This is a genomic window from Gilliamella sp. Pas-s25 (genome assembly GCF_009795885.1).
GTDB lineage: Bacteria > Pseudomonadota > Gammaproteobacteria > Enterobacterales > Orbaceae > Gilliamella.
The window spans coordinates 1-57671 of sequence record NZ_WTEV01000010.1 but is presented as its reverse complement, the minus strand read 5'-3'; the positions used below and the strand labels follow the sequence as shown (position 1 = coordinate 57671).

General features: G+C 36.4%; 52 protein-coding genes and 3 CRISPR repeat arrays. Of the genes, 19 read left to right on the top strand and 33 right to left on the bottom strand.

Features of this window, described 5'->3' with window-relative positions; genetic code table 11:
• Positions 1–261 precede the first annotated feature (261 nt).
• The 9 genes from GQ593_RS06585 to GQ593_RS06545 form a co-directional block, all read right to left on the bottom strand.
• Positions 262–873 carry a YiiX/YebB-like N1pC/P60 family cysteine hydrolase gene (locus GQ593_RS06585; protein WP_160431324.1) on the bottom strand — a complete coding sequence of 204 codons (612 nt, stop codon included), beginning with the start codon at positions 871–873 and terminating at the stop codon, positions 262–264.
• 82 nt (positions 874–955) lie between these two features.
• Positions 956–1372: a DUF4878 domain-containing protein gene (locus GQ593_RS06580; protein ID WP_160431323.1), complete on the bottom strand. Its 417-nt coding sequence runs from the start codon at positions 1370–1372 to the stop codon at positions 956–958.
• A gap of 141 nt (positions 1373–1513) precedes the next feature.
• Positions 1514–2224, bottom strand: coding sequence for a tRNA pseudouridine(65) synthase TruC (truC, locus tag GQ593_RS06575; protein WP_160431322.1), 711 nt, complete (start codon positions 2222–2224; stop codon positions 1514–1516).
• A gap of 22 nt (positions 2225–2246) precedes the next feature.
• The gene (locus tag GQ593_RS06570) at positions 2247–3065 is read right to left on the bottom strand and encodes a pyridoxal phosphatase (protein ID WP_160431321.1); all 819 of its coding nucleotides are present in this window, start codon (positions 3063–3065) and stop codon (positions 2247–2249) included.
• Positions 3066–3175: 110 nt separating this feature from the next.
• Entirely contained in the window at positions 3176–3781 is a 606-nt protein-coding gene (gene recR / locus GQ593_RS06565; RefSeq protein ID WP_160402609.1) for a recombination mediator RecR, read from the bottom strand.
• A gap of 208 nt (positions 3782–3989) precedes the next feature.
• Positions 3990–4580 (bottom strand): glycerol-3-phosphate 1-O-acyltransferase PlsY, encoded by a 591-nt coding sequence (gene plsY, locus GQ593_RS06560; RefSeq protein ID WP_442903594.1) that lies wholly within the window; start codon positions 4578–4580, stop codon positions 3990–3992.
• 183 nt (positions 4581–4763) lie between these two features.
• Complete coding sequence (gene uvrA, locus GQ593_RS06555) at positions 4764–7592, bottom strand: excinuclease ABC subunit UvrA (RefSeq protein ID WP_160431348.1); 2829 nt, start codon at positions 7590–7592, stop codon at positions 4764–4766.
• 244 nt (positions 7593–7836) lie between these two features.
• Entirely contained in the window at positions 7837–8781 is a 945-nt protein-coding gene (locus GQ593_RS06550) for a sugar kinase (RefSeq protein ID WP_160431320.1), read from the bottom strand.
• Between the two features lie 24 nt (positions 8782–8805).
• Positions 8806–9276 (bottom strand): YhcH/YjgK/YiaL family protein, encoded by a 471-nt coding sequence (locus GQ593_RS06545; protein ID WP_160431319.1) that lies wholly within the window; start codon positions 9274–9276, stop codon positions 8806–8808.
• 632 nt (positions 9277–9908) lie between these two features.
• Here GQ593_RS06545 and GQ593_RS06540 point away from each other — a divergent pair.
• Complete coding sequence (locus GQ593_RS06540) at positions 9909–10097, top strand: hypothetical protein (RefSeq protein WP_160431318.1); 189 nt, start codon at positions 9909–9911, stop codon at positions 10095–10097.
• A 605-nt stretch (positions 10098–10702) separates the two neighbouring features.
• Positions 10703–11220: a CRISPR direct-repeat array (repeat unit 29 nt; unit sequence CTGTTCCCTATGCACATAGGGATAAACCG).
• A gap of 365 nt (positions 11221–11585) precedes the next feature.
• Here the strand turns inward: GQ593_RS06540 and guaA are convergent.
• On the bottom strand, positions 11586–13169 hold the full coding sequence (guaA, locus tag GQ593_RS06535) for a glutamine-hydrolyzing GMP synthase (protein WP_160431317.1): 1584 nt from the start codon (positions 13167–13169) through the stop codon (positions 11586–11588).
• Between the two features lie 256 nt (positions 13170–13425).
• Here guaA and GQ593_RS06530 point away from each other — a divergent pair, with 256 nt between their 5' ends.
• Together GQ593_RS06530 and GQ593_RS06525 are read left to right on the top strand one after the other, a co-directional pair.
• Positions 13426–13857 carry a hypothetical protein gene (locus GQ593_RS06530; protein ID WP_160431316.1) on the top strand — a complete coding sequence of 144 codons (432 nt, stop codon included), beginning with the start codon at positions 13426–13428 and terminating at the stop codon, positions 13855–13857.
• Positions 13858–13860: 3 nt separating this feature from the next.
• Positions 13861–14328, top strand: a complete 468-nt coding sequence (locus GQ593_RS06525; RefSeq protein ID WP_085246561.1) for a MarR family winged helix-turn-helix transcriptional regulator — start codon at positions 13861–13863, stop codon at positions 14326–14328.
• 222 nt (positions 14329–14550) lie between these two features.
• Here the strand turns inward: GQ593_RS06525 and pta are convergent, their stop codons facing one another.
• Both pta and GQ593_RS06515 read right to left on the bottom strand, forming a co-directional pair.
• On the bottom strand, positions 14551–16701 hold the full coding sequence (gene pta, locus GQ593_RS06520; RefSeq protein WP_160431315.1) for a phosphate acetyltransferase: 2151 nt from the start codon (positions 16699–16701) through the stop codon (positions 14551–14553).
• A gap of 66 nt (positions 16702–16767) precedes the next feature.
• The gene (locus GQ593_RS06515; RefSeq protein WP_160431314.1) at positions 16768–17973 is read right to left on the bottom strand and encodes an acetate kinase; all 1206 of its coding nucleotides are present in this window, start codon (positions 17971–17973) and stop codon (positions 16768–16770) included.
• A 195-nt stretch (positions 17974–18168) separates the two neighbouring features.
• On the opposite strand from GQ593_RS06515, the gene yfbV reads away from it, so the two are divergent.
• A complete protein-coding gene (gene yfbV, locus GQ593_RS06510; protein WP_160431313.1) occupies positions 18169–18630 on the top strand; it encodes a terminus macrodomain insulation protein YfbV in 462 nt (153 codons plus the stop codon).
• Positions 18631–18635: 5 nt separating this feature from the next.
• A complete protein-coding gene (gene priC / locus GQ593_RS06505) occupies positions 18636–19136 on the top strand; it encodes a primosomal replication protein PriC (protein ID WP_160431312.1) in 501 nt (166 codons plus the stop codon).
• 309 nt (positions 19137–19445) lie between these two features.
• Here the strand turns inward: priC and GQ593_RS06500 are convergent, their stop codons facing one another.
• Positions 19446–19832 carry a hypothetical protein gene (locus GQ593_RS06500; RefSeq protein WP_160431311.1) on the bottom strand — a complete coding sequence of 129 codons (387 nt, stop codon included), beginning with the start codon at positions 19830–19832 and terminating at the stop codon, positions 19446–19448.
• A gap of 107 nt (positions 19833–19939) precedes the next feature.
• Positions 19940–20158, bottom strand: a complete 219-nt coding sequence (locus GQ593_RS06495; RefSeq protein ID WP_065637828.1) for a DUF7710 domain-containing protein — start codon at positions 20156–20158, stop codon at positions 19940–19942.
• Positions 20159–20751: 593 nt separating this feature from the next.
• On the opposite strand from GQ593_RS06495, the gene cysK reads away from it, so the two are divergent.
• On the top strand, positions 20752–21717 hold the full coding sequence (cysK, locus tag GQ593_RS06490) for a cysteine synthase A (protein WP_160431310.1): 966 nt from the start codon (positions 20752–20754) through the stop codon (positions 21715–21717).
• 91 nt (positions 21718–21808) lie between these two features.
• Here the strand turns inward: cysK and ruvB are convergent, their stop codons facing one another.
• Positions 21809–22813: a Holliday junction branch migration DNA helicase RuvB gene (gene ruvB / locus GQ593_RS06485; protein WP_160431309.1), complete on the bottom strand. Its 1005-nt coding sequence runs from the start codon at positions 22811–22813 to the stop codon at positions 21809–21811.
• A gap of 13 nt (positions 22814–22826) precedes the next feature.
• Positions 22827–23435 carry a Holliday junction branch migration protein RuvA gene (gene ruvA / locus GQ593_RS06480; protein WP_160431308.1) on the bottom strand — a complete coding sequence of 203 codons (609 nt, stop codon included), beginning with the start codon at positions 23433–23435 and terminating at the stop codon, positions 22827–22829.
• A gap of 269 nt (positions 23436–23704) precedes the next feature.
• On the opposite strand from ruvA, the gene GQ593_RS06475 reads away from it, so the two are divergent.
• Positions 23705–24511 carry a cold-shock protein gene (locus tag GQ593_RS06475; protein ID WP_160431307.1) on the top strand — a complete coding sequence of 269 codons (807 nt, stop codon included), beginning with the start codon at positions 23705–23707 and terminating at the stop codon, positions 24509–24511.
• A 65-nt stretch (positions 24512–24576) separates the two neighbouring features.
• On the opposite strand, the gene GQ593_RS06470 is transcribed toward GQ593_RS06475, so the two are convergent.
• From GQ593_RS06470 to nlpD, 8 genes are all read right to left on the bottom strand, one after another.
• Positions 24577–24915 (bottom strand): YbaB/EbfC family nucleoid-associated protein, encoded by a 339-nt coding sequence (locus tag GQ593_RS06470; RefSeq protein WP_160431306.1) that lies wholly within the window; start codon positions 24913–24915, stop codon positions 24577–24579.
• Positions 24916–24947: 32 nt separating this feature from the next.
• A complete protein-coding gene (dnaX, locus tag GQ593_RS06465) occupies positions 24948–27173 on the bottom strand; it encodes a DNA polymerase III subunit gamma/tau (protein WP_160431305.1) in 2226 nt (741 codons plus the stop codon).
• A 440-nt stretch (positions 27174–27613) separates the two neighbouring features.
• A CRISPR array of direct repeats spans positions 27614–27881; the repeat unit is 28 nt; unit sequence TTTCTAAACCGCCTACACGGCGGTGAAC.
• 287 nt (positions 27882–28168) lie between these two features.
• Positions 28169–28633 (bottom strand): hypothetical protein, encoded by a 465-nt coding sequence (locus tag GQ593_RS06460; RefSeq protein ID WP_160431304.1) that lies wholly within the window; start codon positions 28631–28633, stop codon positions 28169–28171.
• Positions 28617–29225: a UbiX family flavin prenyltransferase gene (locus GQ593_RS06455; RefSeq protein ID WP_160431303.1), complete on the bottom strand. Its 609-nt coding sequence runs from the start codon at positions 29223–29225 to the stop codon at positions 28617–28619. The genes GQ593_RS06460 and GQ593_RS06455 overlap by 17 nt, the downstream gene beginning before the upstream one ends.
• 266 nt (positions 29226–29491) lie before the next feature.
• Positions 29492–30700 carry an aldose 1-epimerase family protein gene (locus GQ593_RS06450; RefSeq protein WP_160431302.1) on the bottom strand — a complete coding sequence of 403 codons (1209 nt, stop codon included), beginning with the start codon at positions 30698–30700 and terminating at the stop codon, positions 29492–29494.
• Between the two features lie 180 nt (positions 30701–30880).
• A complete protein-coding gene (locus GQ593_RS06445; RefSeq protein WP_065637863.1) occupies positions 30881–31459 on the bottom strand; it encodes a thymidine kinase in 579 nt (192 codons plus the stop codon).
• Between the two features lie 116 nt (positions 31460–31575).
• Positions 31576–32328: a 2,3-diphosphoglycerate-dependent phosphoglycerate mutase gene (gene gpmA / locus GQ593_RS06440; protein WP_065637836.1), complete on the bottom strand. Its 753-nt coding sequence runs from the start codon at positions 32326–32328 to the stop codon at positions 31576–31578.
• A 120-nt stretch (positions 32329–32448) separates the two neighbouring features.
• Entirely contained in the window at positions 32449–33516 is a 1068-nt protein-coding gene (nlpD, locus tag GQ593_RS06435) for a murein hydrolase activator NlpD (protein ID WP_202115395.1), read from the bottom strand.
• A 422-nt stretch (positions 33517–33938) separates the two neighbouring features.
• Here nlpD and rsmI point away from each other — a divergent pair, with 422 nt between their 5' ends.
• From rsmI to moeA, 3 genes are all read left to right on the top strand, one after another.
• Complete coding sequence (gene rsmI / locus GQ593_RS06430; protein ID WP_160431300.1) at positions 33939–34766, top strand: 16S rRNA (cytidine(1402)-2'-O)-methyltransferase; 828 nt, start codon at positions 33939–33941, stop codon at positions 34764–34766.
• Positions 34767–35410: 644 nt separating this feature from the next.
• Complete coding sequence (gene ychF / locus GQ593_RS06425; RefSeq protein ID WP_160431299.1) at positions 35411–36502, top strand: redox-regulated ATPase YchF; 1092 nt, start codon at positions 35411–35413, stop codon at positions 36500–36502.
• Positions 36503–36666: 164 nt separating this feature from the next.
• Positions 36667–37893 carry a molybdopterin molybdotransferase MoeA gene (gene moeA, locus GQ593_RS06420; RefSeq protein ID WP_160431298.1) on the top strand — a complete coding sequence of 409 codons (1227 nt, stop codon included), beginning with the start codon at positions 36667–36669 and terminating at the stop codon, positions 37891–37893.
• Positions 37894–38201: 308 nt separating this feature from the next.
• Here the strand turns inward: moeA and GQ593_RS06415 are convergent, their stop codons facing one another.
• From GQ593_RS06415 to folB, 5 genes are all read right to left on the bottom strand, one after another.
• Positions 38202–39203, bottom strand: coding sequence for a hypothetical protein (locus tag GQ593_RS06415; protein WP_160431297.1), 1002 nt, complete (start codon positions 39201–39203; stop codon positions 38202–38204).
• Positions 39204–40037: 834 nt separating this feature from the next.
• Positions 40038–40493: direct repeats of the CRISPR family, unit length 29 nt; unit sequence CGGTTTATCCCTATATGCATAGGGAACAG.
• Between the two features lie 704 nt (positions 40494–41197).
• Positions 41198–41626, bottom strand: a complete 429-nt coding sequence (locus tag GQ593_RS06410) for an EamA family transporter (RefSeq protein ID WP_160431296.1) — start codon at positions 41624–41626, stop codon at positions 41198–41200.
• A gap of 1 nt (position 41627) precedes the next feature.
• Positions 41628–41834 carry a hypothetical protein gene (locus GQ593_RS06405; protein WP_160431295.1) on the bottom strand — a complete coding sequence of 69 codons (207 nt, stop codon included), beginning with the start codon at positions 41832–41834 and terminating at the stop codon, positions 41628–41630.
• A gap of 63 nt (positions 41835–41897) precedes the next feature.
• On the bottom strand, positions 41898–42899 hold the full coding sequence (locus GQ593_RS06400; protein ID WP_160431294.1) for an MBL fold metallo-hydrolase: 1002 nt from the start codon (positions 42897–42899) through the stop codon (positions 41898–41900).
• Positions 42900–42927: 28 nt separating this feature from the next.
• Complete coding sequence (gene folB, locus GQ593_RS06395; RefSeq protein WP_160431293.1) at positions 42928–43299, bottom strand: dihydroneopterin aldolase; 372 nt, start codon at positions 43297–43299, stop codon at positions 42928–42930.
• Between the two features lie 97 nt (positions 43300–43396).
• On the opposite strand from folB, the gene rsmE reads away from it, so the two are divergent.
• The 8 genes from rsmE (at position 43397) to GQ593_RS06360 (ending at position 53125) form a co-directional block, all read left to right on the top strand.
• Entirely contained in the window at positions 43397–44122 is a 726-nt protein-coding gene (gene rsmE, locus GQ593_RS06390) for a 16S rRNA (uracil(1498)-N(3))-methyltransferase (RefSeq protein WP_160431292.1), read from the top strand.
• A gap of 178 nt (positions 44123–44300) precedes the next feature.
• Positions 44301–45257: a glutathione synthase gene (gene gshB, locus GQ593_RS06385; protein ID WP_160431291.1), complete on the top strand. Its 957-nt coding sequence runs from the start codon at positions 44301–44303 to the stop codon at positions 45255–45257.
• A gap of 3 nt (positions 45258–45260) precedes the next feature.
• Positions 45261–45713, top strand: a complete 453-nt coding sequence (locus GQ593_RS06380) for a GNAT family N-acetyltransferase (protein ID WP_160431290.1) — start codon at positions 45261–45263, stop codon at positions 45711–45713.
• Positions 45714–45733: 20 nt separating this feature from the next.
• Entirely contained in the window at positions 45734–46291 is a 558-nt protein-coding gene (locus tag GQ593_RS13620; protein WP_202115394.1) for a YqgE/AlgH family protein, read from the top strand.
• 3 nt (positions 46292–46294) lie between these two features.
• The gene (ruvX, locus tag GQ593_RS13615) at positions 46295–46705 is read left to right on the top strand and encodes a Holliday junction resolvase RuvX (protein ID WP_174796351.1); all 411 of its coding nucleotides are present in this window, start codon (positions 46295–46297) and stop codon (positions 46703–46705) included.
• Positions 46706–46805: 100 nt separating this feature from the next.
• Entirely contained in the window at positions 46806–47843 is a 1038-nt protein-coding gene (purM, locus tag GQ593_RS06370; protein ID WP_160431289.1) for a phosphoribosylformylglycinamidine cyclo-ligase, read from the top strand.
• A gap of 289 nt (positions 47844–48132) precedes the next feature.
• A complete protein-coding gene (gene nifJ / locus GQ593_RS06365; protein ID WP_160431288.1) occupies positions 48133–51675 on the top strand; it encodes a pyruvate:ferredoxin (flavodoxin) oxidoreductase in 3543 nt (1180 codons plus the stop codon).
• A 262-nt stretch (positions 51676–51937) separates the two neighbouring features.
• Complete coding sequence (locus GQ593_RS06360; protein WP_160431287.1) at positions 51938–53125, top strand: pyridoxal phosphate-dependent aminotransferase; 1188 nt, start codon at positions 51938–51940, stop codon at positions 53123–53125.
• An 83-nt stretch (positions 53126–53208) separates the two neighbouring features.
• Here GQ593_RS06360 and GQ593_RS06355 read toward each other — a convergent pair whose 3' ends face one another.
• The 4 genes from GQ593_RS06355 to zapB form a co-directional block, all read right to left on the bottom strand.
• On the bottom strand, positions 53209–53742 hold the full coding sequence (locus GQ593_RS06355; protein WP_160431286.1) for a C40 family peptidase: 534 nt from the start codon (positions 53740–53742) through the stop codon (positions 53209–53211).
• Entirely contained in the window at positions 53690–55048 is a 1359-nt protein-coding gene (locus tag GQ593_RS06350) for a DUF3482 domain-containing protein (protein WP_160431285.1), read from the bottom strand. The genes GQ593_RS06355 and GQ593_RS06350 overlap by 53 nt, the downstream gene beginning before the upstream one ends.
• 1 nt (position 55049) lies before the next feature.
• Complete coding sequence (locus tag GQ593_RS06345) at positions 55050–56357, bottom strand: DUF2868 domain-containing protein (RefSeq protein ID WP_160431284.1); 1308 nt, start codon at positions 56355–56357, stop codon at positions 55050–55052.
• Positions 56358–56434: 77 nt separating this feature from the next.
• On the bottom strand, positions 56435–56680 hold the full coding sequence (zapB, locus tag GQ593_RS06340; protein WP_160431283.1) for a cell division protein ZapB: 246 nt from the start codon (positions 56678–56680) through the stop codon (positions 56435–56437).
• Between the two features lie 100 nt (positions 56681–56780).
• Here zapB and tpiA point away from each other — a divergent pair, with 100 nt between their 5' ends.
• The gene (gene tpiA, locus GQ593_RS06335) at positions 56781–57545 is read left to right on the top strand and encodes a triose-phosphate isomerase (RefSeq protein ID WP_160431282.1); all 765 of its coding nucleotides are present in this window, start codon (positions 56781–56783) and stop codon (positions 57543–57545) included.
• Positions 57546–57671: the final 126 nt, after the last annotated feature.

Genomic DNA, 57671 nt, shown 5'->3' with positions numbered 1-57671 from the left:
TATACATGAAAAGCCAACTATCGGCGCTATTAGGGGGGCTTTTACTCTATAGCGTGATCTTATTCATCTAATCTTATTATTAACCAATTTATTATTAAATATATTTAATAATAAATTAAATGCTTTTATAACCTATGACTAGACACTTCGCATAATATTGTGATCTAATTGTAACCTAGGTATATAGCATTGTCTACGAACTAAGATGGCACTAAATACGGTTAAATTTTATTTCACTCATATAGCTTTCATGGCAAGTTATTATGGTGTTTCTGGATATTTGTAGATCCAAGTAATATCCGGATAATTTGCAAATGCGTTAGGGAATAAATAAACACCACTTAATAATGGAAAGTCAGTGAACTTCCATTCAACATTGAAATTGGGATGGAATTTAGTGATGGAGTCAAAAAGTAATGTTGTACAATAAAGATGCGGCTGTTCGCGAGGAGCTAAGACAAAGGCTTTACCTTGCTGTGTTAAAAGATCACTAACAATTTGCTGTTGTTGTACATCAGATAAAAAATTAGGTCTTGCTATAGCATATTTTTCGGCGAATTCAGGAGCTATGAACTCGGGTAAGGTCGATACAATCACTTGATTAGGAAATTTGTCATCATCACTCGTGGTCGCATGAATAATTTTAATTTCGGGGTTAATCGATATAACCATGCCAATATGTGAAAAATCACCACCACCTAATTGTTTGACAATAAGACTATCGGTTTGTATACCTTTTCTAAAAATCCAATCCCCTACTTTTACTGAATAAGGCAATTTAGAGGTTGGATTTGAAGAATAAACAGACTCATTAGCAAAAACAACCGTTGCCAGCATAATAAAAATAATCGAGAAAAAACGACAATAGTTCATCAAAATTCTTTCTTAACTAGAAAGGGCAAATAGTATCTACCCTTTCTAATATAACAATCGATATTGATTGCTATATTACCTTTTATTTAAGATTAATCATCCATTTGTTATCAATTTTGATGGCTGATATGTCATATAGATCTTTTTTAGTATTATCTTTGAAAAAAACAGTCGCTTTTATTTTAGCCATGGTTTTTTCATCATTAATATATTCTGCAGGTGCAGACTCAATTTTATCAAGACCGCCATGTTCATCAGCAAATTTTTTCTCTTCTTGAATCGCTTCTTGCATTTTGCTTTTCACTAACATTGTCATATCCATACCTTTGTTATTATCATCTTTAGGGAAATTGATCAGATTCATAACGGTATCTGTATCACCTTTATAAATTGCTGTGATAAATTTTTCTGATACTTTTTCTGGAGTATCTTCAGTCGAACACGCTGTAACAATAAGTGCCAATAAAAAAACGCTTAAGAATTTCATTAGTAATTTCATTTTTATTTCCATTATCAAATTTAATTTATAAAATATTTTACATTCTTTCCTGTCGATTAAACTATACAGATAGCATCAAAGGAAAGAGGTAAAATAATACTATGTAATAAGATAATCGCAAAGCAACTTTATTTTGAAACATTACTTTTTAAAATTTACAAGAATATCTTGCCAATTTTGATCTAATTTAGCTTCAATAGCGATTGGTTTATGGTTAAGAGGATGAGAAATCTCTAACTTACTCGCATGTAACATCAAGCGTTTAACACCAAAATAGTTAGCAAAAGCACGATTTTGATGAAGATCGCCATGTTTACTGTCGCCTAAAATAGGATGAAAGATATGTTTCATATGACGACGCAATTGGTGCTTACGCCCTGTTTGTGGTGTTAATTCAACAAAGCTATATCTTGCAGTATCAAACTTACCAACTTTAATAGGAAGTTCAATTTTGCTAATCCCTCGATATAAAGTCACTGCATCTTGTGCTGGTTTATTTTTATCAGAAAATTTATCAGCAATTTTGTCTAACTCTTCAACTAAAGGGTAATCGATCACAGCTTCACCCTCAAGATAACCACGCACAACAGCATGATATGTTTTCTCAATTTGTTTTGTGGCAAATTGTTCTGACATGAGTCTTGCTACATCACTAGAAAGGGCAAACAGCAACACACCTGAAGTTGGTCTATCAAGTCGATGTACGGGAAACACATGTTGGCCAATCTGATCTCGTAATGTTTGCATAACAACAACTGTTTCTTTTTTATCTAACCAACTGCGATGCACAAGCCAACCCGAGGGTTTGTTAATCGCAATTAAAGCATTATCATGATAGAGAATTTCAAACATAGTCTATTTTATTGAAAACCAATTAGAAAAATAGCTTTTCAAGTTCAGCAGCTATACTTGGGCTATTATTATCGCCAATAGCATAACTTGCTTTTGCTTTTACTTCATCATCGGCATTCCCCATAGCAATCCCTAATCCAGCAATAGATAACATACTAATATCATTATAACTATCGCCAAAAGCGACTATTTCGCTTAAATCAATATTTTCATGTTCAGCCCAGTGTGTTAAACCATTTCCTTTAGTATTACCTTTAACCGCAACATCTGCTCGATTTGACCAAGACCATTCACACGAAAACACATCTAGCGCATCCACCGCATTTGAGAATTGCCGTAGAGCAGGAAGGTTATGACTGCTAGTTGCAAATTTAAAAATAGCACCAGATTGTTCAATCACGTTTTCAAAACTCGCTACTTTTTTGATTTCTGGCTGTAAAAATTCGGGCAATGATTTCACCCATTTAAAAAAGCCTTCTAGATGATCATCTAATACTTCATAAGTCATCATTTGATCAGTATAAACTAAAGTATGGATGCCATAATGATTAACTAGTTTTAATAGCATTCTTGCTTGATCTTTAGTCATTGGTTTAGCGGCAAAAGAATTTCGTTTTTCAAAATCATAAAGATAAGATCCATTACAACAAATTGCGGGGGTTGATAATTTGAGTTGATAGTAATATGGATAAATTACAGAGTGGTGACGCCCCGATACTAAAATCACTTTTACACCTTTAGCACTGATTTTTTTTATCATCTCAACTGTTTCTGGCAAAACTAAACGATTACTGGCTAGCAACGTGCCATCCATATCAAAGGCAACAGCTTTATAGTTCATATAATACCTCTTTTTATTTATAACTTTTACTATAAAAATTAGCTAAGTACTTGTACCTACTTAATGGTTAAATAACAACCTTACAAGTGGATATTAAAACTACGCAAAACTTAAAACTCAATTTTTTGACGCCCAACAAATGAATGCGATAAGGTAGTACCATCTACCATTTCAAGCTCACCGCCAACTGGAACACCATGAGCAATTCTTGTTGCTGTCACATTGAAATCTGTACACATCTGCGCAATATAGTTGGCGGTTGCATCACCCTCAACGGTCGGATTAGTGGCTAGAATCACTTCGTTAATCGATTCTGATGCTAACTTGTTTTTCAATAAATCAAGACCAATATCGCTTGGACCGATACCATCTAATGGTGATAGATGACCTAACAATACAAAATAACGACCACTATATTGTCCTGTTTGTTCAATGGCAACGATGTCAGCGGGAGTTTCGACAACGCAAAGCTGCCCACTACTTTGACGCCTGATATTTGCACAAATCGTACAGGTTTCTTGTTCGGTAAAAGTTCGACACTCTTTACAATGACCTATATTTATCATCGCTTCATGTAGCTCATGAGCTAATTTTATGCCACCTTGTCGATTGCGTTGTAATAAATGAAAGGCCATGCGTTGCGCCGATTTGGGACCAACGCCCGGTAAACAACGTAGTGCTTGCATAAGTGATTCTAATAATGGACTTATTTGCATGAATTTATTTGGTTCTCACATATTTGAATTTTATGTTAATAATACCTTTTTTCAATAATCTATCAAACAAGAATTATTTTATTTGTTTAATTTAATAATGATAAAAGTTGCAAAAAATCACATAAAATTAATAGTTAAAATAATACTTATCGACAACTGTTTTTAGAAACAATCGTTAAATTGATACTGATTGCATATAAATGTTAGATTATTTTTTGCTCTTGCTATGATAATAACTTTTTGGTTCTTCATCTTTTAAAAGGCGCATAATATTACTGTTGTGACGGATGATAATCAAACAAGAAAGCATAGCAACCGGTAAAGTAAGCTCTGGTTTGAATAGCCAAACATAAAATGGCGCCATAAGAAAACCAACTATTGCTGCAACGGAAGAATACCCTGTGATGAGTAATGTAAGTAACCAAGTTAAAATAAAGCAACCTGTAAAATCAAATCCTATGGGGACCATCATACCTAACGCCGTGGCAACACCTTTACCACCACGAAAATGAAAAAAACAGGGAAACATATGCCCTAAACAAGCAAAAATACCTATAATACCTAAAAAGAAAGGAGCAATGCCTAGTCGATAAGAGATATAAACCGGAATAGTACCTTTTAACATATCAAAAATTAACACAAAAATGGCAGGTAATTTACCATTAAGCCGTAAAATATTGGTTGCTCCAGGATTGTGCGAACCGTGTTCTGAAGGATTTGGCAAATGCATGATACGGCTGATAATCATAGCACCAGAAAGCGATCCCATAAAATAGGCCATTATGATCATTAATACCATTTGAAATGCCACAATATCCCTCCTTTCATTTGCCGCCTTTGATAATCGGAACATACTAAATACTAATCAGCACGTTAAAACCTATATCTAACCCTAGGTGCTAGTAAAGTATAATAAAACGGGCCTCATACCTTGCCCGTTCTATTTATGCTAAGTAGTAATAATACAATCCTACTTGGATTACTATTTTTCCAACAATGGTTTTAAATATTTTCCGGTGTAGGAATGCTTAGATTTAGCAACCTCTTCAGGTGTGCCTTCGGCAATAATTTCACCCCCACCATTACCGCCTTCTGGTCCTAAATCAATAATCCAATCAGCTGTTTTAACTACATCCAAATTATGCTCTATAACAACAATTGTATTGCCTTTATCGCGCAATGAATGTAATTGCGTGAGTAATTGTTTAACATCAGCAAAATGCAAACCTGTTGTTGGTTCATCTAATATATATAAAGTGCGTCCAGTATCTCGCTTCGATAATTCTTTTGCAAGTTTTACACGTTGTGCCTCACCACCCGATAATGTTGTTGCTGATTGCCCAATGGTAATATAAGAAAGACCTACATCAATTAGGGTTTGTAATTTACGAGCAATCATCGGTACTGCATCAAAAAATTCACGCCCTTCTTCAACTGTCATATTCAAAATCTCGTTAATAGACTTACCTTTATATTTGATCTCTAAGGTTTCACGATTATAACGAGCGCCATGACATTGATCGCAAGGAACATAAATATCAGGTAAAAAGTGCATTTCAACTTTAATTAAACCATCACCTTGGCAAGCTTCACATCGTCCCCCCTTCACATTAAAACTAAATCGTCCTGGATTATAGCCTCGTGCACGGGATTCGGGTACACCTGCATAAAGTTCACGGATAGAAGTAAAAAATCCAGTATAAGTTGCAGGATTAGAACGTGGTGTTCGTCCGATAGGGCTTTGGTCTATCGCAATAACCTTATCAAAATGGTCAAGCCCTTTAATGGCTTTATATGGCGCTATTTCTGTTTTTTCGGCACCATTGAGTTCATTTTGGGCTAGTGGATATAAGGTGTCATTAATTAAGGTTGATTTACCCGAACCCGACACGCCGGTAATACAAGTAAATAATCCAACCGGAATATTTAATGTCACATCTTTAAGGTTATTTCCGGTAGCGCCAATAAGTGATAACATTTTTTTCTTATCAACTTTGGTGCGCACAGTTGGAATTTCAATCTTTTCTTTACCAGATAAATATTGGCCTGTTAAAGATTTTTTACATGCCATTATCTGCTTAGGCGTACCTTGCGCAACAACTTCACCGCCATGAACCCCTGCCCCCGGACCAATGTCAATCACATAATCAGCAGCCATAATTGCTTCTTCGTCATGTTCAACCACAATAACAGTATTACCTAAATCGCGTAAATGCGTTAAAGTGTCAATTAGACGAGTGTTATCACGCTGATGTAATCCAATAGAAGGTTCATCTAGCACATACATCACGCCAACCAGCCCTGCACCAATTTGGCTAGCTAATCGAATACGCTGTGCTTCTCCTCCTGATAAAGTTTCAGCTGAGCGCGAAAGTGTTAAATAGTTAAGCCCAACATTAATCAAAAATTGTAAACGATCGTTAATCTCTTTTAAGATTTTCTCGGCAATTTGAGCTCGTTGCCCTGTCAATGACAACTGATCGAAAAAATCTTTCGCTTTTTGAGTGCTTAAATCACTAATGGCTGGTAGATTAGTATCATTAATAAATACATTTCTTGCTGCTGTACACAGCCTTGAGCCACCACAACAAGGGCAAGGTCGATGGCTAATATATTTGGCTAACTCTTCACGGATAGTTTGTGATTCGGTTTCTTTATACCGACGAGCTAAATTATTAATAATGCCTTCAAATGGATGTTTACGCTTAACTACATCACCGCGATCATTTGAATAAATAAATTGGATTTCGGTATCACCTGAACCATTTAATAAAATATCTTTCACTTTTTCAGGTAATTTTTCATAGGGTTTATCAATATCAAATTTATAGTGATCCGCTAATGATTTTAACATCTGAAAATAGTAAAAGTTGCGACGATCCCAACCTTTAATCGCACCTGCAGCTAATGAAACTTCTGGCATTTGCACAATACGTTTTTGATCAAAATATTGTTGCACGCCCAAACCATCACACTCAGGGCAAGCGCCAGCTGGGTTATTGAACGAAAATAATCGAGGCTCTAACTCTGAAATACTATAACCACAAATTGGGCAGGCAAAATTAGCCGAAAACAGATATTCTTCAGCTTGAGGATCATCCAAATTTGCCACTTTAACAATACCATTTGTGATCGAAAGCACGGTTTCAATCGACTCGGCCAAACGAAGCTTTAAATCATCACGAATACGGAAACGGTCAACAACAACCTCAATGGTATGCTTTTTTTGTAGTTCAAGAATGGGGGGATCAGAAAGATCATACACATCACCATCTACTCTTACCCGAATATAACCGCTAGCGGCTAATTGCTCGAACAACTTAACAAATTCACCTTTACGTTCGGTGACCACAGGTGCTAGCAGCATATAACGATTTTCAGTTGGTAATGCCATAATACTATCGACCATTTGTGACACCGTTTGTGCTGCTAATGGTAAATGATGATTTGGACAGCGAGGCTCACCAATTCGGGCAAAAAGTAAACGTAAGTAATCATAAATTTCAGTGATGGTTCCAACTGTTGAGCGCGGATTATGAGAAGTCGATTTTTGCTCAATCGAAATAGCTGGTGACAAACCTTCAATATGATCGACATCAGGTTTTTCCATCAATGATAAAAACTGACGAGCATACGCCGACAACGATTCAACATAACGTCGTTGCCCTTCAGCATAGAGAGTATCAAATGCTAACGAAGATTTACCCGATCCCGAAAGACCGGTGATAACAACTAACTTATCTCTTGGAATGGTTACATTAATGTTTTTTAGATTGTGCGTGCGAGCGCCACGAATATCGATATCTTTGATTGACATAGATCTCTTCTTATGTGTGTTTTTTAAACTAAATGAATAGAAAATTAACTGTATATTATACCAGTAACATTTGATGAAATATACAACTATATAAATGAATCTATTACTTGACCAATTTTATATTAAAACATAGTCTTTTCTGAAACTTTTTGACAAGAATATAAACTGAAAATATTGGTTTCTAAAACTAGAACAAAAAACGGTCATTACTAACCGTTTTTCGCTGAATAAATGTAATCTATTGACTTAATTCTATTAATTTTGGTGTGGCTTCTACAGGGATAATTGCACCGCGATATTGTATAACCGTACCTGCAACTAAATGACCTTGTGATGCTGACTGCAAAGGATTTCTTCCACTTAAACGTGCACCAAGGTAGCCTGCACTAAACGAATCTCCCGCAGCGGTAGTATCAATCACTTTATCTTTTGGGATTTTATTAGCTGGAACGTCAAAACGACCTTCAGCTGCATCAATAATGCAACTATCGCTACCACGTTTAATAACAATTTCAGTTACACCAAATTTTTTTGTACGTTCAATAACTTGCTCATAAGGCAATTTGCCCCATAACAAATCTTCGTCATCTAACGTCAAAAATGCAATATCGGTAACGCTAAGAATATCGGCATAAACACTACGAGCCAAATCAAGACTACGCCATAAACGTGGGCGGAAGTTATTATCAAAAATAACTTTACCGCCATTGGCCTTAACGCATTTTAAAAGTTCTAATAATTTAAGGATGCTTTCAGCATCTAAAATAGCGATACTAATACCACTCAAATACACATAATCATATTGAGCAATTTGCTGGGTTATCTTATCTGTTTCGGCTGTTTGCAACCAAAATTTAGCTGCAGCATCATTACGCCAATAATAAAAAGAACGCTCACCCTGCTCATCGGTCACAATAGAATAAAGACCAGGCATCTTATCTGACATTCTTTGCACTAAATCAGTTTGAATATTTTCTTTTTGCCAATTATCTAACATCTCTTGACTAAAAGGATCAGTACCGAGCCCTGTCACATAATGAATCGAAAAATTATTGCCTTTTAATAAACGAGATAAATAAACAGATGTATTGAGCGTATCACCACCAAAGCTACGCGTAGTCGAGTCTTGTTTGATCGACAATTCAATCATACATTCGCCGATCACAGCGATATTTGTCGTCATATTATACCTATATCCTTAATCTAATTATAAATAATCCAGTGCTATTTTCACCACAACTTTGCGAACTGTTTCAATTTTATTACCAACAGCACAAAGCGGCTTATGTACCTCATTGGGTAAAAACACAATAAAATCATTTTGTTGTAATATTAACATGGTTTCTTCTTTTGGTGTTTCAACAAAAGCAATATCGTTTTCTGCCAATTTATTGTCTAACACTTTGGTATAGGGTGGTAACGTGCTCACAGCCATTCCCTCTTGCCCTGCCAAGACAATCTGAACATCGATATATTTTTCATGATATTCCGGCTTAGCATCATAAATATGACGCGTTTGACTATCAGACACCATAAAGAACATCTTATCGCCATCAATATCATAACGCCCTATAGGTGTATTAATATTAACGTTGTCTTTAATATATTCAATAGATTGTTTTATTTTGGAAGGTAAATAAGGAACTAACCTTAAATGATTAATATTACCTAAAATCATACTAAAAGATCCTTAAAATATTGATGAAAATAAATACCGACAATTAAATTACTCACAACTAACATACACCATGATAATCTAATTTAATTGATAAAGAGTATATACTTAAGTAATCTGTTTTTGTAGATCATTTGTTAATAAGTTTTATGTTTTTATCGGAATGATATAACTTGGAGATCATTACAAAAAAAGTAAACAGACTGAAGATTTTTTATAATAAATTTAGAAAAAATCAAGGATATTAGTACCATTCACTCCTTTTCCAGTATTATATCTATCGGCCGACCATTTTAATTTTTTATTATATATCAATTTGTTGCAAATAACTTTGCCTTGGTTCGTTATTCTAACGTATTTTTGCCCGACACAATTTTTTACCTTTTTGCTTTTTAACTTAGGTGCCTAGTTTTGTAAAAATAATTCAGGATTCTATACCGTTTAAATAAAAAACATTTATTTTTTTAATGAGTTATTGTTAGTGTATGCAAAAAAACCGCCTATTACAAAATTATTTTTACAGAATGACTATGACCGCCTTGATAACCTCATTGCCGAAAATGCGGAAAAAACCACAGTCTAGTCACCCACTATAAATACGACTGCCGACACAGTTAATCAAAGTGATTAAGCCGATGGGGCTAATTATTAGCTACACTGATGATGCTTTTAATCGGCGTACCAGCAAAACCGTAGATGGTAAAACCACAGAGTTTTTTATTCGTCTCATCCATGATACTAATAATCAAGACTACACTATAATCGCTACCGTTATAACGCCCGCTCTATATCAGCCAAGACCCAATAGAACACGCCGGCGATGAAAACGCCTATAGCTACATCCCTACTAAACCACTGGCTTGGATTACCCGCAAATTTTCCCTGTCTGAGAAATAAATGGGACAAAAATATATCGAAAAGGACAAGTTGATGGAACACCGGGGCATGACCCGTTTTCGGAGGCCATCATCAATAAACTTGCTATGTCTGGTCAGTTCAAACAAATATATTTTAATTGCTTATGTAACCGTGCTCTAAGTGAAAGTAAATCTACACGCAGACCACCGTTTATCCACCTATCTAATGTCAATTTAGGCAACTTTACGCTTTATCGATTAAACATTTTAAGTTGTTAAATAAAAAATAATTTTATTCTTAAACGGTATAGACTCCTGAATATTTTTAACAAGAATTTCGTCTTTTTTAATAAAGAAATACCCTGTTTTATTGATGACTATGTTATAACTATAAGAAATTTAATGATTAATTGGTAGAATAAAAAAAGCGCAATATTCTCTATCTTATTTTTAATATTAATTCAATAAAAACAATGCATTATAAAACCATTGATATTTTAATAATAATTGAAAAAGTTGGTAGAAATTTAAACTAAAATATTTTAATTATAAAACAAAATGTTATAATTGGTCTGTTCCCTATGCACATAGGGATAAACCGTAGTTGAAAGCATCAGAGATCATACAGATTTACTGTTCCCTATGCACATAGGGATAAACCGATGCTATAAATTCAAACATATTTGCTCCTATTCTGTTCCCTATGCACATAGGGATAAACCGTTGAACATGAAGGATTGACTGTTGAGTCAAGTACTGTTCCCTATGCACATAGGGATAAACCGTATCCTGTACATGCGAAAGAGTTGGACGGAAACTGTTCCCTATGCACATAGGGATAAACCTGGTTTATAATATAGAATCTTCTAGCAAAACACCTGTTCCCTATGCACATAGGGATAAACCGTATCCTTATTCTAATTTGTTCAGCCCATTCTACTGTTCCCTATGCACATAGGGATAAACCGAAAAAAATAGCTGAAATGGACGGTAAACATTCCTGTTCCCTATGCACATAGGGATAAACCGCTTGGGCTGCCATAACTTCTTCTAGTCGAACTCTGTTCCCTATGCACATAGGGATAAACCGCCGGATTTTGGGCTTTTTAAAAAACACCCCACTGCTCGCTATCAAAATAGTTTTTTGCCTGTCATTACTGAATATGCTCAAAAACATATAGGTTACATGTTTTTTCATTAGATTAAGTGTGTAGTCTTTACTGAAACATGGGGATTTCATGAAATTTTTGACAAAATGATGCAATTTGCATACTTTCTGATTTATTTATATCTAAATGCTTTTTATCGTGGTAAATACGCTGTTTTTTAGTGGCTCTATTTTATAGAAATTACTCCAACCAACTAGCTTCTCATTTTTGGTATTTATAAAATAAAAAAACAGCCTGTTTTTAGGCTGTTTGTTTAAATTTTTAAACTAGTTTTAGAAACGGTTAGCTATTCCCACTCTATAGTCGCCGGCGGTTTTCCGCTTATATCATATACGACACGAGAAATACCATTGACTTCGTTGATGATTCGATTAGATACGCGCCCTAAGAAGTCATAAGGTAAATGAGCCCAGTGAGCGGTCATAAAATCGACAGTCTCAACCGCTCGCAGTGAAACGACCCAGTCGTATTTGCGACCGTCACCCATTACACCAACCGAGCGTACAGGTAAAAATACGGTAAAGGCTTGGCTGACTTTGTGGTATAGGTCTGCCTTATATAGCTCTTCAATAAAGATGGCATCGGCTTTGCGTAATAAGTCGCAATATTCTTTTTTAACTTCACCAAGTACTCGTACGCCTAAGCCTGGTCCTGGGAATGGGTGACGATAAAGCATATCGTAAGGTAAGCCAAGTTCTAAGCCCACTTTGCGCACTTCGTCTTTAAATAGTTCTCGCAAAGGTTCGACTAAGCCCATTTTCATATCTTCGGGTAAGCCACCAACATTATGATGTGATTTAATTACATGAGCTTTGCCGGTATCAGCAGCTGCCGATTCAATAACATCGGGATAAATAGTGCCTTGAGCCAGCCATTTTACATCTTTTAATTTTGCTGCTTCTTCATCAAAAACAGCAACAAATTCACGTCCGATAATTTTACGTTTTGCTTCAGGATCTGCCTCACCTTTTAGTGCAGCTAAAAAGCGCTCTTCGGCATTTACTGCAATAATATTTAAGCCAAATTTATTACCAAACATATCCATAACTTGTTGTGCTTCGTTCAAGCGTAACAACCCATGATCGACAAATACGCAAGTTAACTGATCGCCAATGGCTTGATGCAATAGCAACGCTGTAACTGAAGAATCCACTCCACCTGATAAACCAAGTAATACTTTGTCATTACCAACCTGTTCTTTAATGCGCGCAATAGCATCAGTAATGATTGAAGATGGTGTCCAAAGTTTTTCGCAGTGACAGATATCAATCACAAAACGTTGCAACAACTCGAAACCTTTAACAGTGTGAGTCACTTCTGGGTGGAATTGAACACCATAAAATTGTTTTTCGTCATTAGCCATAATAGCAAATGGGCAAGTTTCAGTGCGACCAATCAGGGTAAAACAGTCAGGCAAGGCTGTTACTTTGTCACCGTGGCTCATCCAGACATCAAGTTGATTAATGCCTTGTTCACTTGTACTATCCAATATGCCATCAGTTAATTTTGACGATCCCACAAGATCCACTTTAGCATAACCAAATTCACGTTGGTTAGAGCCAGTAACTTGACCGCCCTTACCAACTTGAATTGCCATAGTTTGCATACCATAACAAACACCCAAAACAGGTACGCCGGCATTAAAGACATACTCGGGAGCACGAGGGCTATTAGCTTCTGTGGTACTTTCAGGACCACCTGATAAAATAATACCTTTAGGATTAAATTGTTTAATTTTTTCTTCTGATACATCCCACGGCCAAAGTTCACAGTACACACCAATTTCACGAATTCTACGAGCAATTAATTGAGTAACTTGTGAACCAAAATCGAGGATTAATATGCGCTGTTGGTGGATGTCTTTTTTCATCAATTTTATTCCTAAACTATGAACTAATACAAAATTAGGCTGATATTGTACCATTTACCAAATAAATTGAGAGCATTAATTAAAAACAATTATAAATATTTTATATTATTAATAATGTTGAAATCATCTTATTACAAAATTCAATAACAGGGTCATCAAATTCACCTTGTAATAAGTCAACAAATCAAAAATTGAATTGTCTTTACTTAATTAGTAAGCATACTTATAATAAGTTAACTTATTAAAAGGAGACGCTATGAATACCATTTCAATTTCTTTCATATTACCAACCAAAGCTAAACCAACTCAAATTTGGCAATACTATACTGATCTTAATTTAAGAAAATTATGGGAAACTGATCTTGAAGACTTTCGTATATTTGGTGACTTAAAAACAGGGTCTAAAGGTATTTTCAAATTACAAAATATACCGGAAATGGAAGTGACTTTATCAAAGATTATTGATGAGCAAGAATTTACAGAACAATTTGATATGCCTGAAATAGGTTTACTGTTTTTCTCACATCAAATTATTGAAATATCGCATAATCAATATGCTTTAAAATCAGAAATTTCTCTAAAACCGGATTCAAAAATGGACACTAAAGCATCCTATGATTTTATAAAACAGATTTCAGATGATATTATTGATAAAACTTACAAATTAAATGGCTTAGTTGAAGGGTAAATTATGACAAAGGACAATAAGTTTTTAACTCAATTCCAAACTGATTCTGAATCTATTGGTTTTGTTTTTATGAAAACTTATTCGTCCTGGCATACGAATATCAAAAATTGCTTGAAAAAACAGTCTATCACTCATCCTCAATTTATAGTGCTTGCAACGCTTGCTTATCTATCACAGCAACCAGACGAAATAACACAAGTTATTTTATCAAATAAAACAAATATCGATGTGATGACAATTTCCCAAATATTAGAGAATTTAGAAAAAAAGGATTATATAAAGCGCTCTTGCTCAATTAAAGATAGTCGAGCAAAATCCATTCAATTAACCCAAAAAGGATTGAATAAAGCAAATGAAACTGTACCTTTGGTTGAACAAATAGATAAAGATTTTTTTTCAACATTACAAGGTGATAAAGAACAATTTATGAAAATGTTATTAACCCTATTAAAAACCAACATGGAGGGATAAAATCATTTATAAATTTTTATTATTTATTGTTTTTATCAACTTTGAATGCTTGGACTTGACTTAAAATAAGTTTTTGAAGAACTCATCACCAATTTCTAGCACAAAATACGCTAAAACTCAATCGCGATAACTCAAGCATTTAAACTCATTACTTGACTAAATTTAATTAAAAAAAGGTGATATTGCATCACCTTTATCTATAGTTAAAACGTTTTGCTAAATTTATTTTGCAGCGTTTTGTTCTTGTGCTGATTGAATTGCGGTTAATGCAATAGTGTAGACAATATCATCAACTAATGCACCACGAGACAAATCATTCACAGGTTTACGCATACCTTGTAGCATTGGACCAATCGAAACAAGATCAGCTGAACGTTGTACAGCTTTATAAGTAGTATTACCTGTATTAAGATCAGGGAAGATAAATACTGTTGCTTTACCTGCTACTTGTGAATTTGGTGCTTTCGATTTTGCTACATCAGGCATTACCGCAGCATCATATTGCAATGGACCGTCGATCATAAGATCTGGACGTTTTTCTTGAGCAATGCGAGTTGCTTCTTTCACTTTTTCAACATCAGCACCTTGACCTGAACTACCTGTTGAATAAGAGATCATCGCAACGCGTGGTTCAATACCAAAGGCGATTGCTGTATCGGCTGATTGAATCGCAATTTCAGCCAATTCTTGCGCATTTGGATCTGGATTAATTGCACAGTCACCATAAATATACACTTGATCAGGCATTAACATAAAAAATACTGATGAAACAAGTGAACTACCCGGTGCAGTTTTAATTAATTGTAATGGTGGACGGATAGTATTAGCCGTTGTATGCACAGCACCTGATACTAAACCATCAACTTCATTTGCTTCAAGCATCATTGTACCAAGTACTACGTTATCAGCTAATTGCTCACGAGCAATCACTTCTGTCATACCTTTATTTTTACGTAATTCAACTAAACGAGGCACATATTTTTCACGAATTAATTCAGGATCAACAATTTCAACACCTTGACCTAAATTCACGCCTTGTGAAGCGGCAACTTTACGCACTTCGTCAGGATTACCAATCAATACGCATTTAGCGATATTACGCTCAGCACAAATTGCAGCTGCTTTAACTGTTCTTGGTTCATCACCTTCTGGTAATACCACTACTTTTTTCGCATTACGTGCAAGTTCAGTTAATTGATAACGGAATGCAGGTGGCGACAAGCGACGTGCAGAATTCACCACTTCATTTAATGATTTAACCCATTTAGCATCGATATGGTCAGCCACATAATTTTGGGTATTTTCCATACGTTCTTTATCATCAACAGGAATTTCTAAATTGAATTGTTGTAAGTTAATGGACGTTTGGAAAGTGTTAGTTTTAACTGTAAATACAGGTAACCCCGTATCAAAAGCAGGTTGGCATAATTTTGCGATTTTTTCGTCGATTTCGTAACCACCGGTTAAAAGCACACCACCAATAGCCACACCATTCATAGCTGCTAAACTAATCGTCACTAATACATCAGCGCGATCAGCAGAAGTCACTAACAGTGCATTTGGTTGTAGATGACTAATAATGTTAGGCACACTACGTGAGCAGAAAGAGATATGTTTAATGCGGCGGTTTTTGATATCACCTTCATTAATAATTTTTGCATCAAAATGTTTCGCTATATCAATAGAACGACAAGCACTTAAATCCATATTCCAAGGAATACATCCAAGTACTGGCAATGGGCTATGTGCATTTAAATCATCGATAGTGATTTTTTTATCATCAAATTTAGGGGTGTGATAAATTTCAGCAACATCAGGACGAGCAAGGCTTTGTTCTTCAACTGGCGCATTGACTTTATTAACAATCACACCAACGATTTTTTCGTTTTTAATGCCACCAAAATTAGAACGAGCAATCTCAATACGATCTCTAAGTTGTTCAGGCGTATCTTTACCCATGTTGACCACAAAAATAATTTCGGCACCAAGGGTTTTAGCGATATTATTATTAAGCTCATTGGCAAAAGGATAATCTGATGTTGGTACAATGCCTTCAACCAAAACAACATCAGCACCTTTCGTGTTTTCAGCATAAAGGGCTACGATCTCTTCCATTAACACATCTTGTTGATTTAAACCTAATAGGTTTTCAACATGGCTCATTTTAAGTGGTTTTAGTGTTGGAATTGAAGTGTTATGACTAACTAAAGTTGTCGTATTGTCTGGCGCATCACCACCCGCTCTAGGTTGTGCTACTGGCTTGAACACGTTTAAGTTAATACCTTGACGCTCCATAGCTCGAATAACACCAAGGCTCACCCCCGTTAATCCAACATTGGTACCAGTTGGAATGAGCATAATAGTACGAGACATAATTGTTACCTCTTAATTCTTTATTGTATAAAAACAAACCGCCATTTAGGCGGTTTTAAATATTTATTACGCAGTTAGGCGCGCAGCATCTTGAGCGATGACTAGTTCTTCATTGGTTGGAATGACCATCGCAATAGCTGAACCATCTTTAGTGATTGTGCCACCTTTACCAAAACGTGCAGCTAAGTTACGCTCTTGGTCAAGTTCGAAACCAAGAATAGTTAATTTTTGTAATGCCATACGACGCACTTCTTCAGCATTTTCACCAATACCACCAGTAAAGATAATAGCATCTAAACGACCGTCTAAAAGCATTGCATAACCACCGATATATTTTACTAAACGATGAACAAACACATCTAAAGCATTTTTAGCGTTTTCGTCTTGCTCGTAATTATCAGTAACATAACGACAGTCACTACTTACACCCGTTAAACCTAATAAACCTGATTTTTTATTTAACAGATTATTAATATCCGCAACAGACATTTTTAAATTGTCATGTAAGAAGAACATAATCGCTGGATCGATATCACCACTTCGTGTCCCCATCACTAAACCTTCAAGTGGTGTTAGGCCCATTGAAGTTTCAACACATTTACCGTTTTTAACAGCAGTGATTGATGCACCATTGCCTAAGTGACAAGTAATTACATTTGTTTCTTCAACGGGTTTATTTAATAATTTGGCTGCTTGTTGGCTTACATAATAGTGACTTGTACCATGTGCACCATAACGACGGATACCGTGTTTGGTGTATAATTCATTCGGAATCGCGTATAAATAAGCTTCTTTTGGCATTGTAGTATGGAAAGCTGTATCAAATACCGCCACGTTTTTATTTTTTAAGTGTGGAAACGCAGCAAACGCTTCACGAATACCGATTAAATGTGCAGGATTATGTAATGGAGCAAAAGCTGCTGCATCTTCAATACCTTTTAATACTGAATCATCGATAACCACTGATTGAGTGTATTTTTCACCACCGTGAACAATACGATGACCAATAGACTTAATACTATCTAATAATTCTGGTTTTTGTGGGAAGATACTATTAACAATAAATTTAATTGCTTCACTATGTGCAGCACCTGCACCTAAAGATGCTTCACCTTTAACGCCATCAAGTTTCCACTTAATACGTGCATCAGGCAGGTTAAAACATTCGGCTAATCCAGAAAGAAACTCATCACCGTTTTCAGGGTTTATAATAGCAAATTTTAATGATGAACTTCCGCAATTAAGAACAAGAGCGTTATTACTTGATGACATAGTAATTCCTATAGATTGAATAAAAAGATATATACCAATCAAAATTGGTAACTCTGCACATGATTTAAAAATCAATGTGACTACGCTAAGGTGACTTCTGATATCTTACTTTTTGAGATAGAATAAAAAGAGTCCCCAATTTGAATAGTACTATTTTAAGATAATAAGAAGTGAATGTCGAGGAGTCACAAAAATATGAATCTAATAAACACATTTAAAGCTGGGCAAAGATATATGAAGCTTTGCCCGACAGATAAACAACTTGCGCATTCATTTCCTGAATTAAAAATCATTAACCACATAAAAACCGCAACTCAATACTTACCCCCTATCGTTGTTGGTTTGTTGGTTTGGCAATATTATATGCCAGTATCAATTGCGGTCACGGCAATAACCATACTATTTACCTTAAGCCTGCCTATACAGGGGATTTTTTGGTTAGGAAAACGTGCCCTATCACCCCTACCCCTTAACTTAATTGACTGTTATAACCAATTACAAATAAAATTAATAGCTAAAAAAATCATCACTGAAAATAGTATACAAGATAACAAATTGACATTTGAAGCATTTATGAAACTTATCAATCTAGCTAAATTGCACTTAGGCGATTATTTTGGTCAAGATGATGATACTCCACCTTATAACAAAGACTAACTGCAATGGCAAATTTACTCACTACACTACAAAAACAAATTGATCAATTAGAACAACAAGTTCATTTGGCAAACGAACAGAAATTTAAAGAGCCTTATTTTGACGAACAACTTTTTCATACCAATAAAATTGTCACAGATAAAACGTTTTACCTTGAAAAGGTCAAACAAACGTATCAAGCATTAGTCACAAATATCGAATCAGAAAAAATTGAGCAAATTACTTTTTTATCAGAAACATTAATCAACCAAATGGCAGCCCTGACGCGCGAACTTGCCACTCATAATTTGCGTCAAAAAGAACCCAAAGCCATTATTGAAGAAACCCTAGCCCAAAAACACATGCGCCATTTAGATTATTTGCGCCGATTGCAAGAGATGAAATACGAGCTAGAACTATCGCAAGACGTCATCAACCAAAGCAAAATAGCCGCGCTTGATAACCGAATTTACCGTTGTGAACAAGCAATTAAGAAGATTGAATTAGAAATTGAAAATGATGGATGAATTTAAGATAAGTTTATATTTAACCCGATGATAAAATAAGGCTCAGCACTACCTATAAGATTATATTAGTATATAGCCAAATTAGATTGACAAAAACCTGTTACAAAATCCATTAACTCCAAAATAATATCTTCATTATTAGTATATCTTAAGTTTTGCAAGCACGCATACATGCAATCTTTTGATATACCTTTATTTTTGAAATAGACCAATGTTTTTCTAATGTCTAATAGGTTGTGATTTTCGGATATTTGTTGTGCGATACAATCCATAAATGTTTGTTGATAGAGTATATTATCATTCAGATTTTTATTCACTAATGATTACCTTTACCGAACTATGTAAAAAAACGTTGTTAATATATGTTATTAACAACGTTTTATCAATTTCACTAAATTCAATAATCATTTTTTTAGCCCGTACTTGTTCGGTGTTATGCTTATTTATCTCTATGGTAAGTGTGTTTGTTTTCAAAACGATACGTTTAATCGCTTTAGCCACTTCCATCCCAGTTAGATGCGTTTGAATACCGATTGATTCATCAACATCACCCTCATCATATCGAGATAAGATTAAGTAATGGTTGGGGGATATTGGATCGTCACTGATGCCAATAATAAACACCCCATTTTCGGTATAACAGTTAATGGTAGTTGCTAAAAATTTTATTTCACTATTCGTTATATTTTCTTTCATTTCGTGTTTCTTGATAACATTTACATTAGTGCTTGTAATTATCAGCTCTTAACATTATCCAAAATAAAAAGGTTTAAACAACCTTAGTCTAGTTATTTACTATAATGTTATCTAATACCTTTTTGGTAATGATAGTGTTCAAGCATTTGCTCATTATTTTGTATACACCAATCATAACCACCAATATCTATTGGCATTTTAGTTAAAACGCCAGTTAATTTATTAAGCTTTACCCAATTATCCGCATTTTCCAGAGATGAAAACACCGCAGACACCATTGAAACGTCATCTCGCTTAAAAACCCACACCCAACGATACTCTTTCATACTATTTCACCTAATAACTCATCTATTCATTTTCCAACTTAGTAAAGATAACCAGCTAAATAATCACGCATAATTTTATACACAAATTTGTCTTTATGCTAATAAACCGTGTTAGGTTGAATCTTGTTCAATAATCTACTTATATACTCTTTTATTTAACAACATCTTGATTAATCATTCCCATAATGAAAATTTTAATAAAATCGCTGCTAGTTTCCATTCACTGTAAATATTCCAATAAAATATTTTGTTATTCCTAATGCAACCCCATATAAATGGATTATATTCTTTCATTCTAAAACATGTAAACGGTATGCTTTTTATATTCAAAGCAACGATTGATTTTATTTACAAGAAAGTCAATTGTCTAAGCTAAAAACGATCATTTTCACTCATCACTTCTACTTATTTTGTAACCAATAGCAACTTTACTTAACTATTAATTTTCAAAAATAGACATTGTTCTTATGTCCAAAATGAATATTGATATAATAATTAATTAGTACCATCTTTTTTCGTTCTATTTATAATAAGTATTATTAGCAAAACAACATCATGCTATTTCCTTTATAGCAATTAACAAGGATTCTAATATGAGTAAAATATTTGATGATAATTCACAAACCATTGGTCATACGCCACTGGTTCGTTTAAAACATTTTGGTCATGGTAACATATTAGCAAAAGTCGAATCGCGCAACCCTAGTTTTAGTGTGAAATGTCGTATTGCTTCAAATATGATTTGGGATGCTGAAAAACGCGGTTTATTAACCTCTGATGTTGAATTAATCGAACCAACAAGCGGTAATACAGGTATTGCACTAGCGGCTGTTGCTGCTGCTCGTGGCTATAAATTAACATTAACCATGCCTGAAAGCATGAGCATTGAACGCCGAAAACTGCTAAAAGCCTTAGGTGCAAATTTGATTTTAACTGAAGCAGCCAAGGGGATGAAAGGCGCAATCGAAAAAGCCGAAGAAATCGTGGCAAGTGATCCTAAAAAAAACCTTATGCTACAACAATTTAGTAATCCTGCTAATCCAGAAATCCACGAAAAAACAACGGGACCAGAAATATGGCAAGATACCAATGGTCAAATCGATATTTTTATTGCTGGTGTCGGAACAGGCGGTACATTCACTGGCGTAACGCGTTACATCAAAAAAACACAAGGCAAAAATATTACTGCGGTTGCCGTTGAACCAACAAATTCACCCGTTATTAGCCAAGCACTAGCAGGCGAAACTATTAAGCCAGGACCACATAAAATTCAGGGCATTGGGGCTGGTTTTATTCCTGCAAACCTTGATTTAAGTTTAATTGATATAGTCGAAAAAGTATCAAACGAAGACGCTATCGAAACAGCACGCGAATTGATGGAAAAAGAAGGCATATTAGCTGGGATATCATCGGGCGCTGCCGTTTTTGCTGCCGATCGCTTAGCAAAATTACCTGAATATGCCAGCAAAACCATTGTGGTGATTTTGCCATCTTCTGGCGAGCGTTATTTAAGTACCGATTTATTTAGTGGTATTTTTACTGAAAAAGAACTCGGTTAACTCAAAATTAATAATATAAAATCAGTAATAAAAAACGTGATTCATCCAATAATCACGTTTTTATTAACATTAAATCGCTCACAACCTTAACCTAATTATCTTGAATAATGCCAAAATGGCGATACGCATGTGGTGTTGCGATTCTGCCACGAGGTGTTCGTTGAATATAACCTTGTTGAATTAAAAACGGCTCGAGAACATCTTCTATCGTTTCGCGCTCTTCACCAATGGCCGCGGCAATGTTATCTAATCCGACTGGACCACCCATGAATTTTTCGATAATAGCCAGCAACAATTTACGATCCATATAATCAAAACCCTCATTATCAACATCAAGCATATCCAGCGCTTGAGTTGCGATTTTTTTGTCGATAACCCCTTTTGATTTTACATCGGCATAATCGCGCACACGGCGCAAAAGACGATTGGCAATTCGCGGTGTACCACGAGAACGTTTAGCAATTAAATGTGCACCTTCATCTGACAAATCCATACCTAAAAATTTAGCGCTACGGCTAACAATATATTCTAAATCCTCAACCCGATAAAACTCAAGGCGCTGCACAATACCAAACCTATCCCGCAGTGGCGAAGTTAACGATCCGGCGCGAGTTGTTGCACCAACTAATGTAAAAGGAGGAAGATCAATTTTGATTGAACGCGCTGCTGGCCCTTCGCCAATCATAATATCTAATTGGTAGTCTTCCATTGCGGGATATAAAATTTCTTCAACGACAGGGGAAAGACGGTGGATCTCGTCAATAAACAGCACATCGTTAGGCTCTAAATTGGTCAGCATGGCGGCTAAATCGCCGGCCTTTTCTAATACAGGGCCTGATGTAGTGCGTAAATTAACATTCATTTCGTTCGCTACAATATTGGCTAACGTTGTTTTACCAAGACCTGGAGGACCAAATATAAGCACATGGTCGAGCGCATCATGGCGCTGTTTAGCGGCTTGAATAAAGATTTTCATCTGTTCGCGAACTTGCGGTTGACCTATATAGTCGTCCAAAGATTTAGGACGAATTGCACGATCTAATGATTCTTCTTCTTTTTGCACTTGTGGGGCAATTAAACGATCCGCTTCAATCATAATCAATCCCTATTTATAATGCTGATTTTAAGGCTTCACGAATCAGCGTTTCGCAATCCATGTCAGGAATAATCACTTTATTAATAATACGGCTAGCTTCTTGTGGTTTGTAACCTAATGCAATTAAAGCCGAAACCGCCTCACTTTCAATTTGATTAGCCGTTTTTTGAATGCTACCAGTTTCAACAATCAAGCTAGAACTTGACGATTGTTCACCAAAATGTTTAATGCGATCTTTCATTTCAACAATTAACCGCTGTGCAGTTTTATTGCCCACGCCGGGCAGTTTAACTAAAGTTTTAATTTCACCTTGTTCAACAGCACTAATAAATTGCGACGCTGACATGCCTGATAAAATGGCTAATGCCAATTTTGGTCCCACGCCATTAACTTTAATAAGTTCACGAAACAATTCACGCTCTTGTTCTTGATTAAAACCATACAATACTTGCGCATCTTCACGTACGGCAAAATGGGTTAACACAATGACTTCTTGCCCGTTTTCGGGCAATTCATAAAAACAGGTCATCGGCATAAATACATCATAACCAACGCCAGCGACTTCAATCAGCACTTTAGGGGGTTGCTTTTCAATAATGGTGCCACGTAAACGACCAATCACAATATATCCTTAATAATAAAGCGTAACAAATAAGCAAATAATAAGGTGTAGTTTACCTGATAGCAAAAAAATAATAAAGAAAAACTGTATAAATAGACAGTTAAATCAAATATTAATTACAGCAAATATCATTTAACTAAATGATATATGGAGCAAATTTATATATAATACTGGTAAAAATAGTTGATTTGTTTATAGACGTTGTAATTATTCAATAATCAAAAATGATGTTTTGAAGTCATAATTTATTCCATTAAGGAGCGTTATATATGATTAGCCAAATAAAAAAACTTTGTAAAGATAAAAATAATGAAGATGCCTATTATGGATTTATAAGAGCGTTGGATGAAGGAAAGGATTATTATTTTGCTAAAAAGGATTTTGATAATTTACCTATAGATGAAATAGAAATAGGCCTACGAGTGGCATTTACTGCTAATGAAAAAGATTCAGGGCAACGATTTGCAACAAATATCAAAATTATCAAAGATCAAGCAACAGAAAACAACGAGCAGAGCTTGTCTGATAATAAATCTTTGGCAAATAAAATTGATGCCAAAGGCTATCAAACACTTTTAATAAATTCTGTCCAACAGATCAAATACATTGATGATCCATTAGCATTTGAAGATTCAGTCTTCAATTTATTAAAAGTGATTGGTTTAAACAAAATATTTCAATTTGATCGTGATAATCAAGCGGGTAAGGCCGATGGTTTTTTTATTATCGAAAATTTAGCTGTAATGTATGACTGTACACTACAAAAAAACTTTGAATCGTTTAAAGAAGAACAAATAGAAAACTACATCAATAAACTGAACCAAAAAGCACAATTAACCTTCAACATTAAAAAAAATGACGGCGGAATCACCCCTAAAACGATACCATTAACGGGCAAAAATAAACAAGTTTGGATCATCACCAAAGGGGAAAGCAAGGAGATAAGCGATTTCGATAATGTAAAAGTCAAAGAAATTTCGATATATGATTTGTGTGAAATTTACAAAAAGCGGTTAAGCGATATTACTTATGATAATGAAAAATTAGTAAACGATTTTATTTTTATTGGAAAATAATTTTAGCGTAAAAAGCGGAAAGGAAATATGATTGCCTTTCCGCCTACTGTCAAAATAATCTACGCTTAAAACGGCATTTTAAAACCTGGCGGTAATTGCATGCCACCAGTAACTTGTGCCATTCTTTCTTTTTGTGCATCATCTAAACGACGAGCTGCATCATTATAAGCCGCAGCAATAAGATCTTCTAACATCTCTTTATCATCTTCAGTCATAAGTGACGGATCGATTTCAACACGTTTACAATTATGTGTACCATTAACCGTCACCTTAACTAAACCTGCACCCGATTCGCCTGTCACTTCTAATTTAGCGATCTCTTCTTGGGCTTGTTGCATTTTTGCTTGCATTTGTTGGGCTTGTTTCATTAAATTACCCAAACCACCTTTTCCACCTGAAAACATAATAATTCCTCGTTAAAAAAATATCGCCATGATTATACAGGACGAACACTTGATTCATCAATCTTGGCATCAAAATATCGACAAATTGTTGCCACTTTTGGATCTTCAGCAATAGTTATCTTTGCTTGCGCTAGTTTTTGTTGATATAACGCTTCACGCATTTCAATGGGCGTTTTATAGTCTTGATTATCATCAACAATAATCTTTACATTAAGCTCTTGCTTGCGATGTTCACAAAGTGCTTTTTGCACTTTAGCCACATTATTGGCCGAATTAATCAAATGTTTAACTGCTGAACGCAGATGTAGCACAATAGTGGTATTGTCGATCTGTTCATACCCAGAGTTGACCGCAATTTGCTTAATCAAAGGTGACAAATCTAATTGCTCAATTTCGGCACACCACGCATCTTTTTGTGCCATTTCGGCAATCAATTTTTTTGCCATTTCAGGGGTTTTATCACCGTTAAGTGATTCACGAAAAGCTTTGGTATTCACCACCAGCTCTTCTTTCATGGCAATCAAACCACTGGCTTGCCATTGATAGTTTTCGGCGGTGATTTCTTCTTTGTCATCATCGCCACCACTATCGTGGCTATCAACATTGGCATCACCTACGATCGCGACGTTCTGTTTAATTCTTGTGAGTGATTCACGCATGACCGAACTTTTTGGTTGAATCTTATCAACCGATTCAGACTTTTTTGGATTTTGTTCCCCTTTCATCAACTGCATACGCATTTCTAAAACACTTTTAGTTATCGACGAAACTTCATCGGGAATCGTTAGCTCATCCGTTGCAGTTTTGCCATCAGCTACTTGTTCCATTGTCGATGGCGCAGCGGATGCCAAATTATTTGTGTCTTGGGGCTGGCTTTTCACCTTGGAGGTTAACGGTGAACTAGCCACAACTTGTTGTGATATAGCTGATTTATGGGTATTAGCCGGCTGGTTCACAGTTGAACTTGTAGCGCGAATGGGCTGAGATTGTTGAATATGAGGTTGATTTTCAACCTGTTGATTAACTTCTGCTTGCTTTGGAATATTTGTATACTCAACAGCTTGCACTTGCGATTGCCGTTCGAACTGTGCTTTGGTTTGGGATTGCACCTGTTGCTGCCTATTGCCTTGGACAGATGCCGAACTAACCACAGTCGGAAGAACCGCATCAACCACCTTTGGCATAAAAGCCAAAGCGCGTAAAAAGCTCATTTCGACGCCAATTTTTTTATCGGGCGAAAAAGCAAGTTCTTTACGCCCCATTAACAAAATTTGATAAAACAACTGTACATCGTTAGGTGCCATATATTGCGCCAAAAAACGAATTCGCTCTTCGTTATCGGTATAATCTCCCAATGCGGTTGGCACCACTTGCAATAACGCAATTTGATGCAATAAAGTAATGGTTTCGGCTAACAAATTATCCCAATCAACACCTTGCACAGCGGCGGCTTGAATTTGTTGCATTAGGGCATTACCCTCACCATTATGCAATGCTTCAACAATAGCAAACGGAATCGACTTATCAAGCGTGCCAAGCATAACTGCCACCGATTCAGCATCGACCTTACCATTACCAAGGGCAATGGCTTGATCGGTTAAACTTAGCGCGTCGCGCATACTGCCATTGGCAGCTTTAGCTAATAACGCAATGGCTTTAGCATCGCCGTTGATTTGTTCTAATTGCAAAATATGCTCAAGTTGTTGCCCAATTAATGCGGTATCAAGCACATTTAAATGCAAATGCAAACAGCGTGACAATATTGTTATAGGTAATTTTTGCGGATCAGTAGTCGCCAATAAAAACTTAACATGCTCAGGTGGCTCTTCTAGGGTTTTAAGGAGTGCATTAAAGCTACTGCGCGATAGCATATGAACTTCATCAATCAAATAGACCTTAAAGCGCCCCTTGCTTGGTAAATATTGAATGTTATCAAGGATTTCACGCGTATCTTCAACCTTGGTGCGCGAGGCCGCATCAATTTCGAGCAGATCAACAAATCGCCCTTGCTCAATATCGCGACAATTATCACAAACGCCACACGGCGTTGCGGTAATGCCCGTTTCGCAATTTAACCCTTTTGCTAACAAACGAGCAATCGAGGTTTTACCCACACCTCGCGTGCCCGAAAACAGATAAGCATGATGAACCCGCCCAAGCGAAAGCGCATTAGACAGAATTTTGAGGACATGCTGCTGCCCCACAACTTCAGAAAATGATTTTGGTCGCCATTTGCGTGCTAAAACTTGATAACTCATCATCACCATAACTTTTTGCCATTGAATCTAGCACTAATCATACCATAAACAGGCAAAATAGTCTTTATACGCTCAATAATCGATGCAATATTAAACAATACAAATCAACTTACGAGAGTCTTAGTTCGGTTATACAGCACAACTAGAATTTATTTCTGACAAATATAACCCAGCGCTCCTTATTTGACGTGCTAACCTTACTCAATTGTCTCCTCACTCTGACACCGATTAATGGCAATATTAACCTTTGAGTGTTATAAAAGCGGTGTCTTCCCCCTCTATAGAATTGAATCACTCAGTTATTATATTGATTTTATTGAATTTTTATTTTGTTTTTTTTAGATAAATTAATAATTTATATCATAATTCCTGCTTTTTTTGAGACTTACCGCCTACACGGCGGTGAACATGAGGATAAAAAGAAAGCCGAAGAAAAGTTGTTTCTAAACCGCCTATACGGCGGTGAACTTAAATAAAGAAACTCGCCATGCTTACGGTCATTTCTAAACCGCCTACACGGCGGTGAACGCATTAGTTGCTAATTCTAAATTATCACTGTTTTTCTAAACCGCCTACACGGCGGTGAACAATAATGAAAAATAGAGACCCTAAAAATCTTTTTTCTAAACCGCCTACACGGCGGTGAACAGTGACACCCGAACTTTACCGTACTTTCCTACTTTCTAAACCGCCTACACGGCGGTGAACTAGAAGCCGATATACTATAAACTTTGTTTGGCAAAAGGCAAATAGGATTTTTGTTTTCAAAAACCCTTTTTTATAAGACATTTTTAATTTATTGTTTTTATTGATTTTATTTTTTTGATAAAAAAAAGGGTTGGCTAGGTTTTGGTTATTTCGATAATATGCCAATTTGACCATTAAAAGATATTCAGATACCGCATTGATTTAACTTAACGTTGATCTTGTTGTTTTTAAGGCAAGACAGCCCCCATATCCCCCAAAAAACACACCATAACTAACAGGAGAGTACACTAAAAATTATTCTCGCCTTTTAGCCAATGAATTTTACTGCCAAACTTTAATAAATTACTTGTCATCTTTATACGTTGCAACTGCAATGACCAAATTGGTGCTTTTATCACTCTTGCAAAGGGAAATGCCTGATAATATAACCTATAAGCATGTACGGCTTGCTCTTTTTGTAAAAGCGTTGCTGTGGCTTGAAATTGGATACCTTGGATTTGTGCAACTGTTTTAGGGATTATGTTAATCGTACCTGCAACCTGCGGATGCTTTAACATGGCTTTGGCATGATCGGTTTTTAATTCGGAAAGCAGATACAAATTCATTAACTTTTCATCAAACACATAAAAGGTATTACATGCCCAGAGATTGTCGTCAGGCAAGATAACGCTAAGCGATAATACATGCTGTTTTTTGATAAATTTGATGATTTTAGGATCGACTTGCATGATATCTTTAGGCTCTACTGGCATTATTCGGTTTAGTGTTCAGGTGCAAATCTTCGCCCCAACGTGGCAGGGACGGGATATCAATGCCAAATAAATCAAGTGCTCTAGCGACACTGTGGGCAATAATATCATCAATGCTAGCAATATGCTGATATAGTGCTGGCACCGGTGGGCAAATTACACCGCCCATAAGTGTGACTGTTTCCATATTTTTTAGATGAGCTAAATTTAGGGGCGACTCACGAACCATTAATACCAAGCGGCGACGCTCTTTTAAAACAACATCAGCAGCACGGGTGAGTAAATTATCTGATAATCCCTGTGCAATAGAAGCAAGCGTTCGCACTGAACAAGGTGTAATTAGCATACCCATGGTTTTAAACGATCCACTTGCTATGGCTGCGCCAATATTGTTGACATGATAGACTTTGTCAGCCAGTGATTCAATTTGCGCTAAGCTGGTGTTGGGCACTTCGTAAGCGCGCGTTATTTGTGCCGCTTTTGATATAACTAAATGTGTTTGAATATCAAGCGGTTTTAAAAGCTCTAACGCTTTTATCCCATAAGCAAAACCAGTTGCCCCACTAATGCCAATAATTATTCGCTGCGTTGCCATGTCTATCTCTATATTAATATCAAATTACAATAAAAATCATTAATCATTATGTTAAGCAGTCGCCAAATGAAACCTTATTTTAATAATAAGCCATATGAAAGCTAGCTATAAAGTAGACGACTATACCTATCTATTGGTAGCGAATCAAGTAGCTGATGGCTACTTGCATGGCTATTACATTAATAATAGGTAAATTAAGGAATGATGGATTAGCATATTTGATTATGTTTATGGCTATCAATAGATTGATAGCCATTTGTAATGGTTTACTCTTTAGCCATGGGTTCATTAACTACTTTGGTTTCTTGATTACCTTGAATAGCTTTGATTTTTTGCTCATATTTTGTGACAGCATCTTTGCTAGACAATAAGCTATAAGTTAAGGTAAATTCTGTACTTTGCCCTGGCTCTAACTGACGAACACGTTTTTGCTCACGTTCAATAGTCACTGGATAAGCAAAACTGGTGCCTGGCTCTAAGCCTGTAACATAGCCTTGTTTAAGGGTATCGGTGTTTTTCCATAATGATAGTACGGGTAACTGTTTAGTATTAAAGGCAATACCTGCGGCTTTATCACCCAATTTATTGGTTACCATCACCTGTGTTTGACCATTTTCATCAGCAAACGGATAGACATTAAATACCATTTCGTCAAAGCCTTTTGTTGGACCTAGATAAGTTTGCCATGTATTAATCCCCCCTTTCGCATAGTCGTTAAATGGTGAGATTTCCTTAACTGGGGCAACAAACCTTGCGCCTTCTTCAAGAATCGGCGTACCAAAATTACTATGATAAATGATCTGATAATCGCGGGTATAATCACTCTTATTGGTGACAACATCATGAACCGTAAATTCTTGACTTCCTGGTACATAACTTAGTGATGCCCAAGTTTCGAGATTGCTTTTTTTGAAAGTATTTTCTTTAATTAACCCCTTAACCGTTATAGTGTAGGGTTCCTTGTCAGATACATTCACAATGAGTTTAGAGACCGGCGTGTTTTGAGCTCGACCATGTAGGGTATACATCATACCATCAGCTTGCGCTGCATGACCTGTCCATTCAAAACCACAGCGAACCATCATTTCGTTAAAGCCATCTAGCCATCCAATCCCACCACGACTTTCTAAGTTGATATACTTAGGATTAACAACTTCATTTACCGGTGAGTCCCATCCCATACGAATACCATCACCAACAACAGACAAAATCCCTAATCCTCGTGTCGGAATTAATTTAATTGTGAAATTATCACTAGAGATCGTCAGAAGTTCGGTTCCATCTTGTTTACCGCCTTTAAGTACAGTATTTTGAATAGTGAATTTTTGACCTTTAACACCTAAATCTTGGCTTGAAACCGACCAATTACCTTTGGCGATATCTTTTTCGTTATCAGTTAATACAAATTCTTTAGCATTGGCGTTATAACTAGCCAAACTAAGTATTACAGCTAATGAAACAATTTTGATTTTCATGGTGATCCCTCATGGTTAACAAAATAGCACTGAATCGTTTCAGTTAATATGACATAAAATAAAAAAAATCAATAAAAGAAAATCGTAAAAATGAGAGATCATTCACACTTTTTCAATATTATAGCAGCACACGCACAAATGTGATTTATAGACCAAAATAAGTGTGAAATATTTAGAATATCAGTCTTTAGGTCTTATTTGTCCAGCTTTCCAATGTTTTCGACAAACCGAGTGGTATTCACTGTCACCAAGATGGATGGAGTTACCAAATTTAACAATTTGACCATCTTGCCCTTCTAATAAGATCATAGTCGCTTTTTTGCCACACCAACATACGGTTTTGAGTTCTCTAAAATTATCGGCAATTTCAAGTAGCGTTTTAGATCCTTCAAACAGGTGTCCCATATAATCGGTTTTAATGCCAAAGAACATAATTGGCACGCCATATTCATCGCACACATCTGATAACTTCCAGATAGTATTGCGCGATAAAAACTGGCTTTCGTCGATGAGTATACAGGCATAATTGCTTTGTTTGATATGATCAATAATATCATCAACCGTTGTGTCATCAAGCTGTAATGCCTTTTTACGTAATCCTAAACGGGAGACAATTTCGACAGCCGAATCGCGCGTGTCAACCGATGATTTGAGCAGTAATGTTTGCATATTATTACTTAAGTAATTATGATCAATTTGCAACAGTTCGGTGGATTTTCCGGCATTCATTACGCCATAGATATAATAGATTTTAGACAAAATAACGCTCTCAAAATGAAAATAAATCAATAAAATTGAATGAATAAAAAGCCATAATGCAGACAATAAAAAAAGGTAAGTTAAATAACCTACCTTTTTGTTTGTTTAGGGAATAATTATTTTGCTTTACCTTGGTTTGCAACAGCTGCTTGTTTGGCAGCAATTTCGTCAGCATTACCTAAATAGTAGTGTTTAATGACTTTCATATTGTCGTCAAATTCATACACTAACGGTACACCCGTTGGGATATTAAGTTCGATAATATCGTCATCACTGATGTTATCTAAATGTTTTACCAGCGCACGTAGTGAGTTACCGTGAGCGGCAATAATAACACGTTCACCTTTAGCAACGCGTGGCGCAATGGTTGACTCCCAATAAGGTAATACGCGTTTAATCGTTAATGCTAAACTTTCAGTTAACGGTAATTCTGATTCAGGTAATTTGCTGTAACGTGAATCGTGACCCGGAAAGCGTTCATCTGATTTTTCAAGCGCAGGAGGCGTGATTGCAAAGCCACGACGCCATAATTTTACTTGGTCATCGCCATATTTTGCTGCTGTTTCAGCTTTGTTTAAACCTTGTAATGCACCATAGTGACGTTCGTTTAGTTTCCAGCTTTTTTCAACCGGTAACCATGCTTGATCAACTTCGTCTAAAACGTGCCATAATGTGTGAATGGCGCGTTTTAATACTGAAGTGTAAGCATAATCAAATGTGAAACCTTCTTTTTTTAGTAATTTACCTGCTTCAGCAGCTTCTTTATTACCTTTGTCAGATAAATCAACATCAGTCCAACCACAAAAACGGTTTTCTTGGTTCCAAACACTTTCTCCATGTCGAATTAGCACTAATTTTTTAACAGCCATGAATATCACTCCTTTATTACGTAAATTTAATTTTAGTGTATTTTGTTCATAAACATGCTCTGTGATTGCCGTGCATGTCATCTGTTTTGGGTTAACTTTTCTATTAACCCAAAACGTTTATTATTTTGATAAATATTTTAATGGATCAACGGATTGTGCTTTGTAGCGAATTTCAAAGTGCAATCTGACCGACGAGGTGCCTGTTGCCCCCATTGTGGCAATTTGTTCACCCGCGCGCACGAACTGCTGTTCCTTTACTAATATCGATTGATTGTGCGCATATGCCGTTAAATAGTCATCATTATGTTTAACGATGATTAAATTGCCATAACCCGGTAACGCATTGCCCGAATACACAACCCGCCCATCAGCTGCGGCCATAACTTTATCGCCAACTGAGCCTGATATATCAATACCTTTGCTTGCATTTGAGAATCTTTCAATAATCTTACCGCGTGCAGGCCAACGCCATGCAATATTAGAAACTTTTGATTTTGATGTGCTTACTGCTGCACTACTAGAAGAATCATCTAAAGGTTCAATGATGGTTTCAGTTGTTTGAGTTGTAGTCGGTTTTTGATTTTTACCTGTTGTGGTAATCGAAGTGGTTGTTGTTTTGGTTATGGTTGGTTTGGTTTTGGCTTGCCCAATAGCAATGGTTGAGTTATTGCTATTTGTTTTATTTGCTGGTGTATGGTTGGTTGTGGTTTGTTTGGTTACCACAACAGTTCCACCACTCACATCTAATACTTGTCCAACATTAACGGCAAAAGGTTCTTTGATATTATTTTTAGCAGCTAATGAGCGGTAATCATTGCCAGTTACCCACGCAATATAAAATAAAGTATCGCCACGCTTAACTGTATAGGTGTCACCTTGATATCCACCTTTTGGAATGTCATCATAATTACGGTTATAAACAATACGCTCATTACTAATTACCGTACCATTACTGCTAGTGCTGTTAGCGGTATGAGAATTTGACGCTGTAGGCTGTCTTGATGACGGTGGATTGTAAGTCGTAGGAGCAGATCGACCACCCGTTGAAATATTTGCTGGTGGTTTGGTATAAACAGAAGACGTTGATGCCCCTCCTGCACCAGAAATATCTTCGATTTCAGCCTGTTCTGTTTGTGTACACGCAGCAATCAATAAACTTAAGCAACTTAATGTAAGTATTTTTTTCAAAGCAACACCCTTCATTCGTGAATTTTGTTTTTTTCCGCTATTTTTATTTTAGTGTTAAATAGCGTTTTTATATATACCGTTTTATTAGCACATTTTAGCGGTTTTATAGAAAAAAGCTATTATAATTGATAACTTATGGCTTAAATCAATAAATTCATCCAAAATTTGGCGATTTATAACCACAAGTATTCAAGTTATGTTAGCATAATGCTACTATTTGTTAATCCATTGTTCATCAAAATATAAGCTAAATCTGTACATGAGCAATTTTGCTACAAGCGAGCTATTTTTTACAGCTATTGATTAACTATTTCTTTGGCTTTGTCGGATTTATTTTGAAAGTAGTGAGTATATACAATAAAATAGGCTTTCGTACAGTATCTTTACCGTATTTCTATAAAAATTTAATGTGATTTAAAATAATGACTTTATATATTGTTGCCACCCCCATCGGAAACTTAGATGATATTACGCTTAGAGCCATCGATACACTTAAAAGAGTTGACCTTATTGCGGCCGAAGATACTCGCCACAGCGGATTACTTTTACAACATCTTGGTATTAAAGCGAAGTTATTTGCCTTGCATGACCATAATGAACAAGACAAATCCAATCTTTTGATCGACAAACTTACATCAGGCTTATCAATTGCTTTGATTTCAGATGCCGGTACGCCATTAATTAATGATCCGGGGTATCACCTCGTTAAAGCTTGTCGAGACAATGGAATAAAGGTTGTCCCTGTCCCTGGTGCCTGCGCTGCAATAGCTGCTTTGTCAGTTGCTGGACTCCCCTCAGATAAGTTTACCTATGAAGGATTTTTACCGGCTAAAAGTAAAGCCCGCCAAGATTGCCTTATCAAATTACTCGACGAACCACGAACAATGATTTTTTATGAATCAACACACCGTCTTCTAGACTCGCTAAGTGATATGCAAACTATTTTTGGCGCTAATAAACACATTGTATTAGCTAAAGAACTGACCAAAACGTGGGAAACCATTGTCAGTTTTACTGTTAGTCAGTTAATTGAATGGTTAAATGAAGATACTAACAGACAAAAAGGTGAATTTGTCCTGATCGTTGAAGGCCATACAAAAACAGAGAATGATATCGATCAAAAGGTAATTAGTACGCTTAAATTATTACAAAAAGAGCTACCACTCAAAAAAGCAGCCGCTATCACTGCTGAGATCTATGGACTGAAAAAAAACCAACTTTACCAAATTGGTTTGGATGCAGAGCAATAATGAAACCGCTAAACAGTGCTTATAAAAAACATTTATAACCAATATTTTTAACAACAATTTATGGCAAGCCATAACTGAGTACAAGTAAGATGACTATTGCCAATCTGCTTAATGAGTAGCAAAACGTCTAGCTGTTACACTTCATGATTAACATAATCATCTAAAAACGCATAAGGCGTTTTGCAAAAAATCGCTTAAACAGTACCAAACGGTATAGACTCCTGAATATTTTTTACAAAAAATATAACTAAAAAAATGAACCGTGATGTAACTACGCTATCTGAGTGCACAACTCACCTAGAAAATAACGCTACCTGCTTTCGTGTTTTATATACAATGGGCATTCTGTTATTTAATGTCTTATATGGCCTTTCGTGCGATAAATGATTGGTGCCTAACCATAAAGCGTTTAGCCAAATCGGTGACAATTATTTTCTTTATCATATAAACACCCTATCTCTTGTCTGAAATACGGTTTTTATGGGGATTTATGACAGTCGTTTCTCGAATTACTGTAAATAACGCGAGTAATTATGACATTTATGGGTTGATCTATCGATAAGAATATTGGCACAAATAGCCCAATTTAGTATATAATCGCCCCTTATTTTTAAGACATTTTATGATAAAAGGTAACAAACAGTATGGGATTTAAATGTGGAATTGTCGGACTACCCAATGTGGGGAAGTCAACGCTTTTTAACGCACTAACCAAAGCAGGTATTGAGGCAGCTAACTTTCCATTTTGTACTATCGAGCCAAACACAGGGGTTGTACCCATGCCCGATCCACGTTTAGATGAACTGGCTAAAATTGTCAAACCTCAGCGCACATTGCCAACCACCATGGAATTTGTTGATATTGCGGGTTTAGTTAAAGGCGCATCAAAAGGTGAAGGTTTAGGAAATCAATTTTTAGCTAACATTCGCGAAACCGAAGCGATCGGTCATGTTGTGCGTTGCTTTGAAAACGACAATATTATTCACGTCGCAGGCAAAATCGATCCTGCTGAAGATATCGAAATTATTAACACCGAACTTGCTCTATCCGATCTTGAAGCTTGTGAACGGGCAATAACACGCCTGCAAAAACGCGCTAAAGGTGGCGATAAAGACGCTAAATTTGAGTTAGAAATCCTTGAAAAGTGTTTACCACACTTAGAACAAGGTAAAAAGTTATTGTTACTAAATTTAAGTAAAGAAGAACTTGATGCAATTAAGTACTTGAGCTTTTTAACTTTAAAACCAACTATGTATATCGCCAATGTGAATGAAGATGGTTTTGAAAACAATCCTTATTTAGATAAAGTCAAAGCCATAGCTGAACAAGAAAAAGCCGTGGTAGTCCCTGTTTGTGCGGCAATTGAAGCAGAGCTTGCCGAACTGGATGATGCCGATCGTGATGAATTTATGCAAGATTTAGGCTTAACCGAACCAGGCTTAAATCGAGTGATTCGCGCAGGATACAGCTTACTTAACCTGCAAACTTATTTTACCGCAGGTGTTAAAGAAGTTCGTGCGTGGACAATTTCGGTTGGCGATACCGCACCACAAGCAGCAGGAAAAATTCATACTGATTTCGAAAAAGGCTTTATTCGTGCTCAAACCATTGCTTTTGATGATTTTATTAAATACGGTGGCGAACAAGGCGCTAAAGAAGCAGGCAAAATGCGCGCTGAAGGTAAAGATTATATCGTGCAAGATGGCGATATTATGAACTTCTTATTTAATGTATAGTTGATTATTTTACGTCGCCTTTTGGCGACGTTATTATATTAATGTTCATAATAACTAATGAATATTGTTATAAGATTTATTTTTTACTTAAACGTAGTGTTACCTGAAACTTCTTGTCAACTGATCCAATAATAGATTGGTAAATATAAGGACAGCCCACTTTTATGTTACTCACATTTCAACAAGCCAAACAGCAAGTACTACAAAGCATATCAACCGTAAAATCACTCACTAGCGAAAAAATCGGACTATTTGATGCGCTAGATCGCATCACTGCTGAGAATGTGATTTCACCGATTAATGTGCCACGGTTCGATAATTCTGCGATGGATGGTTATGCGATTCGATTAGCGGATCTTAAACAATCAACGTTGTTACCACAAGCAGGGGCGATTTTTGCGGGCGATGATATAAGCAATCTTAATTGGCCAAAAGGTACTTGTTTGCGTATTATGACAGGTGCGCCTGTGCCTAATGATGCTGATGCCGTTGTTATGCAAGAGCAGACTGAAAAATCTGATTTGGGGATTGCCTTTTTAGGTAACATAAAAGCTGGCGATAATATTCGTCGTATAGGTGAAGATGTGAAAAAAGGTGCGATCACAGTCAACAAAGGGACTAAATTAACGATACCAACACTATCGACACTTGCAACATTCGGCATTAGTGATCTTGTTGTCTTTAAAAAGTTAAAAGTCGCTATTTTATCAACTGGCGATGAATTAACCCCCATTGGTCAGCCATTATCTGGCAATGGTGCTATTTATGACAGCAACCGCTTCACACTAAAATTATTATTGGCCAAACTTAATTGTGAAATCGTTGATCTCGGCATTATTCCTGATGATCCAACCCAAATCAAACAAGCGCTAATAACCGCATCTAACCAAGCCGATTTAGTGATAACCAGTGGTGGTGTTTCGGTGGGGGATGCCGATTATACCAAAACAGCACTTGAAACATTAGGACAAATTAATTTTTGGAAGATTGCAATGAAACCAGGCAAGCCTTTCGCCTTTGGCAAAATTGGCAATGCGCTATTTTGTGGTTTACCTGGTAATCCCGTTTCAACTTTAGTGACGTTTTATCAATTGGTACAACCACTAATTTTAGTGCTTTCAGGACAACAACTCACATCAATCGATTTATCTTTCAAAGTAAAAATTGCAACTAGCCTTAAGAAAAGTATGGGACGATTAGATTTTCAAAGAGGAATACTACAAATTAATGAACAAGGTGAGTTAGAAGTAACAACAACCGGTCAACAAGGTTCTCATATTACGCAGTCATTTAACCAAGCTAACTGTTTTATTGTGCTTGAGCAAGAGCGTGGTCATGTCAACAAAGGCGAAATGGTGACCGTTGAACTGTTTAATCAGTTACTTAAGTAAGTTGTGGTGTAAACTATAGCTAACTATTATGTATCTAATAGTTAGCTATAGGAATTCCTCGCGTTGTTTTCAGTAATTTGAGAAAATATAGTAATGAATATACATAAAAAAACAACATTAACGCCTTATCATAGACAAGAAATATGACGTCTATATCATAAAGAAAAATAACCGCAACTGATTTGGCTAACCGCTTTATGGTCAGTCGCTAGGCCATTTATAGCGAGTTAAAGAAAGCTCGCTTGAACCTTTTTGTTCCTTTAACCAGTAGGAATATCGGCGTGTTCCTGCAGATTAACAAATAAAGACTAAGGAGTAACGCAAACAGTATTTCTATAGTTGCCTTTCCAAATTCTTTCCAAAGGTCCACCTCCCGTGTCCGTTGAGTACGCGTAGTCTCCATCTGAATCACTCGTCCAAATCCACATAGCGGGGTAGAAATGATGAATATAATACGTCGGCCATCCCCACTCAGTTACAAATCCAGCCCCTATTCGGCGCTGGACACCATTATAAGGTGACGACGGCATGGCACCGAACTTACTACCTGGACACTCAAAGTAGGGGTTGGTAGAATCCTTACCATCACCCCGATCAATACAAACAGCATTGGTCAGGTCTTTGACCTGTGTCAAACGATACCCCAAACTAGGACACCAAGCTTCTTGCTCTTGAAAGGTCCCCCCCCACCCTTTCCTCGGATCATATTTATAATCTCCACGGATCACAAACCACTTCTGCAGGACAAACCCATATTTAATTACCTCGTTCCCCCCGCTATCTCTACCTATTATTTCAAAGGTCTGTGGTAACCTTGGCACAGCAATTCGACTTGGGTACGGATTCTGCCATTGAGAGTTTGTTGTCGCTGGACCTTTTAGCGTAACCTTAAGAAAAGACATGCTTCTATTTATACCTCTACACACATCAAATTCGATCTCTAAGCATCGCATTTTTGTTACTCTTTCCAACAATATGGTGATGATCCCCTCATGCGGGGATGACTCCCATATCAATTCATCGACCTCTCCAACCATGAGTAAATAAAAATAAAGTCCATCAGCTCCTGTAGTTGGAAAATTTAGCGCATATGATGCCGGATTGGTTGATTGGACTAAGGCTCCATAATCTGGATCCCATATACCAGGGATAGTAAACCTGGATAGTCTGGAGTATTCAAGAATAGGTCTTACATACTTGAGCTCTCCCCATTGTAACGCTGGTAGTATTATGGCATCACTACGATTATCCCCTCGACCATTTTGGCCCGCTAATGCTGGCAAATGCCATAAACATGACAATAATAACACCGCCAACGCCAACGGTTTTTTTCGAGATAATTTTGAGAGTAATTTGAGAAATAACTTCGAGAATATAAACGAGGCAAGAGGAAAAACGCATCTGATGCGTCTATTTGATAAATTTAAGACATTGGTTTGCCAGTGCTGGTGTCTGGTGTCTGGTGTCTAAAATGATAATGCATTACTGTTCACCTGTCAAGTAAATTTATGTTTTATTTCGATTTTTTATATCTATTTGCTTATTAAATAAGCTGATTTTTAAAATCGGTGAAATTATAACCGTTTTAAAAAAGCTTGGCTAGTTTTTTTTGGGGGATTTTTGGGCGAAAATTATTTAGGAGTGACTTCAATTAAGTTTTATGACATGCTTTAATAGATTGAAATATTATTAATAAGCAAAAAATAAAATGAAATCAATATATTTCCTGACAATTTTTTGCCTAATATTGAGGCTTTTGTTTAGATTGGTGGAATGGATTGGGTGTAGTGGTTTCAGGCATGTGCAGCTTAGATGTTTAAAATAGCTATAGTGACCAGTCTGAGTTAGGGAATTATAGCGAATTCCCTAACATGACAATGCGGTAGCGGAGGCGACATTTAAAACAATTAAAACCGAGTTTGTAAAAGGCCAACGTTTCAACTCAACAGCTGAGTTATAACGCGATTTTTCGACTTATGCCTATTGGTATAATCAGAAACGATTACATTCTTCGTTAGGCTACTTGCCTCCCGTCGAATTAAAAAACATTTACCCCCGTCATTTTTTGTTTGAAAATGTGTTGCCATTCCATTCTTTATACTCTAAATATTTATCCCAAATAAGTTGCTTCAACATCATTCGTGCGGTTTATCCCTATGTGCATAGGGAACAGAAATCATTTTGCATAATAATATCAACAATCGGCGGTTTATCCCTATATGCATAGGGAACAGTAAATGCCCAACAATGTGATTTTCACCACATTCGGTTTATCCCTATATGCATAGGGAACAGTGCTCAATTGTTTTATAAAAAACTGTTCACCGCGGTTTATCCCTATATGCATAGGGAACAGGTTTCCATGGCAATAATAGAGATTGCAAACAGCGGTTTATCCCTATATGCATAGGGAACAGATCACGGCGAACGGGGTTAACTTGGGCTGAAGCGGTTTATCCCTATATGCATAGGGAACAGCTCCGACATTTAAAAGTGCATGCGTTATGAAACGGTTTATCCCTATATGCATAGGGAACAGAAGCGGTGCTTGAAGACGTAAAAAGGACAAGGCGGTTTATCCCTATATGCATAGGGAACAGACCAATTATAACATTTTGTTTTATAATTAAAATATTTTAGTTTAAATTTCTACCAACTTTTTTAATTATTCTTAAAATAACAATTACTTTATAACACATTGTTTTTATTAAATTAATATTAAAAATAAGATAGAGAATATGGCGCTTTTTTTATTCTACCAATTAATCTTTAAATTTCTTATAGTTATAACATAGTTAGCAATAAAACAAGGTATTTCTTTATTAAAAAAAGCACAATTTTTGTTAAAAATATTCAGGAGTCTATACCGTTTCAACGTGAAATTATTTTAAATTTAATGAGTTAATAAATTTTATTGATGAAGAATAATATACTATTTAATGTATTTATTCCGATAATGAGCGTGAATATCAAGGCACAAGTGAACACCTATTTGTTAAAACAGGTAATAAACTATAATATCAATCAAAAAGTTACCAAACCAGCCAGCGCACAAACGACTGGCAAAGCGGAAAGAGTGATACGAACTTTGAATTGCGATGTGGCATCATCAATCAATATTTAACAATTCAAAAGATAGGCAACAAAACTTAAGCGATCTATTAACTATTATAATACCGTTAAACCGCATAAGGCGATTTCGGAGAAAACGCCTTATGCGGTTTTAGAGGATTATTTTAGCCATGAAGTGTAAACAACTAAGCGTTTTCCTACAATTTAGCTATAGCAACAAATTGGCGCATGATTAAAATAACGCCACTAATATCGCACCAACTGCAATCATAGCGACACCAACGCCAGCTAACAACGAGATCTTTTCACCAAATAAAACAGCGGCAAACACAACAGCAAAAACTACACTTAACTTGTCGATTGGTGCAACTTGCGACACCTTGCCTTCTTTGATCGCCATAAAATAAAATAGCCAAGATAGCGCGCCAGCAATACCGCTCAATACAATAATGAGTAATGCCTTTTTATCATTAAAAAAGGTATTGATAAGGTTAAGTTTACCTTGAATAGCAACCACACCAACTAAAAAAGTAGCCATCACAATAGCACGGATAGCTGTTGCCGTGTTGGCATCAAGATGCTGTAAGCCAATTTTCCCTAAAATAGCAACACATGCCGCAGTAATAGCGGAAAGCAAAGCATAAATAAGCCATGCGCTCATATTAATATTTATCGATTTTAAATAGATATTGTTGATTGTTTAAATTAGCTTCACATTGTTGTGATTTATTCATAACGCCACGGCAATCTTCTAAAACTCCGTGAGCTTTTGACCAATGGTAGGTTTTGCCTTGGTCGTTTTTTCCGCCACATCCCACTAACGCTAAGCTAAACATTAAACAAGATAATCCAATAACTACCGCTTTCATTTCTTTCTCCTTTTTTGGCTAATGCATAAAAAATTAACCGTATTACGTTTGTTTTTATTTAGATTATTTTAATCCAGAATTGATGTGATTGATAGCTAAAGAACCGCCTATTTTTACAAGATGAAAGCTGCGCGCTTCTCGAAGTTCACTTAATAATTTAGGGGGTTCATCTAACGATTCATCTGCAAGTTCAAATGCTCCCCAATGGATAGCAACGGCTGAATGGCATTGTAATTCATCATACAATTGTACAGCTTGTTTTGGATCGATATGCTGTGATTGCATATACCAACGTGGCGCATAAGCACCAATGGGAATTAGTGCCAAATCAATTGAAGGGAAACGCTGGGCAATTGCTTTTAGTTCAGAAGAATAACATGTATCCCCCATAAAATAGACTGTTGTTAATTGATTTTGATTATCACTATTAGATTGAATCATCCAACCACACCACAATGCCTTATTTACATCCAATAACCCACGATTGCTCCAGTGTATAGCAGGTGTTGCCGAAAAACTAAGCCCATCAACAGTTACCCGCTCCCACCAATCTAGTTCATTAACATACTTGGCCCCCCATCTTAATAATGTTCGTTTTAAACCAAGAGGAACCATCATCACAATATGAGGAAAACGCACAAGTAATTGGCGTATACTGCAATAATCAAGGTGATCATAATGATTATGTGAAATCACGATAAAATCGATTTGTGGTAGTTGATCAATGTTTAAAGCTGGCGGTGTTCGGCGTTTAGGCCCAATTAATTGTGAGGGTGAAGCCCGTTTAGAAAAGATAGGATCAGTCAATATCATTTTGCCACCTAAACGAATCAAGGTTGTTGAATGGCCAATCCACCAAACCCTATCGCCTGATAAGCTAAAGTTTATTGGTTCAAACCATATCTGATTAAAGGTTTGATAACCTACTTTAGGCGGTAACACTTTACGCGTAAAACGCCAACGCAAAAACTCTCCTATTTTAATTTTAAAAGATCCATGGTGCCGAAATCCTTTAGCTGTATGATGTATTTTTTTAGGCGTTAAATCTTGCTTTTGCTTTGTCATCGTTACAATCTTTTTTACAATGAATAGTTTAACAATTTGCCGCCCGTTCAATGACTACGGCAACATTTTGAGCATTAGCTATCGCATTTGGTTTAGATACTTTAACTCTAAGCCAGTTAACAGAAAATTGTTTAATAATCATTTCAGCAATTTTTTCTGCTACACATTCAATAAGTTCAAATTTCGAGGATTCAATAAATTGTGTAATGCTTTGACTAACCTGAAAATAATCTAAACAAAGAGAAACATTGTCACTTTCGCCAGCTGGTTTGTTATCCCATGCCATTTCAAGATCGAGAATTAACTTTTGCTTGATGGTCTTTTCCCAATCATATACACCAATGGTGGTTAAAACCGTTAATCCTTCAATTAATACTCTATCTTTGCTATATGTGTTCATACCTGATTCCCAAAGCTTAGTTACATGAAATAGAGATTACCGAATCTTGATAAATTACGCTATAATTTATTTCAAATAATATAATATATATGTAATTATGACTCGAATTTTTCAGCCTTTTACTATTGAACAAAATAGCATTATTACTTTAGATGACAATGCATTTAACCATCTTATTCGCGTATTACGCATGAAAGTAGGTGAAAATATTATTCTATTTGATGGTTCAAACCATATCACTCCAGCGGTTATACAGCAAATCAATAAAAAATCGGTGACAGTCAAAACAGCTTCGTCCATTTTAGATAATCGTGAATCACCATTAGAGATCCATTTGGGACAAGTGATATCACGTGGTGAAAAAATGGAATTTACGATTCAAAAATCAGTAGAGTTAGGCATTAGTAGCATTACCCCTCTACTTTCTGAACGCTGTGGGGTAAAATTGGATGCCGAACGGTTAGATAAAAAAGTTCAACAATGGCAAAAGATCGTTATTTCGGCTTGTGAGCAGTGTGGTCGTAATGTAGTGCCCGTTGTCAACCCTGTAATAAAACTTGAAACTTGGTGTGCAAGTTTAACAACTCAGTTACGCTTAAATCTACACCCTAAAGCTAAACATGGAATTACACAGTTGCCTAGTGGTTACAATGACATTAGTTTACTAATTGGACCTGAAGGTGGTTTGTCGAACGATGAAATCAATATGACCCATAATTATCAATTTACCGATATATTGCTTGGTCCGCGTGTTTTGCGTACCGAAACGGCAGCATTAACCGCCCTAACCGCCTTGCAAGTGCATTTAGGTGATCTTGGATAAATACATCAAAATACAGCTGATAAGTAATGATTACTTTGCAACTGCGCTTGTAGCGAGTATGATATCAGAAAGCACTGCGTTGGGTATAATCATAAAAAATCTGTTAAGAAGTTTCAGAAAATACCAACGTTTTAATATAAAAGCCGATTAAACAAGATAACATCAGTAAGGAGTCATCATGATAAAACTGGGCATTGTAATGGATCCCATTAGTCATATCAAAATTAAAAAAGATTCCAGTTTTGCCATGCTACATGAAGCACAAAAACGTGGATATCAACTTTTTTATATGGAGATGAATGATCTCTTCTTAAAAAATGGTGAAGCTTATGCAACAGCACGCACATTAACGGTTTATGACGATAATCATCATTGGTTTGATGTAAGCGAAGAACAGAGCATACCATTAACTGACCTTGATGTTATTTTAATGCGTAAAGATCCCCCTTTTGATACTGAATATATTTATGCTACATATATCTTAGAGCGTGCAGAAGCTAAAGGTGTATTAGTGGTGAATAAACCGCAAAGTTTGCGCGATTGTAACGAAAAACTCTTTACTGCATGGTTTGCCGAGTTTACCCCTGAGACACTGGTTACTCGTCAAACTCAGCATATTAAAGCATTCCACCAAACACATCATGATATCATTTTAAAACCACTTGACGGTATGGGTGGCTCATCTATATTTAGAATCAAACAAGACGATCCTAATGTTTCAGTGATTATTGAAACCTTAACCGAACATAATACGCGTTATTGCATGGCACAAAACTTTATTCCTGCCATTAAAGACGGTGATAAGCGTGTTTTAGTGGTTGATGGCGAGCCAGTACCTTATTGTTTAGCTCGAATTCCACAAAAAGGCGAAACCAGAGGAAACCTTGCTGCCGGTGGGCATGGTGAAGTGAGAGCATTAAGTGAAAGTGATTGGCACATTGCTAAAAGCATCGCGCCAGTTTTAAAAGAAAAAGGCCTTTTGTTTGTAGGGCTTGATATTATTGGTGATAAGTTAACTGAAATTAACGTTACCAGCCCAACTTGCATTCGCGAAATTGAAGCCGCCAATCCCGACCTGTCAATCACCGGTATGTTAATGGACGCAATTGAACATCGATTAAATAAAAAGAGTTAAGCAATGATTAGAGAATATAAACCCGAAGATTTAAACAGCGTAATGGCAATATGGTTGCAAGGTAATTTGCAAGCTCATGACTTTATCGATCCTGAATTTTTTAAACAAAATTATGATTTAGTGAAAATGCTAATTCCAATGTCCACTTTATACGTGCAAGATCTTAACGGCGTAAAAGGGTTTATTGGCTTAACCGAAAATTACATTTCAGGACTGTTTGTTGATCAAGATCACCGCCGACAAGGAATCGGTCACGCATTAGTTAACAAAGCGAAACAGCACCACAATGAACTGCTGGTACATATTTACAAAAAAAATAGTGCGGCGATTGATTTTTATCTTGCTCAGAATTTTGATATTGTTTCAGAATCGATCAATGAAGAAACCAATGAACCTGAATTATTAATGCGCTGTATTGTTGAACATAACGTTAAAATTGGCAAATGTGCATTATAAATATACCTAAATGTGAACCTATGAATTTAAAAGATCATTTTATTATTGCTATGCCAACACTTGATGACTCGTTGTTTAGTCATTCAGTTATTTATATTTGTGAACATAATCGCGATGGCGCCATGGGCATTATAATTAATAAACCGATTATTGAACTTAATGTAGCCACAGTTCTTACACGGTTAGAAATCACGTCGCCAACAAGTTGTGCTGAGTTAGAGTATCCTGTATTTTGTGGCGGACCAATTGCTGAAGAACAAGGATTCATTTTACATACACCTCAACAAGGATTCGCCTCTAGCATTCAAATTTCGGATGATGTGATGATTAGCACTTCGCTCGATGTTCTTAAATCAATTGGATCTCCTGAGCAACCGCAAAATATTTGTTTAGCATTAGGTTATTCAAGCTGGCAGTCATTACAACTTGAAGATGAAATTGGTCGTAATGATTGGTTAGTGGCCGATGCTGATGCACAAATTATTTATGAAGTTGCTATTGAGGAGCGTTGGCAAAAAGCCGCTGCATCACTTGGCGTCAATATGAATACTATTTCACACCAAATGGGTAATGCATAACCTATGGCAACCATTATCGCATTTGATTTTGGCACGGCAAGTATTGGAGCGGCTATTGGTCAAGATATTACAAAAACAGCCAACCCTTTGTGCTCGTTTAAAGCACGTGATGGCATTCCTAACTGGCAAGCTATCGAGAAAGTCTTAAATGAGTGGAAACCTGACTTTTTAGTAGTTGGATTACCGTTAAATATGGATGGCAGCGAACAACCGCTGACAGCAAGAGCGCGTAAATTTGCCAATCGTTTACATGGCATGTTTGGTTATCAAGTACATTTACAAGATGAACGATTATCAACCGTTGAGGCAAAATCCCATATTTTTGCTTCGCGGGGTTACCGCGCACTTGAAAAAGGTCACGTTGATGCAACTTCAGCCATTATTATTTTAGAAAGTTGGTTTGAAAATAATTAGCAATATTTAATAAATTGGTTATTTTATCAATAATTAATCGCCATTAAATTTCATCCTTGCTAAAATAATCATCTACTTTCTATTGTAAGGATTGCTTGCTGTGTCAAATAATAAATCTCTCAGTTACAAAGATGCTGGTGTCGATATTGATGCTGGCAATGAACTTGTTAATCGCATCAAATCTGTCGTTAAAGAAACCAGACGACCTGAGGTTATGGGGGGACTAGGCGGCTTTGGTGCGCTATGTGCTATTCCTCAAAAATATAAAGAGCCGATATTAGTATCAGGCACTGACGGTGTGGGGACTAAATTACGCCTTGCAATGGATTTAAACCGTCATGAATCAATTGGTATTGATTTAGTGGCCATGTGTGTAAACGATTTAATTGTACAGGGTGCCGAGCCTTTATTTTTCCTTGATTATTATGCTACAGGTAAACTTAATGTTGATGTAGCAACGACTGTAGTTGCTGGCATTGCCGAGGGATGTAAACAATCGGGGTGCGCTTTAGTGGGCGGTGAAACGGCCGAAATGCCGGGTATGTATCATAATAATGATTATGATTTAGCTGGATTTTGCGTTGGCGTCGTTGAAAAATCTAAAATGATTGATGGCAGTAAAGTGCAAAACGGTGATGCATTAATTGCCCTTGCATCAACTGGTGCTCACTCCAATGGCTATTCATTAGTGCGTAAAATTATCGAAGTCAATGGCGTAAATCCTGCAACCGAACAATTAGACAGCAAACCACTTGCTGATCACCTACTTGCACCCACTAAGATTTATGTGAAGTCTGTCCTTGATCTTATCTCCCAAGTTGACGTGCACGCTATTGCCCATATTACTGGTGGCGGATTCTGGGAAAACATTCCGCGTGTTTTACCTGACAATACTCAAGCAGTTATCAATGAATCAAGTTGGCAATGGCCAGCCATATTTGATTGGCTACAACAAGCTGGCAATGTTAGTCGTCACGAAATGTACCGAACTTTTAACTGTGGTGTCGGTTTAATTATCGCATTACCTAAACAATCAGCCGATAAAGCAATTAGCTTACTAAATAACCATGGTGAAAAAGCGTGGTTATTAGGTGAAATTAAGCACGCGACATCAAGTGAACGTGTTATTATTAAGTAGTGAGTATTCTATTTGAGATATTATTCAGCTTTAAACAAGTTGAATAATATCTATTTAGACTATTTCAAGTTTTATCGATTTAAATAATGCCCCATAGTTTAATTACCGATATATTATTGTTTTATTTTTTATATCTTTATCATTCGTCTATCCTTTAGCTTAGAATTCCAACGATTTTACTCAAAAATTTAATATAAAAATAGCTCAAAGCAATCTGACTTTTTGGTACAATAGCAGAAAATATTATAACAAAGTGATGTCGTAATACTTTAAAATAAAAGGTTTTTTAATGATCATATCAGATGCTAACAGCGCGGTGTCATCCGTCGCTTATCGTGCAAACGAAGTTATTGCTATTTACCCAATTACTCCAAGCTCAACAATGGCCGAACAGGCAGGGACGTGGGCTGAATTTAACAAACCAAACGTATTTGGTGATACGCCAAGAGTGATTGAAATGCAGTCCGAAGCCGGGGCAATTGCGACTGTTCATGGTGCATTAATGACAGGTGGACTAGCCACTTCGTTTACTTCGTCACAAGGTTTACTTTTAATGATCCCATCGCTGTATAAAATAGCCGGTGAACTAACTCCTTTTGTTTTGCATGTTGCTGCTCGTACCGTTGCAACGCATGCGCTTTCAATTTTTGGTGATCATTCTGATGTGATGGCAATTAGGCAAACGGGGTTTGCTATGCTTTGTTCAAGTTCTGTGCAAGAAGCGCAGGATTTTGCCTTAATTTCGCAAATGGCCAGCTTTAATAGTCGCGTACCTTTTATTCACTTTTTTGATGGATTTAGAACATCACACGAAGTTAATAAAATCTATCCAATTAGCGATGACCAAATCCGTAACTTATTACCACACGAAGCCATTAAAGCCTATCGCTCGCGTGCTTTAACACCTGATAACCCAGTAACACGCGGTACATCAGCTAATCCAGATACCTACTTTCAATGTCGTGAAGCAATAAATAGCTATTATGATAATGTCTATCAACATGTTGTTGATGCTATGGACGCTTTTGCAATAGAAACGGGCAGAAAGTATCAACCTTTTGAATATTATGGTGCAAGTGATGCTGAGCATATTATTGTGATTATGGGATCGGGGGCAAGCACCAGCAGAGAAGTGGTAGATGTATTACTTAAACAAAACGAAAAAGTCGGTGTGGTAACAGTTAGATTATTTCGCCCTTTTTCTGCCAATCATTTGCTAGAGGTTATTCCAAGTACAGTGAATAAAATTGCTGTTCTTGATAGAACTAAAGAGCCAGGCGCTCAAGCCGAACCGCTTTATTTAGATATTATGACTGCATTTGCTGAAAGCTTATCACGTGGTGAACGCAATAGCATGCCAATCATTGTCGGTGGGCGTTATGGATTATCGTCTAAAGAGTTTGATCCTCGTTGTGTGCTTGCCATTTTTACTGAATTAGGATTAGATAAACCTAAACCACGATTTACCGTTGGTATTTATGATGATATAACAGGACTTTCTTTACCGTTGCCTGAACAATCTATTCCACAAAAATCAGCTCTTGAAGCCCTATTTTATGGACTCGGTAGTGATGGCACAGTGTCGGCAACCAAAAATAATATTAAAATTATTGGTGATAGTTCGCCTTTTTATGTACAAGGATATTTTGTTTATGACTCTAAAAAAGCAGGTGGTTTAACCACTTCACACTTACGAGTTAGCTTAGATCCCATTGATTCCCCTTATTTAATTACCAGTGCCCACTTTATTGGCTGCCACCAAGATCAGTTTATCGATAAATATCAAATTGTTGATAAATTAAAAGACGATGGTATCTTTTTGCTTAACACGCCGTACAGCAAAGATGAAATTTGGCACCGCCTTCCTAAAGAAGTGCAAGTGCAATTAATTCAAAAACGAGCACATTTTTATATCATTAATGCAGCAAAAATTGCTCGTGAATGTAATTTAGGGGCAAGAATTAATACCGTTATGCAAGCGGCGTTTTTTCACCTAGCTGAAATTTTTAAAAATGATTTTAATATTACCCAATTAAAAGAAGTCATTGCAAAAAGTTACAGCAGTAAAGGACAAAATTTAGTTGAAAATAACTGGAAAGCACTCGATTTAGCTATCGCTTCGCTTGAGCAAATTCCACTTAGTTGTGTTGATCAAAGTAGTGCCATGATGCCACCAGTTGTGCCAGCTAACGCGCCTAATTTTGTTAAAACAGTCACTGCGGCTATGTTAGCTGGTTTGGGTGATAGCTTGCCTGTCTCAGCATTTCCACCCGATGGTACATGGCCAATAGGCACAACCAAATGGGAAAAACGTAACATTGCTGAACAGATCCCTATTTGGCAACCCGAGCTATGTACTCAGTGTAATCACTGTGCAGTTGCTTGCCCACATGCTGCCATTCGTGCAAAAGTTGTTGCGCCCGATGATATGGCTAATGCACCAGACTCATTAAGCTCGCTTGAAGTCAAAGCCCGTGATATGAAAGGTCAACGCTATGTGTTGCAAGTTGCACCCGAAGATTGTACAGGCTGTAATTTGTGTGTCGAAGTTTGCCCTGCCCGTGATCGCAATAATTTTGCAATTAAAGCAATTAACATGCAATCGCGTATCGACAACCTTGATACTCAGCGTACCAATTTTGACTACTTTATGGCATTGCCTGATCGCGATATTAATACACTTGAACGTATTGATGTGCGTACATCGCAATTACTTACACCTTTATTTGAATATTCAGGTGCTTGTGCTGGTTGTGGTGAAACGCCATACATTAAATTGTTAACACAACTTTATGGCGACCATTTAGCCATTGCTAATGCCACAGGATGTTCATCAATTTATGGTGGTAACTTGCCATCATCACCTTACACCACTGATCGCGATGGTCGTGGACCGGCTTGGGCAAATTCGCTATTTGAAGATAATGCTGAATTTGCTTTAGGGTATCGCATTACTTATGATCAACATAAAAAACGTGCATTGCGCTTACTTGATTATGTTGCTGGTGACATTTCGCCCGAGATTGTCATAGCATTAAAATCATCTGAGACATCTATCGCTGAAAAACGTCAACAAATCGTATTGCTACGTGAACAACTTGCCCACCTAGATTCAGCTCAAGCACAAGCGTTAATCCAAGATGCCAATTACTTGGTTGATAAATCAGTTTGGGCCATTGGTGGTGATGGTTGGGCTTACGATATTGGATTTGGTGGGCTTGATCATGTTATGAGCTTAACTGATAACGTAAATATATTGGTGCTAGACACCCAGTGTTATTCTAATACAGGAGGTCAACAATCAAAAGCCACCCCAATGGGCGCGGTATCAAAATTTGCTGATTTAGGCAAGCATAAAGCCCGTAAAGATCTTGGTGTGAGTGTAATGATGTATGGACATGTATATGTGGCACAAATTGCGTTAGGTTCGCAACTAAATCAAACGCTTAAAGCCTTACAAGAAGCTGAAGCATATGATGGACCATCGCTCATTATTGCTTATAGCCCTTGTGAAGAACATGGCTATGATCTTGCTAAATCACATGAGCAGATGAAGGATTTAGTTAAATCAGGATTCTGGCCTTTATATCGTTACGACCCACGCCGTATGGCAGAAGGCAAGCCAGCTTTGGTATTAGATTCAAAAGCGCCAAACAGTGAGTCATTAACTGGTATATTACTAAAAGAACAGCGTTTCCGTCGTTTAGAAACACTTGAACCTGTGATTGCTAATACCTTGCATGAGCGTTCAACCAAAATGGTGGACTCTAAATATAAGTTTTTGCAGATGTTGGCAACCTTTTCAGATATCGAAACACCAGCGGATAGCTAACATTAATTACCCATAGTAATTGACAAAAACCTCCAAAGGACTGTTATTTATAACGGTCCTTTTTTATACACTTTCTTGAGCAATAAAGCACCAATATTGTGCAGATTCAAATCAACATGTAGTGATAGCAACAACATCATCTCCCATTTTTCGTCGTTATTACCACATAAATCAAGCTCTCTATTGAACATTAAAAACTTGGTATTATTTTTGCTTAATTAATAATTGACCCAATAAGGATCAATTAAACATGAGGTGAATCATGATATCTAACTTAAATATCAGTAGAAGAAAATTAATCACATTTTCAAGTGCAGCAATAGCTGGACTATCTATTAATCAATTATTATCTAAAGCTCATGCAATGGAAGTGCAAAATTCAGTTTCATTCTCTCTACCCATGGTGAATAAAGTTGTCACGCCAGATGCTACTAATCCTGTTCGACTTAACTTTAACGAAAATACACTAGGCATGTCACCAAGTGCTAAGCAAGCTGCCATTGATGCTGTTCCTAAAGCTAATAGATATGCAAAAGCTGAAATGCCGCTATTAAATAAAGCATTGGCGCAACATCACCATGTTAGTGAAAAACAAATCCTTTTAACAGCGGGATCATCAGAAGGTATCCGTAGTACTATTTCTGCTTTTGTCAAACCTAATACGCAATTAGTTATACCAGAACTTACCTATGGTGATGGCGAGCATTTTGCTAAAATTTTTAATTTAAAAATAACCAAAGTTCCATGTTTAACTGATTGGAAAATTGATATCACAGGCTTACAAAAAGCGGTTGAAGATTATCAAGGATTTTCTATTGTTTATCTTGTTAATCCCAACAATCCAACTTCGACTGTGTTTGGCATGAAAGAGATCGAATCATGGATATCAAGTAAACCTAAAAACACAATTTTTATTTTCGACGAAGCATATGCTGAATTTGTTAATGATCCTACTTTTGAATCAGCAGACAAATTTATTACACAAGGATATGAAAATATTGTATTACTTAAAACATTTTCTAAAATTCATGCAATGGCAGGATTACGTGTTGGCTACGTTGTAAGTACTGATGAAAACATTAAAAATATAGCGCAGTATGTAGCAGGTGAAAAACTCAACTATTGTGGTGTTTGTGCCGCATTAGCATCAATAAATGATACTCAATATTTGTCTTACTCCAAAAAAGTAGTTGATGTATCGCGCGAAATCATGGAAAAAGTATTGTCAGAGTTAGGACTACATTATCTTAAATCAGAAACTAATTTTATGTTTCATAAAGTGCCTATCAAGTTAAATGATTATCGTGAATTAATGAAACATAACTTTATATTAGTCGGTCGAGATTTTCCCCCTGCGACCAATTGGTGTCGTATATCACTCGGCACACCGGGCGAAATGCTTTATGTCGCAAATGTAATGCGTGAATTAAGAGATAGAGCGATGATTTAATTATAAACTGAACGAATAATTAAAGCGCTCTAAATTGATTAAATTGAGAACGCTTTAATTTAAATACTCGATAAATCTCATTATTAACTACCGGTTAAACGGCGTGCCATCCAGTAATGTTTCTTCCAGTAACTTTCATTTAAGTTGGAATAGACAACCCCTTTCGACGTTGAAGCATGCAAAAATTTACCATCTGCATAGTAAATACCTACATGTAAACCACTACGGCTACGACCGGTTTTAAAGAACACTAAATCGCCTGCTTTTGGCTTCTTCACCTTGACACCTAATTTAGCTTGCTCTGCCGCACTTCTCGGTAAGGTTTTTGAAAGTTTATTTTTGAAAAAGTTCATCACCAAAGCAGAACAGTCACTACCGGCTAAAGTTGTACCTCCATAACGATATGGCGTATTATGCCATTTTTTATAGTGAGATTCTATTTTAGCTAACATAGTTGGGCTAGGTTTAGTACTCTTAACAGCAACTTGACCTTGGCTACTACTACAACCAAATAACATAAAGATAGAAAAGATCAACGTAGTTATTAAACAAAGTTGCTGTAAATTAATGCAATTGCTCAGCAACGTCCCTAATAGTCGATTGTCTTTTTTTGTCATTTCTTTTTGTTCCTTTATTTAAAATCGACCAATGCGAATAACGTCTTGCTACCTTTAAGCTTTTTGGTAACATTCCTTTTTCCCATTCACTTTTATCTAATTTAGATAATTTAACTGGGCTCATGTCCGCATGGCTGCGATGATTTAGACTTTCTTTTAGGCGAATTAATCGCAAAGAAAGAAAACAAATAATAACATCATCAACACTTAATTTACTATAACCAGAAAGCTGATACCGCATTCTAGCACCATAATGTTTTGCAGTTTGCATTAAACTACCCACTGCTGCGCCAATTAACGCAGCAGAGCCTAGCGAAATTCCTCCGGTTGCTAAGTCAATACTTGCACCTATCGTTGCGCCAGACACAAAGCCTTTAGTCAAATGGATACCCACCGTTTTTAATGCATCAACATTAAAAAGATCAGCATTATAACGACCTTTGATTAAAGGCAAATTCTCTTCACTTTCTTGAGTTGAATCGAATTGATATAACTTTAGTAATTCGTTAATCGCTATTTGTTCTCGCTTTCTGACTTTATTTTGCATATCAGTAATTGCTTGATTGTCATTTAATTTAGCCATTTCGTAAAAGGCAGTGACATCAACAAGAGTTTCAGCAATAATTTGATTTGCGGTTTGATTGCGAGATTCGCGAATTTGTGCGATTTTATCTAGCCAATTATCTAATATTTCTTTAGCTGGCTCAACCAGTAAAGCAAGGCTATGATATAAACGCTCCTCTCCATCTAGGGGAGGAAATACGGCGTCGAAGCGTATAATAGCATGAATGCCAATGCGTGACAGTAACTTTTTCCATTCCTTTTCATTCTGATCGCTATCAGAGATAAAATTTAAAACGGCTAATATGGGTTTATCACTATTGGCTAAAATAGCTAATTCATCGTGATACTTGGCCAATACTGGCTCGCGTGCATCAATGACATAAATGGCTGCATCGCTATTTAACAATTGTCTGATAACTTTAGCTTCTTGATTAAATACGTTTTCGGACTCTGGACTTTGTAAAAAAAAGGTTAATTTATCAATACCATCAAGTTTTGAATTAGCGGGAACAAGTTGGTTAATGTAATCATAAAGCGCTAAACTGTCTTCTAACCCTGGGGTATCATAAAAAACAATCGATTTATGATGTTCAAGTGGCAATGTTATTGATTCAACATGTCTTGTAGTACCGGGGCTATCAGACACATGACCAAAATGACTGTTACGAATCAAAGTACGAAGTAACGACGTTTTGCCAACATTAGCATGCCCCACCACTGCTAATTTTAACGTTGATAACATATTAAGGGTCCTCGCTTAGCCAATCAGGTTGAGCTAACTGAAAAGATAGCAATTGCCAATTATGATACTGTTTGCCTTGATTAATAAACCAAATACGAGTTTGCAGTGATTTATTAATCAACTGATGAATAAAATTCAATAATCCCCGATCAGGCGATCTATCAGTATCAATCGCTATTAATAGTTTTTTGGCCGGTGTCAATTGTAAATAATCTAAAATCTTACTGCGCTGCTCACGAGTATTTAAAAAACCTAAAAATGAAACAAATTCTGGATAATGCCAACTTTCTTGCACATCTATGGCAACCAAAAATACCCCCTCGCCGTTTTCAATTGAATGTATTGGTAAATACCATTGATTGCTGGTACTACCAAATTTATCTGCATCCTCAATCTTAACAAACAGTGGCTGTAATTGATTTGCTAATATCTGATAATCAGGGTGTGCAGTATTTAGCGTAATTCGACGACAACTGACCAACCAATTAACGCCACAAAATACCATACATAAAAAGCGTACCACCAAGCCATAGACAATAAACACGCCAAGCAACCAAACAGCCCATGATGAACGTACTTCACCAGCGCTTAGCGCATGTTCGCTTAGCTTTATGACTTCATCCTTAGGAATTTCAAAACCAAATAATGACGGTAAGTAACCTAAATAGTGAGTTAAAGCAATCACAGTATCAGAACTAAGCAGCGTTGTTTGCCATTCAAAGCTATAATGCTTAGTTGAAAATAGCACAACTAACACCAATAACGAGCTACTTAAAATTACAGTCCAAAACAGATTAAGTACAAAACCAATAAGCCAACGAATGCGCGATCCAAACAGCTCAACAAACGCAGGTATAAGTTGCTGGACTGTCTTTTTTTGAGAGAGTTTTTTAACTAACCATAACCAACAATGAATCAATAAACTGCCACCAAAATTAGCAAAAAAGAAGAACGAACCAAACCAAATAGATAATGTAATTAGATGCACACCTAATAAGCTAAAAAGAGCCCAATACAAATTGATTGGATTTTGGCTTAACGCCCCCAATGCTAAAGAGCTTCCCAAAAACACAGATAATAACAGTAATAGCACAAAAGAGAATTTAACAGATCGTAACAGTATTTTTTGCGCCGAATATAGCCCATTTTGTTTAGACAACATGGTTGCTCGCATCACAATTCGATCTGTAAGCGATATTTGTTCTGCTCTTACTTGTCGGTTAATGTCTTGGTCGGCAAATCGTCCAGACTCTGTTTCAATTAAATGGACGGTTTCGGTCAGCCAGAGTGATTTTAGCTTTTGTCGCATTAGATTTAATCTTCGCCATTATGATGAATATAATATAAAAGAAACGCGACCTAAGTCGCGTTAAAAAATCGAACCAATTACTGTGTTATTTCACCAATCTTGCTTAATAAAGTTTGAATACGTTGTTGCCATACTTGCTGATCTTGTTTTAGTTTTTCGTTTTCGTCGCGTAATACTTTCATTTCATCAGAACTATCGTTAATCAGTTGCTCCAACTCTTGATTACCTTGCTTTAAAGTAGCAATCTCTTGTTGTAATGTAGTGATAGTATTAATTGTATGTTGGATTCGACTTTCTAATTGATTTAATATTTCTAATGACATATTTTTCCTCAAGCTCAATTTATTTGATGTATAATAGATAGTATTATAACCAATTCATTCTGAAATCAACACCTTTTTAAATCTTAAGTTGGAGAAAATTATGCGAAAACCTCTCGTTATGGGTAACTGGAAACTCAATGGTAGTATTGAAATGGCAAAAAACCTAGTAGCAGGGCTAAAAAATGAGCTATCAGCCAATGCTCAATGCGATGTTGCCATTGCCCCACCAGTTGTTTATTTAGACTTTGTCAAACATCAATTAGGCAAATCGAATATTATTCTAGGTGCACAAGATGTAGGAGTTAACTTATCGGGTGCTTTTACTGGCGAAGTATCAGTCAATATGCTCAAAGAAATTGGCGTAACTCATATAATCATTGGTCATTCTGAACGTCGCACTTATCACAAAGAATCTGATGAATTTATTGCTAAAAAGTTTGGTGTAATTAAAGAGGCTGGTTTAGTGCCTGTACTATGTATTGGTGAAACCGAAGCCGAAAACGAAGCAGGTCAAACACAAGCTGTTTGTGCGCGCCAAATTGATGCAGTTATTAAAGCACTTGGCGTTCAAGCATTTAACGGTGCTATTATTGCTTATGAACCAGTTTGGGCTATTGGAACTGGTAAATCTGCAACTCCAGCACAGGCACAGGCAGTCCACAAATTTATTCGCGATCATATTGCCAAACAAGATGCAAAGGTAGCACAACAAGTGATCATTCAATATGGTGGTTCTGTTAATGATAAAAATGCAGCCGAACTATTTACTCAGCCAGACATCGATGGCGCATTAGTTGGAGGAGCATCATTAAAAGCCGATGCTTTTGCCGCAATCGTTAAGGCTGCTGAACAAGCTAAGAAATAAATCACCAACGTAACTAATAATAAAAAGACGCTTATTAGCGTCTCAGATTGATGACAAACCTCGATATAATTCGGGGTTTATTTTTTTATTTAAACCATAAATAAGATTTTTAATTTGGATTTTATT

What these genes read in the sequence shown, in the direction of transcription:
- GQ593_RS06525 (WP_085246561.1), top strand. Translation starts at nt 13,861, where the DNA reads ATGACAAAGGACAATAAGTTTTTAACTCAATTCCAAACTGATTCTGAA.
- nifJ (WP_160431288.1), top strand. Translation starts at nt 48,133, where the DNA reads ATGATCATATCAGATGCTAACAGCGCGGTGTCATCCGTCGCTTATCGT.
- GQ593_RS06410 (WP_160431296.1), bottom strand. Translation starts at nt 41,626, where the DNA reads ATGAGCGCATGGCTTATTTATGCTTTGCTTTCCGCTATTACTGCGGCA.
- moeA (WP_160431298.1), top strand. Translation starts at nt 36,667, where the DNA reads ATGTTACTCACATTTCAACAAGCCAAACAGCAAGTACTACAAAGCATA.
- GQ593_RS06345 (WP_160431284.1), bottom strand. Translation starts at nt 56,357, where the DNA reads ATGCGACAAAAGCTAAAATCACTCTGGCTGACCGAAACCGTCCATTTA.
- cysK (WP_160431310.1), top strand. Translation starts at nt 20,752, where the DNA reads ATGAGTAAAATATTTGATGATAATTCACAAACCATTGGTCATACGCCA.
- rsmE (WP_160431292.1), top strand. Translation starts at nt 43,397, where the DNA reads ATGACTCGAATTTTTCAGCCTTTTACTATTGAACAAAATAGCATTATT.
- GQ593_RS06380 (WP_160431290.1), top strand. Translation starts at nt 45,261, where the DNA reads ATGATTAGAGAATATAAACCCGAAGATTTAAACAGCGTAATGGCAATA.
- GQ593_RS06495 (WP_065637828.1), bottom strand. Translation starts at nt 20,158, where the DNA reads ATGAAAGAGTATCGTTGGGTGTGGGTTTTTAAGCGAGATGACGTTTCA.
- gpmA (WP_065637836.1), bottom strand. Translation starts at nt 32,328, where the DNA reads ATGGCTGTTAAAAAATTAGTGCTAATTCGACATGGAGAAAGTGTTTGG.
- GQ593_RS06570 (WP_160431321.1), bottom strand. Translation starts at nt 3,065, where the DNA reads ATGAACTATAAAGCTGTTGCCTTTGATATGGATGGCACGTTGCTAGCC.
- pta (WP_160431315.1), bottom strand. Translation starts at nt 16,701, where the DNA reads ATGTCTCGTACTATTATGCTCATTCCAACTGGTACCAATGTTGGATTA.
- folB (WP_160431293.1), bottom strand. Translation starts at nt 43,299, where the DNA reads ATGAACACATATAGCAAAGATAGAGTATTAATTGAAGGATTAACGGTT.
- GQ593_RS06500 (WP_160431311.1), bottom strand. Translation starts at nt 19,832, where the DNA reads ATGAAAGAAAATATAACGAATAGTGAAATAAAATTTTTAGCAACTACC.
- guaA (WP_160431317.1), bottom strand. Translation starts at nt 13,169, where the DNA reads ATGAAAAAAGACATCCACCAACAGCGCATATTAATCCTCGATTTTGGT.
- GQ593_RS06400 (WP_160431294.1), bottom strand. Translation starts at nt 42,899, where the DNA reads ATGACAAAGCAAAAGCAAGATTTAACGCCTAAAAAAATACATCATACA.
- GQ593_RS06585 (WP_160431324.1), bottom strand. Translation starts at nt 873, where the DNA reads ATGAACTATTGTCGTTTTTTCTCGATTATTTTTATTATGCTGGCAACG.
- GQ593_RS06355 (WP_160431286.1), bottom strand. Translation starts at nt 53,742, where the DNA reads ATGACAAAAAAAGACAATCGACTATTAGGGACGTTGCTGAGCAATTGC.
- ruvB (WP_160431309.1), bottom strand. Translation starts at nt 22,813, where the DNA reads ATGATTGAAGCGGATCGTTTAATTGCCCCACAAGTGCAAAAAGAAGAA.
- GQ593_RS06540 (WP_160431318.1), top strand. Translation starts at nt 9,909, where the DNA reads ATGGGGCTAATTATTAGCTACACTGATGATGCTTTTAATCGGCGTACC.
- rsmI (WP_160431300.1), top strand. Translation starts at nt 33,939, where the DNA reads ATGACTTTATATATTGTTGCCACCCCCATCGGAAACTTAGATGATATT.
- GQ593_RS06530 (WP_160431316.1), top strand. Translation starts at nt 13,426, where the DNA reads ATGAATACCATTTCAATTTCTTTCATATTACCAACCAAAGCTAAACCA.
- GQ593_RS06360 (WP_160431287.1), top strand. Translation starts at nt 51,938, where the DNA reads ATGATATCTAACTTAAATATCAGTAGAAGAAAATTAATCACATTTTCA.
- truC (WP_160431322.1), bottom strand. Translation starts at nt 2,224, where the DNA reads ATGTTTGAAATTCTCTATCATGATAATGCTTTAATTGCGATTAACAAA.
- GQ593_RS06515 (WP_160431314.1), bottom strand. Translation starts at nt 17,973, where the DNA reads ATGTCATCAAGTAATAACGCTCTTGTTCTTAATTGCGGAAGTTCATCA.
- gshB (WP_160431291.1), top strand. Translation starts at nt 44,301, where the DNA reads ATGATAAAACTGGGCATTGTAATGGATCCCATTAGTCATATCAAAATT.
- GQ593_RS06405 (WP_160431295.1), bottom strand. Translation starts at nt 41,834, where the DNA reads ATGAAAGCGGTAGTTATTGGATTATCTTGTTTAATGTTTAGCTTAGCG.
- dnaX (WP_160431305.1), bottom strand. Translation starts at nt 27,173, where the DNA reads ATGAGTTATCAAGTTTTAGCACGCAAATGGCGACCAAAATCATTTTCT.
- plsY (WP_442903594.1), bottom strand. Translation starts at nt 4,580, where the DNA reads ATGGTATTAATGATCATAATGGCCTATTTTATGGGATCGCTTTCTGGT.
- tpiA (WP_160431282.1), top strand. Translation starts at nt 56,781, where the DNA reads ATGCGAAAACCTCTCGTTATGGGTAACTGGAAACTCAATGGTAGTATT.
- priC (WP_160431312.1), top strand. Translation starts at nt 18,636, where the DNA reads ATGGCAAATTTACTCACTACACTACAAAAACAAATTGATCAATTAGAA.
- yfbV (WP_160431313.1), top strand. Translation starts at nt 18,169, where the DNA reads ATGAATCTAATAAACACATTTAAAGCTGGGCAAAGATATATGAAGCTT.
- GQ593_RS06460 (WP_160431304.1), bottom strand. Translation starts at nt 28,633, where the DNA reads ATGCCAGTAGAGCCTAAAGATATCATGCAAGTCGATCCTAAAATCATC.
- GQ593_RS06450 (WP_160431302.1), bottom strand. Translation starts at nt 30,700, where the DNA reads ATGAAAATCAAAATTGTTTCATTAGCTGTAATACTTAGTTTGGCTAGT.
- GQ593_RS06580 (WP_160431323.1), bottom strand. Translation starts at nt 1,372, where the DNA reads ATGAAATTACTAATGAAATTCTTAAGCGTTTTTTTATTGGCACTTATT.
- GQ593_RS06545 (WP_160431319.1), bottom strand. Translation starts at nt 9,276, where the DNA reads ATGATTTTAGGTAATATTAATCATTTAAGGTTAGTTCCTTATTTACCT.
- recR (WP_160402609.1), bottom strand. Translation starts at nt 3,781, where the DNA reads ATGCAAATAAGTCCATTATTAGAATCACTTATGCAAGCACTACGTTGT.
- GQ593_RS06475 (WP_160431307.1), top strand. Translation starts at nt 23,705, where the DNA reads ATGATTAGCCAAATAAAAAAACTTTGTAAAGATAAAAATAATGAAGAT.
- GQ593_RS06350 (WP_160431285.1), bottom strand. Translation starts at nt 55,048, where the DNA reads ATGTTATCAACGTTAAAATTAGCAGTGGTGGGGCATGCTAATGTTGGC.
- GQ593_RS06550 (WP_160431320.1), bottom strand. Translation starts at nt 8,781, where the DNA reads ATGACGACAAATATCGCTGTGATCGGCGAATGTATGATTGAATTGTCG.
- GQ593_RS06455 (WP_160431303.1), bottom strand. Translation starts at nt 29,225, where the DNA reads ATGGCAACGCAGCGAATAATTATTGGCATTAGTGGGGCAACTGGTTTT.
- GQ593_RS13620 (WP_202115394.1), top strand. Translation starts at nt 45,734, where the DNA reads ATGAATTTAAAAGATCATTTTATTATTGCTATGCCAACACTTGATGAC.
- zapB (WP_160431283.1), bottom strand. Translation starts at nt 56,680, where the DNA reads ATGTCATTAGAAATATTAAATCAATTAGAAAGTCGAATCCAACATACA.
- GQ593_RS06470 (WP_160431306.1), bottom strand. Translation starts at nt 24,915, where the DNA reads ATGTTTTCAGGTGGAAAAGGTGGTTTGGGTAATTTAATGAAACAAGCC.
- ruvX (WP_174796351.1), top strand. Translation starts at nt 46,295, where the DNA reads ATGGCAACCATTATCGCATTTGATTTTGGCACGGCAAGTATTGGAGCG.
- ychF (WP_160431299.1), top strand. Translation starts at nt 35,411, where the DNA reads ATGGGATTTAAATGTGGAATTGTCGGACTACCCAATGTGGGGAAGTCA.